Annotated in this window: 57 protein-coding genes and 1 pseudogene (2 of these 58 running past the window's edge); 24 read left to right on the top strand and 34 right to left on the bottom strand. The window is 64.9% G+C overall.

What is annotated here, in order from left to right:
• The 3 genes from CAG22_RS13200 to CAG22_RS13190 all read left to right on the top strand — a co-directional run.
• Positions 1 to 734, top strand: the 3' portion of a protein-coding gene (locus tag CAG22_RS13200) for a mannose-1-phosphate guanylyltransferase/mannose-6-phosphate isomerase (RefSeq protein ID WP_075046291.1). Its footprint begins 721 nt before the window's first position; the window shows 734 of its 1455 coding nt (coding positions 722-1455); the start codon falls outside the window, past its left edge; the stop codon is at positions 732 to 734.
• A 98-nt stretch (positions 735 to 832) separates the two neighbouring features.
• Positions 833 to 1297, top strand: coding sequence for a hypothetical protein (locus CAG22_RS13195; RefSeq protein ID WP_015271749.1), 465 nt, complete (start codon positions 833 to 835; stop codon positions 1295 to 1297).
• 151 nt (positions 1298 to 1448) lie between these two features.
• Complete coding sequence (locus CAG22_RS13190; protein ID WP_085705589.1) at positions 1449 to 2261, top strand: SDR family oxidoreductase; 813 nt, start codon at positions 1449 to 1451, stop codon at positions 2259 to 2261.
• Positions 2262 to 2391: 130 nt separating this feature from the next.
• On the opposite strand, the gene CAG22_RS13185 is transcribed toward CAG22_RS13190, so the two are convergent.
• The 5 genes from CAG22_RS13185 to CAG22_RS13165 form a co-directional block, all read right to left on the bottom strand.
• Positions 2392 to 3186 carry an SDR family NAD(P)-dependent oxidoreductase gene (locus tag CAG22_RS13185; protein WP_025340590.1) on the bottom strand — a complete coding sequence of 265 codons (795 nt, stop codon included), beginning with the start codon at positions 3184 to 3186 and terminating at the stop codon, positions 2392 to 2394.
• Between the two features lie 129 nt (positions 3187 to 3315).
• Positions 3316 to 4767 carry an efflux transporter outer membrane subunit gene (locus CAG22_RS13180; protein WP_085705588.1) on the bottom strand — a complete coding sequence of 484 codons (1452 nt, stop codon included), beginning with the start codon at positions 4765 to 4767 and terminating at the stop codon, positions 3316 to 3318.
• Positions 4764 to 5825 (bottom strand): HlyD family secretion protein, encoded by a 1062-nt coding sequence (locus tag CAG22_RS13175; RefSeq protein WP_025340592.1) that lies wholly within the window; start codon positions 5823 to 5825, stop codon positions 4764 to 4766. Before CAG22_RS13175 ends, CAG22_RS13180 begins: the two co-directional genes overlap by 4 nt.
• Positions 5826 to 5853: 28 nt before the next feature.
• Positions 5854 to 7395 (bottom strand): MFS transporter, encoded by a 1542-nt coding sequence (locus CAG22_RS13170; protein WP_085705587.1) that lies wholly within the window; start codon positions 7393 to 7395, stop codon positions 5854 to 5856.
• Between the two features lie 227 nt (positions 7396 to 7622).
• Positions 7623 to 8531 carry a LysR family transcriptional regulator gene (locus CAG22_RS13165; RefSeq protein ID WP_015271755.1) on the bottom strand — a complete coding sequence of 303 codons (909 nt, stop codon included), beginning with the start codon at positions 8529 to 8531 and terminating at the stop codon, positions 7623 to 7625.
• Between the two features lie 271 nt (positions 8532 to 8802).
• Here CAG22_RS13165 and CAG22_RS13160 point away from each other — a divergent pair, with 271 nt between their 5' ends.
• Positions 8803 to 9252, top strand: coding sequence for a universal stress protein (locus CAG22_RS13160; protein WP_085705586.1), 450 nt, complete (start codon positions 8803 to 8805; stop codon positions 9250 to 9252).
• Here CAG22_RS13160 and CAG22_RS13155 read toward each other — a convergent pair.
• The 5 genes from CAG22_RS13155 to CAG22_RS13135 form a co-directional block, all read right to left on the bottom strand.
• Positions 9249 to 9908 (bottom strand): Abi family protein, encoded by a 660-nt coding sequence (locus tag CAG22_RS13155; protein ID WP_085705585.1) that lies wholly within the window; start codon positions 9906 to 9908, stop codon positions 9249 to 9251. The two genes, CAG22_RS13160 and CAG22_RS13155, sit on opposite strands and share 4 nt — an antisense overlap.
• A 269-nt stretch (positions 9909 to 10177) precedes the next feature.
• Entirely contained in the window at positions 10178 to 11038 is an 861-nt protein-coding gene (locus CAG22_RS13150; RefSeq protein ID WP_013974168.1) for an HlyD family secretion protein, read from the bottom strand.
• A gap of 10 nt (positions 11039 to 11048) precedes the next feature.
• On the bottom strand, positions 11049 to 11249 hold the full coding sequence (locus CAG22_RS13145; protein WP_008097766.1) for a DUF1656 domain-containing protein: 201 nt from the start codon (positions 11247 to 11249) through the stop codon (positions 11049 to 11051).
• Between the two features lie 4 nt (positions 11250 to 11253).
• Positions 11254 to 13431 carry an FUSC family protein gene (locus CAG22_RS13140; RefSeq protein WP_025340597.1) on the bottom strand — a complete coding sequence of 726 codons (2178 nt, stop codon included), beginning with the start codon at positions 13429 to 13431 and terminating at the stop codon, positions 11254 to 11256.
• Positions 13428 to 14957, bottom strand: coding sequence for an efflux transporter outer membrane subunit (locus CAG22_RS13135; RefSeq protein ID WP_085705584.1), 1530 nt, complete (start codon positions 14955 to 14957; stop codon positions 13428 to 13430). Before CAG22_RS13135 ends, CAG22_RS13140 begins: the two co-directional genes overlap by 4 nt.
• A 192-nt stretch (positions 14958 to 15149) precedes the next feature.
• Between CAG22_RS13135 and CAG22_RS13130 the strand changes: the two genes are divergently transcribed.
• Positions 15150 to 16097: a LysR family transcriptional regulator gene (locus CAG22_RS13130; RefSeq protein ID WP_013974172.1), complete on the top strand. Its 948-nt coding sequence runs from the start codon at positions 15150 to 15152 to the stop codon at positions 16095 to 16097.
• Between the two features lie 177 nt (positions 16098 to 16274).
• Positions 16275 to 17249, top strand: a complete 975-nt coding sequence (locus CAG22_RS13125; protein ID WP_085592187.1) for a D-glycerate dehydrogenase — start codon at positions 16275 to 16277, stop codon at positions 17247 to 17249.
• Positions 17250 to 17383: 134 nt separating this feature from the next.
• On the opposite strand, the gene CAG22_RS13120 is transcribed toward CAG22_RS13125, so the two are convergent.
• The gene (locus tag CAG22_RS13120) at positions 17384 to 18286 is read right to left on the bottom strand and encodes a DMT family transporter (RefSeq protein ID WP_085592189.1); all 903 of its coding nucleotides are present in this window, start codon (positions 18284 to 18286) and stop codon (positions 17384 to 17386) included.
• A gap of 273 nt (positions 18287 to 18559) precedes the next feature.
• On the opposite strand from CAG22_RS13120, the gene CAG22_RS13115 reads away from it, so the two are divergent.
• Entirely contained in the window at positions 18560 to 19435 is an 876-nt protein-coding gene (locus tag CAG22_RS13115) for a helix-turn-helix domain-containing protein (protein ID WP_075046302.1), read from the top strand.
• Between the two features lie 90 nt (positions 19436 to 19525).
• Here CAG22_RS13115 and CAG22_RS13110 read toward each other — a convergent pair whose 3' ends face one another.
• From CAG22_RS13110 to CAG22_RS13085, 6 genes are all read right to left on the bottom strand, one after another.
• On the bottom strand, positions 19526 to 21916 hold the full coding sequence (locus tag CAG22_RS13110) for a TonB-dependent receptor (RefSeq protein ID WP_085593058.1): 2391 nt from the start codon (positions 21914 to 21916) through the stop codon (positions 19526 to 19528).
• 218 nt (positions 21917 to 22134) lie between these two features.
• Positions 22135 to 23118 carry a FecR domain-containing protein gene (locus CAG22_RS13105; RefSeq protein ID WP_085593056.1) on the bottom strand — a complete coding sequence of 328 codons (984 nt, stop codon included), beginning with the start codon at positions 23116 to 23118 and terminating at the stop codon, positions 22135 to 22137.
• Complete coding sequence (locus CAG22_RS13100; RefSeq protein ID WP_170929297.1) at positions 23115 to 23672, bottom strand: RNA polymerase sigma factor; 558 nt, start codon at positions 23670 to 23672, stop codon at positions 23115 to 23117. The genes CAG22_RS13105 and CAG22_RS13100 overlap by 4 nt, the downstream gene beginning before the upstream one ends.
• Positions 23673 to 23694: 22 nt before the next feature.
• The gene (locus CAG22_RS13095; RefSeq protein WP_015271767.1) at positions 23695 to 24021 is read right to left on the bottom strand and encodes a DUF3325 domain-containing protein; all 327 of its coding nucleotides are present in this window, start codon (positions 24019 to 24021) and stop codon (positions 23695 to 23697) included.
• Complete coding sequence (locus tag CAG22_RS13090) at positions 24021 to 25598, bottom strand: PepSY domain-containing protein (protein ID WP_085705583.1); 1578 nt, start codon at positions 25596 to 25598, stop codon at positions 24021 to 24023. Before CAG22_RS13090 ends, CAG22_RS13095 begins: the two co-directional genes overlap by 1 nt.
• Entirely contained in the window at positions 25595 to 25900 is a 306-nt protein-coding gene (locus CAG22_RS13085; protein ID WP_085705582.1) for a DUF3649 domain-containing protein, read from the bottom strand. The genes CAG22_RS13090 and CAG22_RS13085 overlap by 4 nt, the downstream gene beginning before the upstream one ends.
• A gap of 232 nt (positions 25901 to 26132) precedes the next feature.
• Between CAG22_RS13085 and CAG22_RS13080 the strand changes: the two genes are divergently transcribed.
• Positions 26133 to 26480 carry an HPF/RaiA family ribosome-associated protein gene (locus CAG22_RS13080; protein ID WP_063913366.1) on the top strand — a complete coding sequence of 116 codons (348 nt, stop codon included), beginning with the start codon at positions 26133 to 26135 and terminating at the stop codon, positions 26478 to 26480.
• Positions 26481 to 26600: 120 nt separating this feature from the next.
• Entirely contained in the window at positions 26601 to 26891 is a 291-nt protein-coding gene (locus CAG22_RS13075) for a DUF3509 domain-containing protein (protein ID WP_025340607.1), read from the top strand.
• 3 nt (positions 26892 to 26894) lie between these two features.
• On the opposite strand, the gene CAG22_RS13070 is transcribed toward CAG22_RS13075, so the two are convergent.
• The gene (locus tag CAG22_RS13070) at positions 26895 to 27365 is read right to left on the bottom strand and encodes a phosphate-starvation-inducible protein PsiE (RefSeq protein WP_025340608.1); all 471 of its coding nucleotides are present in this window, start codon (positions 27363 to 27365) and stop codon (positions 26895 to 26897) included.
• A 586-nt stretch (positions 27366 to 27951) separates the two neighbouring features.
• Between CAG22_RS13070 and CAG22_RS13060 the strand changes: the two genes are divergently transcribed.
• The gene (locus tag CAG22_RS13060) at positions 27952 to 28215 is read left to right on the top strand and encodes a YebG family protein (RefSeq protein ID WP_085593044.1); all 264 of its coding nucleotides are present in this window, start codon (positions 27952 to 27954) and stop codon (positions 28213 to 28215) included.
• A gap of 194 nt (positions 28216 to 28409) precedes the next feature.
• Here the strand turns inward: CAG22_RS13060 and CAG22_RS13055 are convergent, their stop codons facing one another.
• Positions 28410 to 29429, bottom strand: a complete 1020-nt coding sequence (locus CAG22_RS13055; RefSeq protein ID WP_085593042.1) for a Glu/Leu/Phe/Val dehydrogenase dimerization domain-containing protein — start codon at positions 29427 to 29429, stop codon at positions 28410 to 28412.
• Between the two features lie 124 nt (positions 29430 to 29553).
• Between CAG22_RS13055 and CAG22_RS13050 the strand changes: the two genes are divergently transcribed.
• Positions 29554 to 30360 (top strand): SirB1 family protein, encoded by an 807-nt coding sequence (locus CAG22_RS13050; RefSeq protein ID WP_085593040.1) that lies wholly within the window; start codon positions 29554 to 29556, stop codon positions 30358 to 30360.
• On the opposite strand, the gene maiA is transcribed toward CAG22_RS13050, so the two are convergent.
• The 3 genes from maiA to hmgA are packed head-to-tail and all read right to left on the bottom strand — an operon-like array spanning position 30354 to position 33596.
• Positions 30354 to 30986 carry a maleylacetoacetate isomerase gene (maiA, locus tag CAG22_RS13045; protein ID WP_085705581.1) on the bottom strand — a complete coding sequence of 211 codons (633 nt, stop codon included), beginning with the start codon at positions 30984 to 30986 and terminating at the stop codon, positions 30354 to 30356. The two genes, CAG22_RS13050 and maiA, sit on opposite strands and share 7 nt — an antisense overlap.
• A gap of 12 nt (positions 30987 to 30998) precedes the next feature.
• A complete protein-coding gene (gene fahA / locus CAG22_RS13040; RefSeq protein WP_085705580.1) occupies positions 30999 to 32291 on the bottom strand; it encodes a fumarylacetoacetase in 1293 nt (430 codons plus the stop codon).
• 3 nt (positions 32292 to 32294) lie between these two features.
• The gene (hmgA, locus tag CAG22_RS13035; protein ID WP_075046350.1) at positions 32295 to 33596 is read right to left on the bottom strand and encodes a homogentisate 1,2-dioxygenase; all 1302 of its coding nucleotides are present in this window, start codon (positions 33594 to 33596) and stop codon (positions 32295 to 32297) included.
• Positions 33597 to 33770: 174 nt separating this feature from the next.
• Here hmgA and CAG22_RS13030 point away from each other — a divergent pair, with 174 nt between their 5' ends.
• Complete coding sequence (locus CAG22_RS13030) at positions 33771 to 34553, top strand: IclR family transcriptional regulator (protein ID WP_025340615.1); 783 nt, start codon at positions 33771 to 33773, stop codon at positions 34551 to 34553.
• A 352-nt stretch (positions 34554 to 34905) separates the two neighbouring features.
• On the opposite strand, the gene CAG22_RS13025 is transcribed toward CAG22_RS13030, so the two are convergent.
• The 4 genes from CAG22_RS13025 to CAG22_RS13010 all read right to left on the bottom strand — a co-directional run bounded on the left by CAG22_RS13025 (position 34906) and on the right by CAG22_RS13010 (position 38185).
• Positions 34906 to 35820: an SDR family oxidoreductase gene (locus CAG22_RS13025; RefSeq protein WP_085705579.1), complete on the bottom strand. Its 915-nt coding sequence runs from the start codon at positions 35818 to 35820 to the stop codon at positions 34906 to 34908.
• Positions 35821 to 36040: 220 nt separating this feature from the next.
• Entirely contained in the window at positions 36041 to 36946 is a 906-nt protein-coding gene (locus CAG22_RS13020; RefSeq protein ID WP_085692209.1) for an alpha/beta fold hydrolase, read from the bottom strand.
• Between the two features lie 176 nt (positions 36947 to 37122).
• Complete coding sequence (locus CAG22_RS13015) at positions 37123 to 37809, bottom strand: LrgB family protein (protein ID WP_024087732.1); 687 nt, start codon at positions 37807 to 37809, stop codon at positions 37123 to 37125.
• Positions 37799 to 38185 (bottom strand): CidA/LrgA family protein, encoded by a 387-nt coding sequence (locus CAG22_RS13010; protein WP_085692210.1) that lies wholly within the window; start codon positions 38183 to 38185, stop codon positions 37799 to 37801. Before CAG22_RS13010 ends, CAG22_RS13015 begins: the two co-directional genes overlap by 11 nt.
• A 96-nt stretch (positions 38186 to 38281) precedes the next feature.
• On the opposite strand from CAG22_RS13010, the pseudogene CAG22_RS13005 reads away from it, so the two are divergent.
• Positions 38282 to 39151, top strand: a pseudogene (locus tag CAG22_RS13005) (LysR family transcriptional regulator); the annotation flags it as partial.
• Between the two features lie 36 nt (positions 39152 to 39187).
• On the opposite strand, the gene CAG22_RS13000 reads toward CAG22_RS13005, so the two are convergent.
• Entirely contained in the window at positions 39188 to 39643 is a 456-nt protein-coding gene (locus CAG22_RS13000) for a flavodoxin (RefSeq protein ID WP_085705611.1), read from the bottom strand.
• Positions 39644 to 39771: 128 nt separating this feature from the next.
• Here CAG22_RS13000 and CAG22_RS12995 point away from each other — a divergent pair, with 128 nt between their 5' ends.
• Positions 39772 to 40200 (top strand): PAS domain S-box protein, encoded by a 429-nt coding sequence (locus tag CAG22_RS12995; protein ID WP_085664444.1) that lies wholly within the window; start codon positions 39772 to 39774, stop codon positions 40198 to 40200.
• Between the two features lie 56 nt (positions 40201 to 40256).
• The gene (locus CAG22_RS12990) at positions 40257 to 40874 is read left to right on the top strand and encodes a hypothetical protein (RefSeq protein ID WP_025340622.1); all 618 of its coding nucleotides are present in this window, start codon (positions 40257 to 40259) and stop codon (positions 40872 to 40874) included.
• Here CAG22_RS12990 and CAG22_RS12985 read toward each other — a convergent pair.
• Positions 40859 to 41794: a MerR family transcriptional regulator gene (locus CAG22_RS12985; RefSeq protein ID WP_085705578.1), complete on the bottom strand. Its 936-nt coding sequence runs from the start codon at positions 41792 to 41794 to the stop codon at positions 40859 to 40861. The genes CAG22_RS12990 and CAG22_RS12985 overlap by 16 nt on opposite strands.
• 199 nt (positions 41795 to 41993) lie before the next feature.
• Here CAG22_RS12985 and CAG22_RS12980 point away from each other — a divergent pair, with 199 nt between their 5' ends.
• Genes CAG22_RS12980 through CAG22_RS12965 form a run of 4 tightly spaced genes read left to right on the top strand, consistent with a single transcriptional unit; the run spans position 41994 to position 43965 of the window.
• On the top strand, positions 41994 to 42554 hold the full coding sequence (locus CAG22_RS12980) for a hypothetical protein (protein WP_015271784.1): 561 nt from the start codon (positions 41994 to 41996) through the stop codon (positions 42552 to 42554).
• A 33-nt stretch (positions 42555 to 42587) separates the two neighbouring features.
• Entirely contained in the window at positions 42588 to 43325 is a 738-nt protein-coding gene (folM, locus tag CAG22_RS12975) for a dihydromonapterin reductase (protein WP_046616343.1), read from the top strand.
• A gap of 9 nt (positions 43326 to 43334) precedes the next feature.
• Complete coding sequence (locus tag CAG22_RS12970) at positions 43335 to 43631, top strand: DUF1244 domain-containing protein (protein ID WP_003260708.1); 297 nt, start codon at positions 43335 to 43337, stop codon at positions 43629 to 43631.
• Complete coding sequence (locus CAG22_RS12965; protein ID WP_003260709.1) at positions 43624 to 43965, top strand: HopJ type III effector protein; 342 nt, start codon at positions 43624 to 43626, stop codon at positions 43963 to 43965. Before CAG22_RS12970 ends, CAG22_RS12965 begins: the two co-directional genes overlap by 8 nt.
• 125 nt (positions 43966 to 44090) lie before the next feature.
• Here the strand turns inward: CAG22_RS12965 and CAG22_RS12960 are convergent, their stop codons facing one another.
• From CAG22_RS12960 to CAG22_RS12950, 3 genes are all read right to left on the bottom strand, one after another.
• Positions 44091 to 44999: an alpha/beta fold hydrolase gene (locus CAG22_RS12960; RefSeq protein WP_085593028.1), complete on the bottom strand. Its 909-nt coding sequence runs from the start codon at positions 44997 to 44999 to the stop codon at positions 44091 to 44093.
• A 167-nt stretch (positions 45000 to 45166) separates the two neighbouring features.
• A complete protein-coding gene (gene fabV, locus CAG22_RS12955) occupies positions 45167 to 46378 on the bottom strand; it encodes an enoyl-ACP reductase FabV (protein WP_075046363.1) in 1212 nt (403 codons plus the stop codon).
• A gap of 251 nt (positions 46379 to 46629) precedes the next feature.
• Positions 46630 to 47490: a LysR substrate-binding domain-containing protein gene (locus CAG22_RS12950; RefSeq protein WP_025340627.1), complete on the bottom strand. Its 861-nt coding sequence runs from the start codon at positions 47488 to 47490 to the stop codon at positions 46630 to 46632.
• 135 nt (positions 47491 to 47625) lie between these two features.
• On the opposite strand from CAG22_RS12950, the gene CAG22_RS12945 reads away from it, so the two are divergent.
• The 4 genes from CAG22_RS12945 to CAG22_RS12930 are packed head-to-tail and all read left to right on the top strand — an operon-like array spanning position 47626 to position 51760.
• Complete coding sequence (locus CAG22_RS12945; RefSeq protein ID WP_085692215.1) at positions 47626 to 48666, top strand: agmatine/peptidylarginine deiminase; 1041 nt, start codon at positions 47626 to 47628, stop codon at positions 48664 to 48666.
• Positions 48663 to 49559, top strand: a complete 897-nt coding sequence (aguB, locus tag CAG22_RS12940; RefSeq protein ID WP_025340629.1) for an N-carbamoylputrescine amidase — start codon at positions 48663 to 48665, stop codon at positions 49557 to 49559. The genes CAG22_RS12945 and aguB overlap by 4 nt, the downstream gene beginning before the upstream one ends.
• Positions 49560 to 49561: 2 nt before the next feature.
• Entirely contained in the window at positions 49562 to 50647 is a 1086-nt protein-coding gene (locus tag CAG22_RS12935; protein ID WP_139833451.1) for an extracellular solute-binding protein, read from the top strand.
• A 3-nt stretch (positions 50648 to 50650) separates the two neighbouring features.
• Positions 50651 to 51760 (top strand): agmatine/peptidylarginine deiminase, encoded by a 1110-nt coding sequence (locus tag CAG22_RS12930; protein ID WP_075046367.1) that lies wholly within the window; start codon positions 50651 to 50653, stop codon positions 51758 to 51760.
• 118 nt (positions 51761 to 51878) lie between these two features.
• On the opposite strand, the gene CAG22_RS12925 is transcribed toward CAG22_RS12930, so the two are convergent.
• Both CAG22_RS12925 and CAG22_RS12920 read right to left on the bottom strand, forming a co-directional pair.
• Complete coding sequence (locus tag CAG22_RS12925; RefSeq protein WP_085705577.1) at positions 51879 to 52412, bottom strand: cytochrome b/b6 domain-containing protein; 534 nt, start codon at positions 52410 to 52412, stop codon at positions 51879 to 51881.
• Positions 52409 to 52675, bottom strand: coding sequence for a PepSY domain-containing protein (locus CAG22_RS12920; RefSeq protein WP_025340633.1), 267 nt, complete (start codon positions 52673 to 52675; stop codon positions 52409 to 52411). Before CAG22_RS12920 ends, CAG22_RS12925 begins: the two co-directional genes overlap by 4 nt.
• Before the next feature lie 175 nt (positions 52676 to 52850).
• Between CAG22_RS12920 and CAG22_RS12915 the strand changes: the two genes are divergently transcribed.
• The gene (locus CAG22_RS12915) at positions 52851 to 54029 is read left to right on the top strand and encodes an acetyl-CoA C-acetyltransferase (RefSeq protein WP_085593020.1); all 1179 of its coding nucleotides are present in this window, start codon (positions 52851 to 52853) and stop codon (positions 54027 to 54029) included.
• A 136-nt stretch (positions 54030 to 54165) separates the two neighbouring features.
• Here CAG22_RS12915 and metE read toward each other — a convergent pair whose 3' ends face one another.
• On the bottom strand, positions 54166 to 54403 hold the 3' portion of the coding sequence (metE, locus tag CAG22_RS12910; protein ID WP_085593018.1) for a 5-methyltetrahydropteroyltriglutamate--homocysteine S-methyltransferase. The gene runs 2054 nt beyond the window's last position; the window shows 238 of its 2292 coding nt (coding positions 2055-2292); the start codon falls outside the window, past its right edge — the gene reads right to left on this strand; it ends in the stop codon at positions 54166 to 54168.

Raw genomic sequence — 54403 nt, 5'->3', positions numbered from 1 at the left:
CCTGCTGCCCGGACAACTCCATTGACTACGCGGTGATGGAAAAGACCCAGCGCGCCTGCGTGGTGCCAATGTCGGCCGGCTGGAGCGACGTGGGCTGCTGGTCGTCGCTGTGGGAGGTGCACGAGAAGGACGACAACGGCAACGTCACCAAGGGCGACGTGGTGGTGCAGGACAGCCACAACTGCATGATCCACGGCAACGGCAAGCTGGTGTCGGTGATCGGCCTGGAGAACATCGTGGTGGTCGAGACCAAGGACGCCATGATGATTGCCCACAAGGACAAGGTCCAGGGCGTCAAGCAGATGGTCAAGACCCTCGACGAGCAGGGCCGCAGCGAAACCCAGAACCACCTGGAAGTGTATCGCCCGTGGGGCTCGTACGACTCGGTGGACATGGGCGGCCGCTTCCAGGTCAAGCACATCACCGTCAAGCCGGGCGCCAGCCTGTCGCTGCAGATGCACCACCACCGCGCCGAGCACTGGATCGTGGTGTCTGGCACCGCCGAGGTGACCTGTGACGAGAACGTGTTCCTGCTGACCGAGAACCAGTCCACCTACATCCCGATCGCCTCGGTGCACCGCCTGCGCAACCCGGGCAAGATCCCGCTGGAGATCATCGAAGTACAGTCCGGCAGCTACCTGGGCGAGGACGACATCGAGCGCTTCGAGGATGTGTACGGGCGTACCTCTACACCGATCGAGCGTGGTGTTTCGGTGAAGACCATCGCGCAGTAATGCAACCCCTGGGGCCGCTTTGCGGCCCCGCTTTTTGAGCCACTCCCCATTTCGGGCTACGATGGTCAGACCCCGCGCAATCAAGGTCTGCCCGCCCCATGATCATCGGTGCCTTCCTCATCCTCACCTGGCTGGTGCTGCTGTTGCGCTACCCGGCCAAGGCCCTGCCGATCTCGCTGGCTGCCGTTTGTGGCCTGGGCCTGGTGGCCCTGTTCGTCGTCTGGCAGGACACCCGCGAAACCTCGCAACTGGCCCGCCTGGACCTGCGCCTGACCTACGCCCCCGAACACTGCCCCGCCGACCGCGCCCTGCAGGTGCGCATGAAGAACGGCAACGACGTGCCGCTGACCGAACTGCGCTGGCGGGTGGCGGCGTATGCGCCGGGCGATACCGTGAACCTGGCGGAGAACACCTACAACGCCCCGCGCTACCGTGGGCCGGGTGAACTGCAGCCAGGGGCCGAGTGGAAAGACTGCCTGCCACTGCCGCCACTGCGCTCCGGGTACCGGCCGCAGACCCTGGAATTTCGTGCAGAGCATCTGCAAGGTACGTTTGCCAACTAATGTATAGCCTGTGCCGGCCTCTTCGCGGGTAAACCCGCTCCCACAGGGACTACACAGGTCTCAAATTCTGTGGGGTACCTGTGGGAGCGGGTTTACCCGCGAAGAGGCCGGCACAGGAAAAACCAATCCTCCCTGACAACAGGCCCCAACCATGCCCACCGTCCTGATCACCGGTTGTTCCAGCGGCATCGGCCGCGCCCTGGCCGACGCCTTCCGCGATGCCGGCCACCACGTCTGGGCTACCGCCCGCAAACCTGAGGATGTCGAGCAACTGAACGCCGCCGGTTTCACCGCCCGGCAACTTGATGTGAACGACAGCGAGGCGCTGGCCCGCCTGGCCGAGGAACTGGTAAACCTCGATATCCTGATCAACAACGCCGGCTACGGCGCCATGGGCCCGCTGCTTGATGGCGGTGTGGATGCCCTGCGCCAGCAGTTCGAAACCAACGTATTCGCCGTGGTCGGCGTTACCCGCGCATTGTTCCCACAGCTACGCCGCTCACGGGGGCTAGTGGTGAACATCGGCAGCGTATCAGGCGTGCTGGTCACGCCATTCGCCGGCGCCTACTGCGCCTCGAAAGCAGCCGTGCATGCCCTGAGCGATGCCTTGCGCCTGGAACTGGCGCCGTTTGGTGTGCAGGTAATGGAAGTGCAGCCAGGAGCGATTGCCTCGCAGTTCGCCAGCAATGCCCAGCGCCAGGCCGAGCAGGTGCTGGCGACGGATTCGGCGTGGTGGCCGTTGCGCGAGCATGTGCAGGCACGGGCGCGGGCTTCGCAGGACAAGCCGAGCTCGGCGGCGGTGTTTGCTCAGGGCGTGTTGGCAGCGGTCGGGAAGTCGCCGGTGCCAGCGGTGGTGCGGTCGGGGAACGGCAGTACGGCGTTGCCGTTGATGGCCCGGTTACTGCCGCGGCGGGTGCTGGATTGGGCGTTGCGCAAGCGGTTTGGCCTGCTGCGCCCGCTCTGATTGATTGGTTGTCTGTGCTGGCCTCTTCGCGGGTAAACCCGCTCCCACAGGTACCCCACAGAATTTGAGTCCTGTGCCATCCCTGTGGGAGCGGGCAAGCCCGCGAAGAGGCCGGTACAGGCAAAACAGATCAGGCAATGGAACGCAGCACCCCGCCATCCACCCGCAAGGCAGCCCCGGTAGTGGCACTGGCCTGCATCGATGCCAGGTACACCACCATGTTCGCCACCTCCTCCACCGTCGCCAGCCGCTTGATCAGCGAGGTCGGCCGGTGCTCGGCCAGGAAGTTGGCTTCCAGCTCTTCAGTCGACACCCCCTGCTCCTCGGCCAGCTTGGCAAAGAAGTCGCCCACACCTTCCGAACGCGTAGGCCCAGGCAGCACCGAATTCACCGTCACCCCGGTGCCGGCCAGGGTCTCGGCCAGCCCGCGCGACACCGCCAGCAACGCAGTCTTGGTCATGCCGTAATGAATCATCTCGGTCGGGATCTGCAGCGCCGACTCACTGGACAGGAACACCACCCGCCCCCATTTGCGCTCGGCCATGCCTTGGGCATAGTGGCGCGACAGGCGAACGGCGCTGAGCACATTGACGTCGAAGAAACGCTGCCAGTCCTCATCCCCGATCTCGAAGAACGGCTTGGGCTCGAAGATGCCCAGGTTGTTGACCAGGATGTCGGTGTGCGGCACCTGGTTGAACAACTTCTGCGCACCGGCCTGGGTGCCCAGGTCGGCAGCGATGCCGATGATGCGCGCCTGCGGCAGGCGTTCGCGCACAACTTTGAGGGCTTCGTCGACCCGGGCCTGGGTGCGACCGTTGAGGACCACTTCGGCCCCCGCCTCGGCCAGGCCGATGGCAATGGCCAGGCCGATGCCCGCGGTGGAGCCGCTGACGATGGCGCGCTTGCCGTTCAGGGAAATGTGCATCTGTGCCTCCTCATCTGTCTGGGAAATCGCTGGGGCTGCTCCGCAGCCCTTCGCGGGCACGCCCGCTCCTACAGGTTTAACTGTGGGAGCGGGCATGCCCGCGAAGGGCCGCTGGGCGGCCCCCTGCCGCTATGCTTTCTTCACAGGCTGCTCATCAAACGCCTGCCAGCCACCACCCAGGGCCTTGTACAGCCCCACCAACGCCTGCGACACCGCCGCCGAACTGTCGATCCACTGTTCCTCGCTGGCCAGCAAGGCACCCTGCACCGTCAGCACATTGAGAAAGTCCACCGCCCCTTCCACATACTGGCGCTGGGCAGTTTCCAGGGCGATGCGGTTCTGCCGCACCGCCTCGGCCAGGTGGTCGCGGCGCAGCTGGCTGGCGTTGTACAGGCGTAGCACATCGTCGATTTCATGCCAGGCACCCAGCACCACCTTGCGGTAGTTCAGCGCCGCTTCCTGCTGCTGCGCCTCGCGCAGTTCCAGGGTGCCCTTGAGCCGGCCACCCTCGAAGATCGGCAGTGACAGCTGCGGCCCGAAGGCGAAGCGGCGTGAATCCCAGGCGCCGAAATCGGACAGCTGCATGGCCTGGAATCCGACACTGCCCGACAGCCGGATGCTGGGGTAGAAGTCGGCCTTGGCCACGCCAATGCTGGCAGTGGCGGCATGCAGGTGGGCCTCGGCCTGGCGAATGTCCGGGCGGCGTTCGGCCAGTTCGGACGGCAGGCCAATGGCGAACTTCTGCTGCGGCGCAGGCAGTTCGCCGCCCTGCAGCAACTCGGCCTGCAGGCTGCGCGGCGGTTCGGCGGCGAGCAGGCTGAGAGCGTTGATCAGGTCATCGCGCCGCGCTTCCAGGCTTGGCAGGCGCGACTCGATCGAGGCGACCTGGGCACTGGCCTGGGCCACATCCAAGCGCGTGGCGACACCTTCGGCCTGGCGGTTTTCGGACAACTTCAGGCTGTGCTGGGCGACCTTGAGGTTGTCGCGGGTCACATCGATGGTGTGCTGCACGGCGCGCAGCTGGATGTAGTTGCCGGAGGTTTCCGAAAGCAATGCCAGCAACACGCCGCGGCGGTCGTTCTCGGCCACTTCGACCGTGGCATCGGCAGCCTCGACCTGGCGCCGCACACGGCCCCACAGGTCCAGCTCCCAACCGGCCACCAGGTCGCCCTGCCAGAGGTTGAAGGCTTCCTTGCCCGCCTTGCCGGACGGGTCACTCAGGCCTTCGGCACTGTTGCGCGAGCGGCTGTAGCCAGCGTTCACGTCCACCGACGGTACTTCGTCGGCAGCCACGGTGCTGCGCAGGGCGCGGCTTTGCAGCAGGCGGGCACTGGCCATCTGCAGGTCGAGGTTGCGCTCGGCAACGCGCTGGATCAAGGCACTCAGGCGGGCATCGTGGAAGCTCTCCCACCAGCGCAGTTCCAGCGGTTCGGCCTGCGGCTGGCTCGCCGCCGCTTCACCTTGCAGCGGCGCCCACTGTTGCGGTGCCTGGCTGTCAGGGCGCTGGAAGTCCGGCCCCAGGGTGCAGCCAGCCATCAATACGGCCAGCAGCAACGGGCTCAAGCGTAATGCCGGTTTCATCGTGCGCTTACCTCTTTGCCGTCCAGCTTGTCGCCACGGGTGTCGATGGTCGCTTCCACCGACATGCCCACGCGCAGGCGGGCAAGCAGCGGCTGGCCGTCATCGAAAACGATCTTCACCGGGATGCGCTGCACCACCTTGGTGAAGTTGCCGGTAGCGTTGTCCGGCTTGACCGCGGCGAAGGTCACGCCGGTGGCCGGGGCGATGCTTTCCACATGGCCTTGCAGCTTCTCACCGGCAAAGGTGTCGACGCTGATGCTCACGGCCTGGCCAGGCTGTACGTGGGTCAGCTGGGTTTCCTGGAAGTTGCCGACCACGTAGGCCTGCTGCAACGGCACCACCGACAGCAGGCGGGCGCCCGGGTTGACGTAGGCACCGACACGCAAGGCGCGCTCGCCGACCATGCCGTCCACCGGCGCGGTGATGCGGGTGTAGGACAGATCGAGCTGGGCCTTTTCCAGCCCTGCCTCGGCCCGCTTCAGCTGGCCGTCGGCACTGGCCACCTGGGCGGCAAGGATATCCACCTGCTTGCGTGCCGCTACCAGTGCCGCCTGGGCATTGGCCAGGCGTGCGCGGGCCTGGTCGACACCGCTGCGCGCCTGCTGGGCGTTCTGCACGGTGCCGGCGCCCTGCTCGGCCAGGCGGCTGTAGCGGTTGACCTCATGGTCGGCGAACGCAGCTTCGGCCTGGGCCGCTTTCACTGCGGCCTCAGCCTGGGCAATCAGCGACGCCTGGCGCTCGAGGGTGGCACGGGCATCGGCGCTTTGCGCCTGGGCCACCAGCAACTGCGCCTGCGCGGCATCCAGCGCGGCCTGGTAGTCACGGGCATCGATGGTCGCCAGCAACTGGCCGGCTTTGACCTGCTGGTTGTCCTCCACCAGCACCTCCTTGATGAAGCCGGCGATCTTGGGCGCGACCACGGTGTAGTCGGCGATCACATAGGCGTCATTGGTGCTCTGGCGGTGGTCGCTGCCGAACATCCAGGGGCCAGCGATGCCGGCCAGGACGGCCACGGCAAGCACCGAGCCGATGAACAGGGTTTTGCGGTTGTTGGTCATTTCAGTGGTTCTCGAATTCATCCAGGGTTCAGGCCACCGCGCGCGGCGGATAGACCCGGGTAGGCACGAAAGGAATCAGGCAGATCAGGGCCACGGCAATGCAGGCCATGACCAGGTAGAGATCGGCCGAGGTCAGCACCAGCGCCTGGTCGTGGATGCGCCTGGCCAGGCCGGCTGCGTTACCGTCGACCAGCGGGGCGTTGCCCAGGCTGTCCACCAGGTGGTTGGAATGGAAGTGCCGGCGCAGGGTGCCAAGGGCGTCCAGCAGGCCACCGGCGATCACCGCGGCCAGGCCCTTGACGGTGTTGAACCAGCTGGAGGCGAACGGGCCTTCCTGCGGGGTCATGCCGTTGGTGGACAGCATCAGCAGCGGCAGCACTGCCATTGGCTGGCCGAACACCTGCAGCAGATAGAACGGGTAGAAGTCGCCACGGATCCACTCGCTGGTCAGCAGGCTGCTGCCGACACAGGACGCCGCCAGCATCGCCAGGCCGATGCCCAGCACCCAACGGCAGTCCACCGCGCGGATGTTGCACAGCGCCGCCGTCAGCGGCAGGGCGATCAGCTGCGGCATGGCCACCAGCAGCATCAGCGGGCTGGTCTGCGCCGGGCGGTAGCCCTGGATCTGCGCCAGGTAGGCCGACGGAATGCTGCCAACGCCCGAGAGCACGATCAGCACACCGGCCAGGGTCACCAGGGCGAAACTCAGGTTGCGCCGTGACAGCATGCGCAACTGGAAGAACGGCAGCGGCTCGGACCATTCGTTGTACATGAACAGCACCAGCAACAGCAGGCCACCGCCGAGCAGCCAGCAGATCAGCGGCGAATCGAACCAGCCCCAGCGGTCACCCAGCGACAGGCCCAGCACGATGCAGCTGATGGCGGGCAGGCCGAGCAGCACGCCGCGCCAGTCGAACTGCTTGAAGCGCTCCAGGCGCAGCGGGTCCTGCGGCAGGCCCCAACCGACGCAGAACATGGCCAGCGCCGAGGGCAGGATGATCTGCCAGAACGCCCACTGCCAACCGACGTATTCGGTCCACAGCCCTGCCAACGGCGTGCCGAGGTTGGGGCCGAAGGTGGCGGTGAGGGCATAGCAGGCCAGGCCATAGACCTTGATGCCCGGTGGCAGGAAGCGCAGGGCCACGCTCATCAACATCGGCGGCAAGGCGCCAGAGGCGAAGCCCTGGAGCACACGCAACAGCATCAGGCTGTGCAGGTTGGGGGCGAACGGTTGCAGCAGGCCGAGCACGGCGAACAGGCCGATGGCGCTCATGGTGAAGCGCCGCAGCGAGAACGTGGTGGCCAGCCATGGCGCGAAGGCCATGGCCGAGACCGAGGCGGCGCTGTAGACCGCCAGCAGCCAGGCGCCTTCGTCGGCACCGATGCCCATGGCCCCACGGATATCGGCCAGGGAGATCTTGGTCACCGACTCGTTGAGGCCCGCGCACAATACGGCCAGCAGCACACCGAACAGCCCGACCACTACCTGCAGGCCGAACGCAGTCTGCGCAGGCGCGGCCGGCGCGGGGGCGGCGGCAATCGCGGCAGACGGGGCGGACAGGGAACTCATGGGCAGACATCTCCAGCAACAAATTTGCGACTGGAGCAAGTCTAAGAAGGTCGAATGCTGACGAAAACTGACTTATCGGTAGGTTTATGTTGCGTTGGACGCAATCCACCTTTTGCAGGTCTGGCCCTATCGCCGGCAAGCCAGCTCCCACAGGTACTGCGCAGGTTTCGAAATGTGCACAAATTCTGTGGGAGCTGGCTTGCCGGCGATGAGGCCCTCACAGGCAGTCAAGGGTCGACGCTGCAGCAAGCCTTCAGGGTCTGCCGCAACCACCGATGTGCCGGGTCATTGTGAAACCGAGGGTGCCATGCCTGCAGCACGGTCACTCGCTCCAGCGGCACCGGGATCTCGAACGAGCGCAGCGGCAGCCCGAGCTTGTGCACGCTGTTGAGGATGTTGGCCGGCATCGGCAGGATCAGGTCGGAATCCGGCAGCGAGAACAGCGCCGAGTGAAAACTCGGGGTAATCAGCGCCACCCGCCGCTGCACCTTGAAGTTGGCCAGTTCCACATCGATCGGCCCGTTGGCCCGACCACGGCGGGACACGCTGATCTGTGGATAACTGGCAAAACTGTGCGCCGTGATCGGCTGCTCGAAAATCGGGTGGTCGCGCCGTGCCAGGCCCACGTAGTAGGTCTGGAACAGGCTCTGCACCTTGATCTCCGGCCCCAGGTCCACGGTCGAGCTGATGATCAGGTCGGTACGCCCGTCGCGCAGCACGCTGTCATCATCGCCGCCGGGGCTTTCCGGCACGAAGCGCAGCACCGTGCGCGGTGCCTGCTCGTGCATGCGCCGCAGCAGCTGGGCGCCGTAGAGGGCGATGAACAGGTCGTTGGTGCGGATGTTGAAGGCCCGGTCAAGCTTGGGCAGGTCGACCTCGTCGCCACTGCGGAACACCTCGCCGGCCTGCTCCACCAACGCCGCCACCTGCTCGCGCAGGGCCAGCGCCCGCGGTGTCGGCACCAGGCCGCGACCGGCGCGCACCAGGATCGGGTCACCCAACGCATCGCGGATACGCCCCAGGGTCCGGCTCATCGCCGCCGGGCTCAGGTTCATGCGCTGCGCCGCGCCGACCACGCTGCCCTCGTCGAGCAGGGCATCGAGGGCGACGAGCAGGTTCATGTCCGGGAGTTGCATGGCCGTTTTCCGTTACAGCTGTGGGGGATGGCGATGGTAGCAGGTTGCTGGATTGCACCAGACGCAATGCGCTCGTGCGTGGTGGGGCATTTATCCTGAGGGTGGATTGAGCCAAGAATGAGGAATGGCAGGTTCGGCCTCTTCGCGGGTGAACCCGCTCCCACAGTGACTGCACAGGCTTTGAATACTGTGGCGCACCTGTGGGAGCGGGTTTACCCGCGAAGAGGCCAGAACAGACAACCCCTTAGCCAGCCTGAAACAAGGATTCCACATGCCCAGCCCCGTCCTGATCGCCATCGACGCCTCCCCTGTATCCACCGCCCTGCTCACCCTCGCCCGCCGCTACTGCCGCCCCGACGAGCACGAACTGCATGTGCTGCTGGCCATCGACTCTACCTTCGCCGTCCACGACCAACCCGCGCCTTACACCGCAGAAGAACTGGAAGAATACCCCGCCGCCTGCGAAGAGCAGCACCAGGCCGACCAGGCCGTGGCCGAGGCGGTGCGCGAGTTGCAGCAAGCCGGCTTCGCCAGCCGGGGCTGCATGGTAGCCGGGCAGCCGGTCGAGGCGATCGTGGCCAAGGCGCAGGAACTGAATTGTGAACTGATCATCATGGGCCACCGCCACCTTTCGCGGCTGGGGCGGATGCTGGACCCGTCGATCAGCGCGAAGGTGATTGATCGGGTGAAGGTACCAGTATTGGTGGGGGCTGCTGGTTAGCAGTCACAGGCGGTGCAGCAAACCCAGTTTGACCATGCTTCGGAAAAACCATCATAGCGGGTAAGCCAAGGCTTCAACTCCGGGCTTACCCAACCAATAACTTCAAGGCAGAGAAGATGCCGTTGCCGAATATCGGGTTCCAACCAGAGCAAGGCATCGTGGTGAGCTGCTCGATTGCGTAGATCCCGAATCAGATTCAACACCTTTGAAATTTCATTTCTTTGGCGCCTTTTCTTCGGGCACCGGGGGAAGGCAAGGCGTAACTCCTTCCAGAGCGCCTGCTCGTGCCTGGTGTTAAGCAGGGAGACCCAAAAACCAAAGCTAAGATCAGAAATGATTTTGTCGGGTGTTGCGGCATGGCGCTTCACCTTGATCGATGCCTTGGCCTTCTCAATTTCTGACCTGTCGACAGCGGTGAGTGACTCCGCCGCCTCCCACCAATCGGCTCGCCCGTACTTGAGCCGCAAAGCCTGATTCAGGGCGTTGCGCAGACTGACCTCCAGTACGTGCAGGCACGGGTAGATTGCTTGCCCGAGCAGCATGTTATGGGCATACGCAGTAGCGGCGGCGGTTTTACGAGGGTTGATGGCGTATCGAGCAAGGCGAGGCTTGGAAAAAGCCTGCTCAAGAAATTGGCTCCAGTCCTGGTTTGTCAAACTCGTCCCTCCTGTATTAGCATTCGCGATGCAGCCCTATGTCGCCCTCTCCCAGAAGACCTGATGGTCATGCTGGTGATGACGCTAGGTACGTATCAATGGCCCCGCATTGCGGGGCCATTCCTTTTCCGACTCACTGCCAGAGCAAGCTGCAGGCGACTCGAAAACGGCATTGTGCAGCGCGAGCTACAGGCGACTCATGACATCCGCTTCCTACCCTCGTGTAGTCCTTTTCCTAAAGACGCCAAAAAGTCCAACCTAAGCTGTGATCACCCCTCACTCGGCTTCACCACCACCGTACAAGTCGTCCCCGCCGCCAGCAAAAACCCGTCCGGCACCTCATCGATATGAATGCGCACCGGCACCCGCTGCGCCAGCCGCACCCAGTTGAAAGTCGGGTTCACATCGGCGATCAACTCGCGGCTCTGTGGGTTGTCGCGGTCGTAAATGCCGCGGGCGATGCTCTCCACATGCCCTTTGATGCGCTCGCCGCTCATCATCTGCAGCTCAGCCTGGTCACCCACCTTCACATGCGGCAGCTTGGTCTCCTCGAAGAACCCGTATACCCAGAACGAGTTCTCGTCGACCACCGCCATCACCGCTTCACCGGTACGCGCATAGTCACCCTTGTGGATATTCAGGTTGGTCACGTATCCGTCCACCGTGGCCACGATATGCGTGCGCTTGAGGTTCAGTTCGGCGGCTGCCAGTTCGGCAAGGGCCTGCTGGTAGTCCGCCTGGGCGGAGTTGGCGATGTTGCTGGCGTCGTCGCGGTTTTCCTTGGAGATCACCAGGTTGTCCATGTCTGCACGGCGCTTGGCGTTGACCTTGCGCATCTCCCAGGTGGCCTTGCGCGATGCAACCTGCGCCTTGGCCTGGTCGACCGCCAGTTGGTAGTGCTCGGGGTCGATCTGGATCAGCAGGTCGCCCTTCTTCACCCGCTGGTTGTCCTTGACCGGCACGTCCACCACATAGCCGGGCACGTCGGCAGCGACGTTGATGATGTCGGCACGCACACGGCCGTCGCGGGTCCATGGCGTGGTCATGTAGTGCAGCCACAACTGGCGACCGATCACCACGGCAGCGGCAAGCACCAACAGGGTGGCGATCAGGCTGAAGAACTTTTTCATCGAAGGATTCTCACCAGTAGAGCGAAAGCGCCAAAGCGCCGAACAGGCAGACGAACAGGCTCAGGCGCAGCAGCGCCGGGTGCCAGAAGAAGCGGTAGCCATCATGGCTGGCAATGAACCGGTCCAGGCCCCAGGCCAGGCCCAGGGCGAACAGGAACATCAAGGTCATGGTGGGCATGTACACGCCATGGAAAGCGATTTCACGGGGCATGGTTTCACGGAGCATCGTGCAGTCCTTTCGCCGGTGCCAACGGCGACTGTGGGTCGAGCAGGGAAGAACGGATGAAGTGCAGGTAGCTTTGCGCGCGGCGCAGCACCGAAGTGTCGAAGTGGCGGGCGAAGGGCTCGTCGGTGGCCTGCACGCGGGCGATGGCATGGTCCACCGCCACCAGCGCGCGTTCGTGGTTGCTGGCGCTGGGCTGCAGGAACAGCCGGGCCAGGGCACGGCCCATCACGCGGATCGCCTGGCGCCAGGGCTGCGACTCGGCGTAGGCCGGGTGCACCGGCGCACGGGCCTGTTCCTTGCGCAGCTCGATGATGGCGTGGCCGATTTCCAGCACGGTGAACATCCAGCCCATCAACTGGCTCTGTACCTGCGGCTTGCCGGCTGCCAGGCCATAGGCCTGGTGCAGCAGGTCACGGGTGCGGCTTTCGAAGGCCGTGCCGATGCCGCGCAGGCGGCCGCTGATGGCGAACAGCACCTGCTCGCGCAGTTCCTGCTCCAGGCGGCTCCACAGCCAGCGGCTGTTGGGCGGCAGGATGATCGCACCGGCAGCAGCACAGACGAACATGCCGATGACCATGCCGATGTAGTCGTTGATGAAGGTGTATGGGTCATATACGGTGAGGTTGTTCGGCACCGAACCGATGGCGAAGAACACCAGCAGGCCGATGCCGTAGCCGGCATAGGCCGGCCGTGACGAGAGGAACGCGCCCAGCACGAACACCGGCGCCAGGACCATGCACAGCAGCGGGAAACCGTCGATCCAGGGGAACACGAAGAAGGTTTCGAAGAAGCCGACGAAGGCACCAATCGCCGTGCCGCAGGCCATCTGGAACGACATGCGCTTGGGGTTCGGCGAGGCTGCCGACAGGCCCACGGTGACGGTGGCGATCAGGGTCATCATGGCGCCGCTGGGCCAGTCGCTGAACAGCCAGTAGCTGCCCAGCAGCAACAGCACCGCCGAGGCGCGCACACCGGCGGCCAACGATACCAGCCAGCTGGTCTGCGCCACGTAAGGCTCATCCCACTGCTCGCGTTCGTGCCGGTGCGCGGCCAGCGAGGCGTGGGTTTCGGCGTAGCCGTACATCTCGTCGACGAAGCGGTAGAGCAGCTCGAAGGCGGTGTGGAAGTCGAGCAGGTCGGACTCGCTCGGCTCGGTTGCCAGGTACTCGGCGCGCAGGCCGCGCACCTGTGCCTGCAAGCCTTCCTTGTAGGCGGCCAGCTCCAGGGTCAGGCGCAGCGCATCGGCGTCGGTCAGCGCCCGGCCCACGTAGGGCTGCAACAGCTCCACCAGGGTGTTCAGGCCCGGCTCGATGGCGCCGACGATCTGCAGCGGGCCGCGGGCGCGCAGGCGCTCCAGCAACCGGTGCAGGGCATTGAAGCGCGTGGTGATGGCCATGAACTCGCTGTTCATGCGCACCAGGCGACCAGAGCGCCGGCGCATGTGCGGGTCTTCGAAGGCGGTGACGTTGCGCAGGCTCTCGAGGCCCACTGCTTCAGCGACGAAGCGCACGTTGCTACTCTCGAAGCGGTCCCGCTGGCTTTCGCCGCGCAGAGCCTCGACCACCACCCCGGCGAACACGCCAAAGCGCTGGTACAGGGCGTTGCGCATGGCGGCACTGGCCGACTGCGGCAGGATCGCGGCGCTGACGAAGGTCGACACCAGAATGCCCAGGGCAATTTCCAGCACCCGCCATACCGCCGCCATGAACGCCTGGTCAGGGTGCTCCAGCACCGGCAGGCCGATCATCGCCGCGGTGTAGCCGGCCAGCACGAAACCATAGGCGCGGAAGGTGCGATAGCGCATGGCACCGGCCGAGCACAGGCCTACCCACAGGGCCAGGCTGGGCAGGAACAGCTCGGTGTTCTGCGGGAATATGGCGATCAGCGCCACCATCATCGCCGAGCCGGCCAGGGTGCCGAGCACCCGGTAGAAGCTCTTGGCGAACACATGCCCGCTTTGCGGCTGCATGACGATGAACACGGTGATCATCGCCGTGCGCGGTTGCGGCAACTCCAGGCGCATGGCCAGCCACAGGGTGATGAACGCAGCGGCCAGCACCTTGAAGATGTACACCCAGGTCACCCCGTCGGTGCGCGCCCAGGCAAAGAAGCCCCGGCGCCATTCCAGGCTCTGCAGCCAGCGCACGGGCAAACTGGAAGTGCTCATTCGGCGTTATCCGGCTTCTTGTCGAAAATGGCCAGGGTGGCCGGGGTTTTCGGTACGGCCTGGCGCTCCTCTTTCGGCACATCCTGACCAGCCTGCAAGCCACCGCCCAGGGCGGTGACCAACTCGGCATGGACAATCAGGCGGGCAGCCTGCACCTGCTGTTGCACCTGCTGCTGGCGGAACAGCAAGGTCTGGGCGTTGAGCACGTTGAGGTAGTCGGTAAGGCCACGCTGGAAGGCGACCATGGCGATGTCGTAGGTTTTCTGCGCGGCCGCGACCGACTCGGCGGCGAAGTGCGACTGCTCCTTCATCGACTCACGGCGGATCAGCTGGTCGGAGATGTTCTTCAGCGCACCGACCACAGTCTGGTTGTAGCGCGCCACAGCCACGTCATAGCCCGCCGAGGCCACGCCCAGCTGCGAGCGCAGGCGGCCACCGTCGAAGATCGGCAGGCTGATGGCCGGGCCGACGTTGTAGTTGAACTTGCGCCCGGAGAGGAACTCCAGAGGGCCGCCGCCGGTTGCCATGAAGCCAAGGCTGCCGACCAGGTCGACGTTGGGGAAGAAGCCGGCATGGGCGACATCGATGCCCCGCGCCTGGGCGGCCACCTGCCAACGGCTGGCGACCACGTCGGGGCGCTGGCCGACCAGTTCGGCCGGCAGGTTCGACGGCAGCTTCAGCGGCGCGGCCAGGGCCAGGCTCGGGCGCTGCAACTGCGCGCCCTCCCCCGGGCCCTTGCCGGCCAGGGCGGCCAGCTGGTTGCGGGCCAGGGCAATTTCTTCGTCCAGGCTGTCGAGCTGGCGGTGGGTTTCCGGCAGCGGCGCTTCGGCCTGGCTGACTTCGAAGTGAGTGCCGATGCCGGCATCCAGGCGGCGCTTGGCCAAGGCGAGGATCTGCTCCTGCTGTTCCAGCTCGGCCTTGACGATATCGCGCTGGGCGAAGTGCAGGCTCAGCTGGATGTAGGCGCGCACCACGTTGTTCTGCAGCTCCAGTTGCGCCTGGCGGGCTTCGGCCACGCTCATGTGCGCCTGGTCCACGGCCTGCTCGCTGGCGTTGCGTTCGCGGCCCCACAGGTCGAGTGCATAGCTGAAGCCAATGGCGGCGTTGTTGTCCCAGGTATTGGCGCCGGACAGCGCGCCCGGGCCATAGAACTGGTCTTCAGGCCAGTTGTGGCGCTTGAGCGTGGCCTGGCCGTTGGCCTGGAGTTTTTCCGCCGACTCGACCACGCCGGCCATGGCCTTGGCTTCACGCACCCGTGCCGCAGCCATGGCCAGGCTCGGGCTGCCGGCCACGGCCAGGGCAACCCAGCGGTCCAGCTGTGGGTCGCCATAGGCGTGCCACCACTGCTGGTCGGGCCAGTGGGCGTCGGTTGCGGCTTCGCGTATGGCCGCGTCGGTGGTCAGGGTGTTGGCTTGCAGCGTCTTGCTTTGCGGGGCAATGCCCCAGGTTCCGATACAGCCGCTCAAGGTGAGGGCAAGGGCACAGGCACTGAACGCACAGAGCGTTCTGATGATGCGACGCGGCACAGCTGCGATTTCCCGAGGAAGAGGTGAAGGGGGCCGGGCAATTCTAGGGGGCGGCAGCACTGGCGATAAGCGTGGATTCCTGCGAATCTTTGTTACCAAAACAGCGATAATCCGCCTTTGGTCGAAGGCAACTTTTCATCTCTTTTACGTTACTTCGTGACACAATTTTGTCCTCTACATCGAGAGTGACCCATGGACACCCTGCAAAACATGCGTGCTTTCAGTTGCGTAGCCCAACTCGGCAGCTTTACCGCTGCCGCCGGGCAACTGGATACGACCACCGCGAACGTGTCGCGGGCGGTCTCCAACCTGGAAGCCCATCTGCAAACAAGGCTGCTCAACCGCACCACCCGCCGCATTGCGCTGACCGAAGCCGGCAAGCGCTACCTGATGCGTTGCGAACAGATTCTTACCTATGTCGAAGAAGCCGAGGCCGAGGCCAGCGACGCCCATGCCCGCCCGGCCGGGCAGTTGAAGGTGCACTCGATGACCGGGGTCGGTCAGCACTTCGTGGTCGACGCCATCGCCCGCTACCGCGAATCGCACCCGGACGTGACCTTCGACCTGACCATGGCCAACCGCGTGCCCGACCTGCTCGACGAGGGCTATGACGTGTCCATCGTGCTGGCCACCGAACTGCCCGACTCGGGGTTCGTGTCCCAGCGCCTGGGCATCACCTACAGCATCGTCTGCGCCTCGCCCGCCTACATCGCCCGCCACGGCGTTGCGCACAAGCCTGCCGACCTGCTCAAGCACGCCTGCCTGCGCATGGTCAGCCCGGTGATCCCGTTGGAGAAATGGCTGTTCGACGGGCCGGAAGGCCAGGAGATGGTCAACATCACCAGCTCGCCGTTCATGGTCAATACTGCCGATGCCATGAAGACCGCCATCCGCAGCGGCATGGGCGTGGGCGTGCTGCCGATCTATTCGGCCATCGACGGCCTGCGCGATGGCAGCCTGGTACGGGTGCTGCCCGAGTACCGGCTGCAGGAGCTGAACCTGTACGCCATCTACCCGTCGCGGCAGTACCTGGATGCCAAGATCAAAACCTGGGTGGAGTACCTGCGCAACTCGCTGCCGGAGATTCTGGCAGCCCATGAGGCGGACCTGAAAACCCATCAGGTGATGATCGCCAACTAAAAAGCTGCTGCATTGCGAGGGCGGACAATGGTAGGTTGCTAACCATTGTCAGGCCATTCGCGGGCACGCCCGCTCCCACAGGTAATGCACAGGCCTTCAATCTGTGCGGTACCTGTGGGAGCGGGCGTGCCCGCGAAGAAGCCCCCACCGTCCCACGCCTTGCAGAGAAGTTGCCCGATGAAAAAGACCGTCCTGGCCTTCAGCCGTATCACCCCGGCCATGGCCGAACGCCTGCAGCAAGACTTCAACGTGATCGTGCCGAACCCCAAGCTCGGCGACATCAATGCCCAGTTCAACGAAGCCCTGCCCGAGGCCCATGGCCTGATCGGCGTTGGCCGCAAGCTCGGCCGGGCGCAGCTTGAAGGGGCCGCCAGGCTGGAGGTGGTATCCAGCGTGTCGGTCGGCTACGACAACTACGACCTGGACTACTTCAACGAACGCGGCATCGCCCTGACCAACACCCCCGACGTGCTGACCGAAAGCACCGCCGACCTGGGCTTCTCGCTGATCATGGGCTGCGCCCGCCGCACCGCCGAGCTGGATGCCTGGACCAAGGCCGGCAACTGGCAGGCCACCGTCGGCCCGACCCACTTCGGCAGCGATGTGCACGGCAAGACCTTGGGCATCGTCGGCATGGGCAACATCGGTGCCGCCATTGCCCGTCGCGGCCGGTTCGGTTTCAACATGCCGGTCATCTATTCCGGCAACAGCCGCAAGACCGCGCTGGAGCAAGAGCTGGGCGCGCAGTTCCGCAGCCTGGAGCAACTGCTGGCCGAAGCCGACTTTGTCTGCATCGTGGTGCCGTTGTCCGATGCCACCCGCAAGCTGATCGGTGCGCGTGAGTTGCAACTGATGAAGCCGAGCGCGTTCCTGATCAACATCGCCCGCGGGCCGGTGGTGGACGAGGCGGCGCTGATCGAGGCACTACAGAACGGCACCATTCGCGGTGCGGGCCTGGACGTGTACGAGAAAGAGCCGCTGAGCGATTCGCCGCTGTTCAAGCTGCCCAATGCCCTGACCTTGCCGCACGTTGGCTCGGCCACTGCCGAAACCCGCGAGGCCATGGCCAACCGGGCAATCGACAACCTGCGCGCGGCGCTGCTGGGTGAGCGGCCGCGAGACCTGGTGAACCCGCAGGTGTGGAAGGGCTGATAGCCCCCTGCTGCCTGCCCTGGCCCTTTCGCGGGCTCGCCCGCTCCCACAGGTACGCCACCGCCCTAAAGGCCTGTGCAGTACTTGTGGGAGCGGGCGAGCCCGCGAAAGGGCCGGCACAGGCAACCCATCACCTATTTGGCCACCACAACACCCTCAGCCACCCTGGCCTTGGGCTTGCGAAACACCAGCACATTCCCCGCCATCACCGCCACCAGCCCCAACAAGGCCGGCGCTGTCCACTGATACCCCTCGGCCACCGCCGACACGTTCAGCGCCACCAACGGGAACAGCACCGTGCAGTACGCTGCCCGCTCCGGCCCCATGCGCCCGACCAGGGTCAGGTAGGCGGTAAAGGCGATCACCGAGCCCGGCACCACCAGGTACAGCAACGAGCCGATGTACCGCACGTTCCACTCCATGCTGAATGGCACACCGCTGACCACGCAGAACACCGCCAGCATCATCGCCCCGTAGACCATGCCCCAGGCATTGGTGGTCATGGGTTTGAGCCCGGCCTTCTGCTGCATGCTCGACAGCATGTTGCCGGCCGAGAAGCACAGCGTGCCGAGCAGGGCCAGGCCAAGACCGTAAAGGGTTTCGCGGCTGGCTGCGTGGTGGGACAGCTCGGGCCAGAACAGCAGCCCCAGGCCGAGCAAGCCCAAGGCGCCGCCGCCGAGCACGTTGCTGGCGATCTTCTGGCCGAAGAAGATCCGCGCGTTGAGTGCATTCCACAGGGTGGCGGTGGAGAACACCACGGCGATCAGGCCGCTGGCAATCCACTGGCTGGCGCTGAGGAAGCAGATGAAGTTGACGCAGAACAGGCACAGGCCCTGGGCCAGACAGATCTGGTGGCCACGCCGGTTCATTGGCTGCAGGCGGCGGGTGAGCAGCAGGAAGGCGAACAGGATCAACCCGGCCAGGGCGAAGCGGTAGACGATCGAGACCGGAATGGCGACCACGCCCAGCTGGAGTTTCAAGGCGATCCAGGTGGTGCCCCAGATCAGGACGGTTAGCAAGTAGAGTGACAGGTTCATCGGTGGGGCTCCTCAGGCGATCGACCGTGCATCCCGGGGCCGCGATGCGGCCCATCGCCGGCAAGCCAGCTCCCACAAGTACAGCGCCAAGCTCGAGGCTGGCGCGGTCCCTGTAGGAGCTGGCTTGCCTGCGATCGAGGGCGCAGCCCTCGCCGAGGCCTCCAGTTTCATCCGGGGGCCCCTCCCCGGCTTGCACAAACTTGCGCATTTGTCCTGCGGGTAGCTGTAAGCCTGCCCAAGGCGCAGTAGGATGGCTGGCAAGAGGAACCGCCCATGACGCCACTCACCCAGCTGCAAGTGTTCAACGCCATGCACGCCTCGCCCCACGCCCGGCTGGAACTGAGCGCGCACCTGGGCGACGGGCTGGCGGCGGCGTTGTGGAGCAACCGCGACGATGCCCGCGACTACCAGGCACCGAGCCATCACACCCTGTCGTGCTACATCGCCGACGGCACCGGCACCTTTCGCCGCCAGCGCCCCGGCGACAAAGGGGCGCCCGACAAGCTGTGCGTGATGCCAGCCGGGCAGGAATCGAACTGGGTGGTCAATGGCGCGATCCGCCTGGCGCACCTGTATGTCAGCGAGGCGCAGTTCGCCCTGGGCTGTGTGCGCCTGCTCGACCGTGAACCGCGTGAGCTGCAACTGCAGGAAGCGACCTTTCTCGATGACCCGCAGCAGGCCAAGCGCTTTCGCCAGCTGATAACCCTGGACTGGGATGAACCTGGCGAGCGCTTGCTGGCCAGCAGCCTGGCGCACGAGATCGTCGACCATGCGCTGCTCAACCAGGTCGGGCTGCGCCAGGGCCTGCGCCTGAAAGGCGGGCTGGCACCGAGCCTGCGCCGGCAAATGGTCGACTACATCGAAGCGCATCTCGACCAGCCCATCACCCTGGGTGAACTGGCCTTGCGCTGCAACCTTTCCGAATACCACTTTGCGCGGATGTTCCGCGCCAGTTTCGGTCTGCCGCCGCACCAGTACCTGCTGGCCCGGCGGCTGCACCGGGCCTGCCAGCTGTTGCGGCTGGGGTTGATGCCTTTGGGGGAGATTGCCCTGTTGTGCGGGTTTGCCAGTGCCAGCCATTTCAGCAACCGGTTCCGCCAGGCGGTCGGTGCAACACCGGGCGAATACCGTTCGGCCATTCGCGGCTAAAGCCGCTCCCACAGGGACCGCGCCACCCTCAAGGGCAGTGCAGTACCTGTGGGAGCGGCTTTAGCCGCGAAGAGGCCGGTACAGGCTGGCCTAGAACTCGAAGGTACTGGACAAGCTCACCTGCCGCGCATCGCCAATGGCCACAAAGTACTGGTTCACCGCCGAGCTGTAGTAAACCTTGTCGAACAGGTTCTTCACGTTCAGTTGCAACCGCACCTTGTGCTCGTCGAGCCTGGTCTCGTAGCTGGCAAAGGCATCGGCCACGGTATAGGACGGCAGGTCGAAGGTGTTGGTCGGGTTGCCAGCGCGCTGGCCCACGTACCGCGCCCCCGCGCCAATGCGCAGGCGATCGCCGCCGAACAGGCTGCCATAGTCATACACCGCCGACAGCGAACCACTGTGGCGGGCCACGTTCTGCAGGCGGTTGCCCTTGAGGTCCGGGTCCTTGGTCACTTGCGCATCGGTGAAGGCGTAGCTGCCGATCAGGCTCCAGCGCTCACTCAACTGGCCGGTCAGGTCCAGCTCGACACCCCGTGAGCTGACCTCTCCAGCATTGCTGTACACCGTTTCGCGCGTACTGGTATCAAAGTTGGAAACCAGCACGTTGCGCTTGGTGATATCGAACAACGCCAGGGTTCCGGTAAGGCGGCCTGGCATGTCGAGCTTGGCGCCCAGCTCCCACGATTTGCCCTCCTCCGGCGCCACCGACGAGTCAAGCACCACATTACCGACCAGCGGCGCGATGGTGGAGTTGGGCTTGAACGACTCGCTATAGCTGCCATAAAACGACAGCTGCTCGTCCACCTTGTAGACGATACCTGCATGCGGCACCCACGCCTGGCCATTGATGTCGGTGTTGGCCTTGAACGGGCGGCCGCGGCCAGCGTATTGGTCGAACTGCTGGAAGCGCGCACCGGCCACCAGGATCCAGTGATCATCCAGGTGCAGCGCGTCCTGCACGAACAACGCGTCGGTGCGTAGCTTGTCGGTCTGGTCGCTGTCACTGGCTTTGACGGTGGTGCCCTCCACTTCCTGCCCGTAGATCGGGTTCATGTAGCTGAAGGTAGATTGGGCGCTCTGCCGGATCAGGTCGCCACGAAAGACCTTGCGGTCTTCATGATCGACACCGAACAGCAGGTCGTTCTGCATCCCGGCCAGTTGCACATTGCCGGCCAGGCTCAGGGTGGCGAACTGGTCACGGCTCATGGCGTTGTGGGTGCCGTCGATGCTGCGCGACAGCGTGCCGCTTTTTTCATTCACGCCGGTCACCCGCACCTGGCTGGCATCATAGGTTTCGCGGTTGAAGCTGTAGCCGAAGTGCAGCTTCCAGTCATCGGCCAGCTGGTGGTCGACTTCCAGTCGGTACAGGTCGGAACGCCCCTCCATGTCGTTGAAGGGCTCGTCCAGGCGCCGCGTGGCTGGGATATCCAGCGGGTGGCCGTTGTTGCCGAACGCCGTGCCACGGTCGAAGGGGTAGAGAAATTCGCGGTGCTCGTAGGCCAGTACCACCTGGGTGTCTTCGCCCAGCCAGGCCAGCGACGGCGCTACCAGCGATTCGCGGTGCACGCCGTAGTTGCGCCAGTAGTCCTCATCTTCGTGGTCGACGATCAGGCGATAGGCGAAGTTGCTGTCGCCCAGCGCGCCGGTGCTGTCGAACCCGCCACCGCTGCCGTTCTTGCCGCTGCCGTAAGTCGACCCGCGCACGGTCAGGGCGTTGTACTGCTCGAGTTGCGGGCGCTTGCTGACCACGTTGATGACCCCGCCCGGGTCCTGGATGCCGTACAGCAGCGAGGCCGGGCCCTTGAGCACTTCGACCCGCTCGGTGCTGGCGTTGAGGCTGCGGCCCTGCACGATGGGCATGCCATCGCGCATGATCGAGCCGTCGCGGTTGTCGCCGAAGCCGCGCTTCATCACCGTGTCGGAGGTGCCACCGAAATTGTTGCCCTGGGTGATGCCGCTGACATTGGCCAGGGCGTCATCGAGGTTGCGCGGGGCCTGGTCACGGATGACCTGGGCCGGCACCACGTTGATGGCTTGGGGGATGTCCTGGCTAGGGCCCTGCCCGCGCATGATCGAGGCGGTAGCCGGGGGCTGGTAGCTGTAGTCGTCCAGTTGCGAGGTCACGGTGATGGCCTGCAGGTTGAGGGCGCCGGAGGTGTCCAATGCTTCGAGGGTGAGCGTGCGTGCATCGACGCGGCGCCAGGCCAGCCCGGTAGAGCCCAGCAGCTGTTGCAGGGCCTGTTCGGCGCTGAACCTGCCGTTCAGCGCTGGCGCCTGCACGCCTGGCAGTTCCAGGGTGTAGACCACGCTCTGGCCGGTGGTGCGGCTGAAGGCGCCAAGTGCCTGGGCAAGGGGTTGCGCTGGCTGGGCGAAGGTGTACGCCTGCTGCTGCTCGGCGGCACAGGCCAGGGGGGCGACAGCGAATGCCGGGAGCGCGGAAAGGCCGAGCCAGAGAGGGACGCAACGCGGGGTGAACTTCATGGACGCTGACCTGTGAGAGGGATATGACTGCGAATGAATCGCACTTCCACTCATTACACGGATGCCACGTCCTGTTACCTCACCCGCTATCTGAAAATATTTTTGCCTGTGCCGGCCTCTTCGCGGGTGAACCCGCTCCCACAGGTACTGCACAGGATTTAAAACTTGCGCCCTTCCTGTGGGAGCGGGTTCACTCGCGAAGAGGCCCGCACAGGCGACTACCGGATCAGGGTCAACCGCCCCAGCACTGTCTGCCGCGAAAAGCCCATCACCTTCCCTAGCGAATCCAGCGCCAGCAACGGCTCGGCCACGGGGAAACTGCCACTGACCTTGCGCTGCCCCAACTCATCATCGAGCAGCAGGATGCGCCCCGGGTAATAACGCCCCAGGTCCTCGACCACCTGCGCCAGCGGCACCTGGTAGTAATTCAGCCAGCCCTGGCGCCAGGCCAGGCGGTTGTCGCTGTCCACCGCCAGGGTGTCGCCGACTCGGCCGGCAGCGTAGGCCGCCTGCTGGTTGGCCGTCAGTTCACGCGCTGCGGCGCCCGGTGCCGGGCTCACCGCCACGCGCCCGCTGCGTACCGTGACCTGGGCGCCCTCGCCCTGCTCGCGCACTTCGAACTGAGTGCCAAGCACGCGCACCTCGCCGCCGGCAGCTTCCACCACGAACGGCGCGCCGGTATGCGTGACCTGGAAGAACGCCGCGCCATGCAACAACCGCACGCGGCGCTCGCCCTGCACAAAATCGACTGCAATCGCGCTTCCCGCATCCAGCGTCACCTGCGACTGGTCGGCCAAGGTCACCTGGCTAACTTGACCAGCACTGCTGTAGTCGGCCTGCAGATCCTGCAGCCACAGGCCCGGGTGCCAACCACCGGCAACGCCCACGGCCAGTACCAGGCACGCAGCCACCGCCAGCGCCGCGACCCGCTGCCGCCAGGGGTGCCTGGCCGGTGGCCTGGCCATCGCATCCAGGTAACGTTGCAGGCTTGCCTGTTCTTCAGCGGCCAGGCGCGCCGCCGGGGCGGCGCTGTTCTGCCACAGCGCCTGGGCCTGGGCGTAGGCCTCACGGTGCCCAGGGTCGGCCAGCAGCCAGTGCTTGAACGCCGCGCCCTCGGCTTGCGCAGGCTGCTCGTTGATGCGGCTGAGCCATTGCAGTGCAGCCCGGGACTGCGCCTCGGTGATCGGCGGTAAACGGCTCATCGACGGGCACTCCCTGGCCGGCGTGGGGTGGACGCGGGCTCGGCAACACTCGCCTTGCACGCTTCGAGGGCGCGCATCATATGCTTTTCCACAGCACTCTGGGACAGTTGCATGGCCTTGGCGATCTCGCCGTACTTGCAGCCGTGGATACGGTTGAGCAGGAAGATCTGCCGGGTGCGCTCGGGCAAGGCGCGCAAGGCAGCGTCGATGCGCTGCAAGTCGTGATCGACCTCCACGGCCTGTTCCGGGGCCTGGGCCATGGCCGCTTCATCCAGCGGCAACACAGCTTCGGCTGCGCGCTCGCGGCTGCCTTCGCTGCGCAGGTGGTCGATGGCCAGGTTGCCGGCGCAACGCAGCAGATAGGTGTCCAGCGCCTCGACCTCGACCTCGGGGCGACGCCAGAAGCGCAGGAACAGTTCCTGGACCAGGTCCGATGCCGTGGCCCGGCAGCCGACCCGGCGGCTCACCAGGGCCTCCATGCGTGCCCGCTGGGCCTGGAACACCTGGACGAAGCGCGCCCGCCCGCCGCCGCTTTCGGCATCCGCCTCGATCATGTCGCCCGGCTCGCTCACCTGGTCACTCGGCGAACACGGCCAGCAACGGCCCCAGCACCACGCTGGCGGCGGCCAGGCCCAGCAACAGGCGGGGCTGGTATGGCAGGCCGAACACCCACAGGGTCACCCCGGCCATCATCACTGCGGTCCACTCCACCAGGCCATGGGCCCAGCCACGCAGGTGCACGCTGAGCACCAGCGACAGCACCAGCAACAGCCAACCGGCGCTGCGCAACAGCCGCAGCTGCCCGGGGCGCGGCTTGCGCCCGAGCAGGTCGACGAAGTGCTTCTCCATGGCCAGGCACAGGGCAACGAAGCCGGCGTAAGCGATCAGTGCATTACCCAGCATCAGCTCGCCTCCGCCGTTTCAGTGCTCGGCTTCTTTGCTGCACGCGGGGCCCGCTTGGCCACAGGCTTCGGGCCGTGCAACATCTTGCCGGCCAGCCAGGCCAGGAACAGGCCGGTGCCCAGCGCTGTCAGGTCGAAGCCGGCCATCGCCCAGTCACCCGCCGACAGCGAATGGTTCAGCCCCTGGCCGGTGGTCAGGCCGTTGAGCAGCGGCAGCAAGGCGAAGGCCAGCGCGCCCAGTGCCAGTTGCTCGCCCCATGCCCGCCGCCCGCTGCGCAGCACAGCGTGCACCAGCGACAGGCCCCAGGCGGTGAAGAAGGCGTTGACCTCCCAGTCGGCCCGGCCTTCGACACCCATCGGGATCAGGCGGTTGGCCCAGAAGAAGCCCGCCACGGCCAGCAACAGGCCGCTCATGCTGGCGATATTGAGCACCTCGACCAGGCGCAGTTCGCCCGGCAGGCGTTCGCTCCTGGCATGCTTGAGCTGACGCTTGCCCAGCCACATCACCAGCCCGGTGCCGATCACCGCGGTACCGGCCACGCCAAAGAAGAAGTACAGCCAGCGCAGCCAAGGGCCGGCGAAATTGCCCATGTGCAGGCCGGCAAAGCTGAAGGCGGTCATCATTGCCACGCTCTCCGGCTTGCCCTGGCTCAGCAGCACACCGCTGGCGCCATCGAAGGTCCAGTTGGCGCTGCGTCGGTAAGCCACGTGGTCGGCAGCCGATTGCGTGAAGGTAACGCGGGCATTGCTGTCGCCGGCATTTTCCACCTGGATACGGCCGATACGCGCGCCCGGTTGCAGGTCCTGCACCTTGGCGTACAGGCTCGGCAACGGTACCAGCGGCGCGGCCACATGGGCCGCCTTGGGCGCATCGTTACGGCCGAACAGGTCGTTGAAGTACTTGCCGGTGTCATTGCCGTAGCTGGCCATGATGCCCGCCGGCATCACCATGTACATGAACAGCACCAGGCTGCTGTAGCTGATCATCAGGTGGAACGGCAGCACCAGCACGCCAATGGCGTTGTGCCCGTCCAGCCAGGAACGCTGGCCCTTGCCGGGGCGGAAGGTGAAGAACTCCTTGAAGATCTTCTTGTGGGTGATGATGCCGGTGACCAGCCCCAACAGCATGATGAAGGCGCAGAACGTCGACAGCCAGCGGCCAAAGGGATATGGCATCTGCAGCTGGAAGTGGAAGCGGTAGAAGAACTCGCCACCGCGACTGTCGCGTGCCTCCACCGGCTGGCCGGTCTGGGTATCGAGGGTCTTGGTGACGAAGCCGCGTGGCCCGCCATTGGGGTCGCGATAACCCACGCTCAAGGCGGCCTCGCGTGCGTTGGGCATGCGGATCAGCCAGGTGCCCGAATGCCCGGCGTTGTCCTGCAGGTACCGCTGGGCCACCTCCAGGCTATGGGTCGGGTCCAGTGCATGGCTGCGCACTTCTGGCTGCGACCAGTGGGTGATTTCTTCCTTGAAATACGACAGCGTGCCGGTGAGGAAGATGGCGAACAACAGCCAGCCGAAGATCAGGCCGGTCCAGGTGTGCAGCCAGGCCATGGCTTGGCGGAAGCCTTCTTTCATCGGGTTTTCATCCAGTAGGCCAACCCGCTGATCACCCCCAGCAGCACGCTTGGCGCCAGCACGCCCAGCCAGGCGCACAAAGCGCTGCGGCAGGCGAAGCACCAGATGAACGCCAGCAGGTAGAAGACGAATGACAGCAGCAGGCCGGCGAGCGTGGCATCGACCTGTGGCAGCGGCGCTAGCAGGGTAATGCAGACGCTGGCCACGGACGCCAGCAGGTAGCCGCCCAGCAGCGCGGCCAGGCTGCGTGAAGTCACGGCCAGGCGATAGCTGAGCGAGGGACCGGCGGTTTTGCGCGTCATGGCGAAGGTCCGGGCGTTTTCGGGCCTGCAATAATAATGATTTCAATTCTCATAAGCAAAGGCCGAGCGATGAGCCGCCTGCTGCCTTGAATGCAACAAGAAATTTATTTTCAAAAAGGGCTTGAATTCGTTTCGCCGTTGCCTGACCTTAGAGTCAAGAGGCGCAGAAATTCCAAGGGTCTCAAAGGCCTAGGCGCGTCTCCATGCGAGCAAGCTGAATAAGGATTGAATCATGCAAATCCAGGTCAACAGCAGCAACCATTTCGAAGGCAACGCCCGGCTCGACCAGTGGGTCCGCAGCACACTGCAGAACTCGCTGGAACGTTACGAAGACGACCTCACCCGCATCGAGGTTCACCTGCGCGACGAGAACGGCGCCAAGCCCGGACCGCATGACAAACGCTGCCAGATGGAGGCTCGCCCCAAAGGCCACCAACCGATTTCCGTGACCCACACCGCCACTTCGCTGGACCAGGCGGTCGATGGAGCCGCCGCCAAGCTCAACCACGCGCTGGAACACTTCTACGGCAAGCTGCGCAGCAAGCGCGGAGCCCTGGAACTGAGTGACCCGGACGCCTGATCGGCAATACAAACGCCCGGCCTGATGCCGGGCGTTTTCGTTTGTATCGATCGATGGCGCTGAACCAACAGGTAATTTCCCCGGTCAACTTCTGCACTCATTCACCGCAGAAGCATGACCATGAACAACCCATTCGAACGAATCAGTGCTGCATTCGCCCCCGAATACCGGGTCAACCTGAGCATTGCAAACCTCGACGGCAGCATCATGCTGACCCTGTCCGACGACGCTGGCGTGGTCGCCAAGCGCCTCATCACCCAGGCCCAGCGCAATGACCCGGTACGCCTGCAGCGGGTGATCGACAGCATCCGCCTGGGCCTGGCCATCGAACACAGCCAGAACCCTCTGCAGGTGCTGGCCGCGCTGACCCGTGACGCCCGCCACGAGCCGCGCCATTTCATCGCCAACTGAGGGCTACTTGCCCTCCTCCACTTCCTTGCCGTTGGCATCCAGTACCTTGGTCGAGGGGTAGCGGTACGAAGCGTAGCGCACCACCAGGATCGCGAACGCCAGCAACAGGATGCCACCGCACACGTACAACAGCCCTACGTCCGGCGCCTTGTGGTGCGAGACGTCGCCGATCAGCAGGCGGGTCAGCGCGGTGATGGCCACGTACAGCAGGAAGCGGATCGGCATGTGGTTGGTCTTGAAGTAGATACCGACCATCGCCCCCAGCTCCAGGTAGATGAACAGCAGCAGGATGTCATCGACACTGACCCCGCCCTTGCCGAGCATGTCCAGGAACGTCATCACCGCCGCATAGGCGGTGATCGCGCCAATGCCGAACAGCGCCAGGTAATGGAATGCCTCGACGCACAGGTTGCCCAGCGAGTCGGCCGAGCCGTGCAGGCCCTTGCGCAGCTTTTCTGCCCATTTGATGTTCACGATGTTCCATTCCCCGATACGTCTTGAAGGATGATGCGTCACCGGCGTGACGCTTGTGCCATGCAGTTAAAAGGCCAGGCCCCTGCCTTGGAAGGCGACCGATTGCCGCAAGGCACCTTGAGGCGTGGCAAGTTGCCAGAAGCGAGCAGCCACCGTGGTGCATCAGGCCTTGCTACTGCAGCCCAAATCGCCGGCTTCGATCCTGATGATGACCTCAATGCATGAGCTGGAGACGTTGCGGGCTTTGCTTGAGTCGGCACTGGTTCAGGTGCAGATGCCCGCTGAGCCTCGGGCTTTGCACTGAGGTTTGAGTGTTGCGTTGTCTGGGCCGGCCTCTTCGCGGGTAAACCCGCTCCCACAGGATCTCCACAGGCCTTTGAGGTAGATGCAGTTCCTGTGGGAGTGGGTTCACCCGCGAAAGGACCTGGATGGCCAAGGCGCTGATGGATGATGCTGAGTTGGGCATGAAGCAGTAAGCCCTCTGCACCACGCTACAATTTCTGCTTGCGAAGCAATCAACATTGCCATTACTGTATATAGATACAGTAAATCGAAACGCAACCAGCAAAAGGCATAGAGGTGATGAATGGCCGTCGAAGTGGTGTACCGCAGCAGCCGCGACCCGGAGCGCTTGTTCATGGATAAGGCCGAAGCAGACCGTCACGACAAGATGCTCGAACTGGCCGAGCGCCTGGCCGAAGTACTGCACAAGGCAGTGCCCTCGCTGAGCGAGAAACAGGTCGAGGAAGCCGGTATCTACATGGCCAGGAACCGCGATGTGTTCGCCCGGGCGTTCAAGAGCCAGCCGGATGCGCTGGCCGAGTTACTCGAAGCGCCAACGGCCGAGTAATTGCCTGCACTGGCCGCTTCTTCAAGGATTGCGCATGGCTTGAGGTTCCGTGCGGTCAAGGTGGATGGCACGGGCTGCGCCCGTGTTCGCGGGCACGCCCGCTCCCACAGGGACCGCGCAGGTTTTCAGGGTTTTGGGTATTCCTGTGGGAGCGGGCATGCCCGCGAAGAAGCCCGCAAAGCCGGTATCGCCCCTCAGCCGTAGAGCAACCGCTCCGCCAGCATCTGCGCCACCCGGGCCGGCGAGCGCTTCTCTGCCTGTGCATGGCCAAACACTTCGGTCAGCCGTGAAGGTATCCGCGCCAGGTGCGCAGTGATGGTGCCCAGGTCTTCGCCACGATGGGTAAGTGCCACGTAGATCAACCCACCGGCATTGATCACGTAATCGGGCGCATACAGTATCCCGCGCGACTCCAGCTGGTCGGCTACCTGCAAGGTGGTCAGCTGGTTGTTCGCCGCCCCCGCCACTGCCGCGCAACGCAGCTGCATCACGCTCTGCCCGTTCAACACCGGCCCCACGCCGCAAGGGGCAAAGATGTCGCAAGGCGTGCTGATCAACGCATCGTTGGTCACCGGATGGGCATTGAACTGCTCCACCGCCAGCCGCACCCGCCCAGGGTCCAGGTCGCTCACCAGCAGGTCAGCACCCGCCGCATGCAGTTGCTCCGCCAGCGCATAACCGACATTGCCCAGCCCTTGCACCGCAACCCGCAGCCCTTGCAGGTCATCACTGCCAAGGCGGAACGAAGTGGTGGCACGAATGCCGGCAAAAACCCCCATCGCCGCATGCGGTGAGGGGTCACCCGAGGCCGTGGTGCTGGTCACATGGGGCGTGCTCTGGGCAATGCAGTCCATGTCCAGGGTCGAGGTGCCGCTGTCCACGGCGATGATGAAGCGCCCTTGCAAGGTGTCGATGAAGTGGCCAAAGGCCTCGAACAGCGCGGCACGGTTTTCCACATGCGGGTTGCGCATGATCACCGCCTTGCCGCCCCCCAGTGGCAGGCCGGCCAGCGCCGCCTTGTAGCTCATGCCCTGGGCCAGGCGAATGGCGTCGGCCATGGCGCTTTCATCATCGGCATAAGGCAGGTAGCGGCAACCGCCCATTGCCGGGCCTAACTGCTCGCTGTGGATAGCCACCACGGCCTTCAGGCCGGTGGGCGGGTGGGTGAACAAGTGCAGCGACTGGGTACGGGTGCTTTGCATCAGCGCGAACATCGACAGGCTCCCCTACGAGGTGCTCCTTCCAGTATAGGCATGGCCCTTGGGCTGGCGCCGCCGCCGGACCACTGGACGAAACCGCGCGCCGCGGCTAATACTCAAGCGTGTGTGGAGAAGCCCCATGAAGCCACGTCAAGCCTGCCTGGCCTGCCTGGAACGCGAGCCCGTCGCCCTGCTGGAAGCCGCATTATGGATTGCCGCCGAGCACGACCGCAGCGTCGAGCCCGCGGCCAGCCTTGCCAAGCTGCATGACCTGCAGCGCGAGATCAGCGCCAACCTGCCGATGCTGCCGCTGTGCGAACTGGCCCAGCCACTGCTGCGCCAACTCAATGCCCTGGGCTTCCAGCAGGATGAATACCACCCGCTGCGCCCGCATGCCGCGATGATGGACAAGGTGCTGCAGCGCCGCCGTGGCCAACCGCTGGCCCTGGCCATCCTTGCCCTGGAACTGGCCCGGCGCCTGTCCATCCCTCTTGAGGGCGTAGGCTTCCCTGGCCATTTCCTGCTGCGCGTGCCAGGTGCGGATCACCTGCTCGACCCCTGTGGTGGCCGCCGCCTGTACCCCAACGATTGCCGTGAGCTGCTGGCTCGCCAGTTTGGCCCGCATGTAGCGCTGACCGCCGAGCACATGCGCAGTGCCAGCCCGCTGCAGATGCTGCAACGCCTGTCACGCAACCTGCGCCAGTTGCACATCAGCAACGACGACCACCTGGCGGCGCTGATCGATGCCGAGCGGGTCATGCAACTGGGCCCGGTGCAGGTCAGCGACTATGTGACCCGCGCGTCGCTCTACCAGCACCTGGATTGCCCGCAGGCCGAGCGCTTCGACCTGGAGCATGCGTTACTGCTGACGGAGGACCCGGTCCAGCGCCTGAAACTGTCCGAGCGTATCGGCAAGCTTCCGGCGGCGAACCGTTCCATTCACTGAGCCGGGCTGTCCGGCTGCCGGGCGGGATGGGCCTGGGCAAACGCCGGGTGCTCCGCCGCCAGGGCGGCAACCCGCAGAATGCGCGGGAAGCTGTCGAGGTCGATATTGAAGCGTTCGGCCGCGTACAACTGCGGGATCAGGTAGATATCCGCCAGGCCCGGCTCATCACCGAAGCAGAAGCCGTGATCGCCTATCAGCTGCTCCACTGCCGCCAGCCCCTGGCTGATCCAGTGGCCGATCCACTGGTTGACCTGGCTCTCGTCCTGGCCAGCCTGGCGCAGCCGGTTGAGCACGCTGACGTTGTGCAGCGGGTGGATGTCGCAGCCGATGATCGCCGCCACACCCCGTACCTTGGCGCGCGCCTCGGCCGCAGCAGGCAGCAGCGCGGGCTGTGGATAAACCTCCTCCAGGTACTCGATGATCGCCGGCGACTGCACCAGCAGCTCACCGCCATCGGTGCGCAAGGCCGGCACACGGCCCTGCGGGTTGACCGCGACATAGCCCGCACCGCGCTGCTCACCCTGCAACAGGTTGACCGGCAGGGACTGGTAGACCAGCCCCTTCAGTGCCAGGGCAATGCGCACCCGGTAGGACGAGGTGGAACGGTAATAGGTGTACAGCTCCATGCCCGTGCCTCCTCAGTTGGCCGCGATGACCGTGCCGCGGCATTCGCCGAAACCGATGCTGGCCACGCCATCACGCACGCAGCGGGCACGCAGGATGATCTCGTCGCCGTCTTCGAGGAACTTGCGCACCTCGCCACTGGCCAGTTCCACCGGGTGCTTGCCGCCTTCGGTGATCTCCAGCATGCTGCCGAACGAACCTGGCGTGGCGCCCGACAGCGTGCCCGAACCGAACAGGTCGCCCGGTTGCAGCTGGCAGCCGTTGACGCTGTGGTGCGCGACCAGCTGCGCCACGGTCCAGTACATGCTGCGGGTGTTGCTCAGGGTCAGGCGGTGCGGGGCAAGGCCCTGCTCACGCATGCGCTCGGTCAGCAGCAGTACCTCGAGCTCGATATCGAATGCACCGGCGGCCTGGTCGCGCTTGTCCAGCAGGTACGACAGTGGCTGCGGGTCGCCTTCCGGGCGTGCCGGCTGGGCACAGCGGAACGGCTCCAGCGCTTCGGCGGTAACCACCCAGGGCGAGATGGTGGTGATGAAGCTCTTGGACAGGAACGGCCCCAGCGGCTGGTATTCCCAGGCCTGGATATCGCGCGCCGACCAGTCGTTGAGCAGGCACAGACCGGCCACGTGTTCGGCGGCATCGCCTACCGGGATCGCCTGGCCCATGTCGTTGCCCTGGCCGATCCAGATACCCAGCTCCAGCTCGTAGTCCAGGCGCGCGCAGGGGCCGAAGCTTGGCTCGGTGTGCCCGGCCGGCAGGGTCTGGCCCTTGGGCCGGCGCACATCGGTGCCGGACGGGCGGATGGTCGAGGCGCGGCCGTGATAACCGATCGGCACGTACTTGTAGTTGGGCAGCAGCGGGTTGTCGGGGCGGAACAGCTTGCCGACGTTCTTGGCGTGCTCGATACCCACGTAGAAGTCGGTGTAGTCGCCGATCTGCGCCGGTACATGCAGCTGGCAGGCGCTGGCCGGGTACAGGGCGGCCTGCAGCGCCGCCTGGTGTTCGCTGTGTTCGCCCAGCAGCATCAGCAGGCGCTCGCGCAGGGCGACGCGGGCATTGCGGCCGAGGGCGAAGAAAGCGTTCAAGGCCCCACCACGGGTGGCCTCGACAGCGGCCTTGGCGGCACCGTCGAACAGGCCGGCGGCCAGCACCGCCTCCAGGTCGAGGATCGCGTCGCCGATGGCCACGCCACAGCGCTTGGCTTCACCCGGCCGGCTGAAGATGCCCAACGGCAGGTTCTGCAGCGGGAAGTCGCTGTGCCCGTTGGCATGCTCGACCCAGCTACGGGCAATGGCGGTCTGGTTCATGGGTTATCTCCGGTTCGGGTTGAAGGTGCTCGGCAAGGTGGCCCAGCAACTATCGTAGTCGGCCTGCAACTGCGGGCATTCAAGGGCTTGCAGGCTCGGGCGCAGCACCTGGCTGGTCTCGAACATGAAGGCCATGGTGTTGTCGATCTTGTGCGGCGCCAGGTCGGCGGCAATAGCCTTTTCGCAGGTTTCGGCGTCGGGGCCGTGGGCGCTCATCACTCCGTGCAGCGAGGCACCGCCCGGCAGGAAGCCCTCGGCCTTGGCGTCGTAGGCACCGTTGATCAGGCCCATGAACTCGTTCATCAGGTTGCGGTGGAACCATGGTGGACGGAAGGTGTTCTCGGCCACCATCCAGCGTGGCGGGAAGATCACGAAGTCCATGTTGGCCAGGCCATGCACGCTGGTCGGCGAGGTAAGTACGGTGAAGATCGACGGGTCCGGGTGGTCGAAGCTGACCGTACCGATGGTGTTGAAGCGGCGCAGGTCGTACTTGTATGGCACGTTGCTGCCGTGCCAGGCGACCACATCCAGTGGCGAGTGCTGCAGTTCGCAGGCCCAATGTTCGCCCAGGAACTTCTGCACCAGCTGCACCGGGCCATCGGCCTCTTCGTAGTGCGCCACCGGGGTGAGGAAGTCGCGCGGGTTGGCCAGGCCGTTGCTGCCGATCGGGCCCAGGTCCGGGATGCGCAGCGGCGCGCCGTGGTTTTCGGCGATGTAGCCGCGGGCCTCGCCGTCGAGCAGTTCGACGCGGAACTTCATGCCACGCGGGATTACCGCGATTTCCAGCGGCTCGACTTCCATCACCCCCAGTTCGGTGGCAATGCGAAGGCGGCCCTGTTGCGGCACCAGCAGCAGTTCACCGTCGGCATTGAAGAACACCCGCTCCATCGACCGGTTGGCGCGGTAGATGTAGATGCTCACGCCGGCCGGTTTTTCCGCAGCGGCGTTGGCCACCATGGGCAGCCAGCCCTCGATGAAATCGGTCGGTTCGACGGGGATCGGCTGGGGGTTCCAGCGCAGGCGGTTGGGGGTGATGGCCCCCAGCGGGCCGGTCAGCGGCTGACGCGCCAGGCGTTCGAAACGCGGGTGCAAGGCAGACGGACGAATACGATACAGCCAGGTGCGGCGCAGCTCGCTGCGGGTCATGGTGAACGCCGTGCCCGAGAGCAGCTCGGCATACAGCCCATAGGGCGCCTTCTGCGGCGAGTTCTGCCCGACCGGCAAGGCCCCTGGCAGCGCTTCGCTGGCAAACTCGTTGCCGAAGCCGCTGAGGTAGTGAAGGTCGGGTGACGTATCGCGATTCATCGATGCCTCCGGGCTCTGGCCGAGCCGTTGCTGGCAGCTGGCTGCTGGCCCGGGGCGGGGTGGCAGCGCGTCTGCATTGTTTTTATCGTAATCAGATTACGAATAACGTAATTTGCTACGGGCAATGCGTCAAGCTATAAAGGCGCGACTCGACGAATCCGGAAGAAGATGTCCATGGCCAAAGCCAGCTCCCCCGCCGACAACGGCAAGCAGAAAGTCCGCTCGGCGGAGGTCGGCACCGACATCCTCAAGGCCCTTGCCGAGCTCTCCCCGTCCACCTCCCTGTCACGCCTCGCGGAACATGTGCAGATGCCGGCGAGCAAGGTGCACCGTTACCTGCAGGCATTGATCGCCAGCGGTTTTGCCGAGCAGGATGCGGCCACCAACCATTACGGCCTGGGGCGCGAGGCACTGCGGGTGGGGCTGGCGGCGCTGGGCAGTATCGATGTACTGAAGATTGCCGCGCTGCCGTTGTCGCAGCTGCGCGATGAACTGAACGAAAGCTGCTTCGTTGCCGTATGGGGCAACCAGGGCGCGACAGTGGTCAGCATCGAGCCGGCGGTACGCGCGGTCACCGTGGTAACGCAGATCGGCTCGGTACTGCCGCTGCTCACGTCGTCCACCGGACTGGTGTTCGCCGCCTACCTGCCCGAGCGCGAGACCGTGGAGTTGCGTGACCGGGAACTGGCCGCCCTGCAGCACAGCGCCGCCGACTACCAGGCGGTACTGGCGGGCATTCGTGAACGTGGCCTGCACCATGTGCATGGGCTGTTGATGCCGGGCGTGGATGCGCTGTCGGCCCCGGTGTTCAATGCCATGGGGCAGGTCGCCGCGGTGATGACCGTGGTCGGGCCGACGTCGATCTTCCATGCCGACGAGCATGGCCCGGCGGCGCAACGGCTGCTGGCGGCAGCGCGGGAAACCAGCTGGCGCATGGGCTATTCGCCCGCCGGCTGAGCGCTTGCGGCACTATTGCCCGATACGTAAAGGTGAATGTCATAAGCGGCTATTTTTCCTACAGGATCAGGCGCTTATTCTTAACTCACTGGCCGGCATGAAGGGCTCTCCCCCCCGCCTTTCAGGCCTGCGAGGTTCACCGACGTAGATTTTGAAGCTCCTTGATCTGACGTCTCGATTGGCCGCTGCGGCTTGCAGCGGCCTTTTTTATCTGCCCTGAAAAATTCTTCGCCCGTGCTGGCCTCTTCGCGGGCTTGCCCGCTCCCACAGGGATATCACCAAGCCTGAGGGCAGTGAGATCCCTGTGGGAGCGGGCAAGCCCGCGAAGAGGCCAGCACAGGTAGTACAAAGCTCAGCCCAGCGGATACTTCTGCAAGTTCGCCATCATCTGCTGCAACGCCTGCAAGCTGTCCTGTGGGTGCACTGCCCCGTCGAAGTCGCCAATCCGTGCCCAGTTTTCCGCCACCTGCTCAGGGGTAAAGCCTTCACGCGGATCGAAGCCTACCCCCAGGCTACGCTCCCACCGCACCTTGCCCACCCAGCCGCCGCCCACTTCGAACAGCTCACCGCTGCCCTGGCACTGCTCGCTGCCCAGGTACACCACCAGCGGGCTGACCAGCTCTGGCTTGAGCCGCTCGAACACCTGGGGCGGGATCAACCCTTCGGTCATGCGGGTACCACCGGTGGGGGCGATGGCGTTGACCAGGATGCCGTGCTTGCGCCCTTCGATCGCCAAGGTACGAGTCAGCCCATACAGGCCCAGCTTGGCCATGCCGTAGTTGGCCTGGCCGAAGTTGCCGTAGATGCCGGACGTGGAAGCGGTGAAGATCACCCGCCCCCAGTTCTGCTCGCGCAGGTGGGGCCAGACAGCACGGGTGACCTTGTAAGCCCCCTCGACATGCACCTGATACACCTGCTCCCAGTCGCTGTCTTCCATCTTGTGGAAGGTCTTGTCACGCAGGATGCCGGCATTGTTCACCAGCACATCGACCCGGCCGAAGCTGTCCAGGGCCTGCTCGACAATACGCGCGCCGTGGCTGACCGAGTCATGGTTGGCAATGGCACTGCCACCAGCGGCGCGGATCTTCGCTACCACCCGATCGGCGGCGGAGGCGCTGGCACCTTCACCGTGGGTGGAGCCGCCGAGGTCGTTGACCACCACCCGCGCACCACGCGCAGCGAACAGCAGCGCATGGGCACGGCCCAGGCCGCCCCCGGCTCCGGTGACGATCACCACGCGATCTTGCAGACGGACAGGCTCGCTCATGCTCATGGCTCCAGGCAGGTTCAGGTCAGCCGAGTGTCCGCCGCCAGCGGCAGGCGGACAATCAAGCTCACGCAGGCTGAATGCCTGGCAATAACGCAGCGCGATGGTTATGGGGCCGCTGTGCGGCCCATCGCCGGCAAGCCAGCTCCCACACCAACCGCGCCGGCCTCCAGGCTCGCGCTGTACCTGTTGAAGCCGGCTTGCCGGCGATGAGGCCCTGTCAGGACCACGCCACTTTCTGCTGGAAACAGCTCAGCGGTTGTTCACGAAAGGCCAGGTAATGGCGCAGCACCTGCACCGGCGCTTCGGTATGCGGGTAATGCCCGATGCCCTGCAACTGCACGGTGTCCGGCTCCGGCACCAGTTGCCGGTAGCGCTCCACCATGTGCGCGCCGGACAGCGGGTCGACCACGCCATTGATCAAGCGCAGCGGCACGCCTTCGTGCTGCATCGCGCCAACCCAGCGGTCGCGGTGCAACCTGCGCTCCGGCATGTAACACACCAGCTTGTGCAGGATGCGCGTGCCACGGTTGGCGGCGATCAGGCTCCAGAAGTCATCCAGCGCGCTTTCACTTGGGTGGGTGCAAGGGCCGTAGACCTGAGTCACGTTGCGCACCAGGTCGTCACGCCCGAACGAGCGCCCTACCAGCCAGCCCAGCCGGCTGAGCAACAGCTTCTGGATCAGCAGCATGCGGCAGCTTTCGGGGAACAGCCCGCTGTTGAGGAACACACAACTGGCGATGTTGGCGCGCTGTTCATGATGCCGTGCCAGCAGTTCCTGGGCCACACTGCCGCCGTAGTCATGGGCCAGCAGATGCACCGGCTGGTCGACTTGCAGTTCGGCGAGCAAGGCCTGCTGCAGGTCGGCCTGCTCCATCAGGCTGTACACGTGATCGACCGGTTTGGCCGAATCGCCAAAGCCAAGCATGTCGCAGGCGATCACCCGGAAGCGCTGGGCCAAAGGCCCCCACAGGTAGTGCCAATCCCAGCTGGCGGTGGGGAAGCCGTGCAACAGAAGCAGGGGCTCTCCTTGCCCTGCGGTCCAGTAGCGGATGCTCTGGCCCCGGAAGCTGAAACTCTGTCCCCGGGTACGCCAGACGCACAATGGAATTTCGGCCATGGGCATCAGAACGGTCCCGGTGAAGTGGTGTTGGTGGAATAGAGCAAGGCTGCGGTCATTGCATGTCACCTCGGCACTTACATGTGCTCTCTATGTCGAGGCAGAGTCTAGCCAGCAGCCCATCGGCTGGAACTTGCGTTGCCAGCCAGCTTGATGACTTGGCGAGTCAGTGGCACGAACGGTCAGAGCAGCATGGCCAGCAGCGGTGCCGCGAACAGGTTCAACAACCCGGTCAGGACCATGACTAGGCCGGCCACCGAGCCTTCCTCGCGGCCCACCTCCTGTGCCCGGCTGACCCCGGCACCATGCGCACCGACGCCGAACAGCGCGCCCCGCGCCAGCGGCGTGCGCAACGGCAACCAACGCAGCAGCACGCCGCCGAACATGGCGCCCAGCACGCCGGTGAACATCACGAACACCGCCGTCAGCTCCGGTACGCCACCCAGGTCATGGGCCAATGGCATGGCAAAGGGCGTGGTGATCGAACGCGGCACCAGCGACAGGCTGGTCGCGCTGTCCAGCGCCAACATATGAGCCAACCCCCAGGAACTGGCGATCGAAGCGCTGCTGCCGGCGACCATTCCCACCATCAGTGCCGGCCAGTGGCGCGCCAGCATGGCCCGTTGCTGCCAGATCGGCACCGCGAAGGCCACGGTCACCGGGCCAAGCACGCTCATCAGCCAGTGGGTGTTGCGGGCGTATTCGGCATAGGCGGTGTGCAGCGGCACGGCCACCGCCAGCAACAGTACCGGCACCAGGATCAGCGGCGACAGCAGGTAGCGCCCGCTGCGCCGGTACAGCCAGCGGCTGCCTAGATACGCCAGCAAGGTCAGGGCCAGCCAGAACAGCGGCATGGGTTCAAGGCTCATGGCGCAAGCTCCAGCGGCACACCAGTTCCACGGTCAAGGCGGTCACCACCATTACCATCAGGGTGCTCACGGCGATCACCAGCAGGATGCGCCAGCCCTCGTCACGAATCAGGGCGCCGTAATCGAGCAGGCTCATCAGCGCCGGGATGAAGAACAACAACATCTCCGCCATCAACCAGCCGGCGCCGAGTTGCAGCATGGCCGGCTTGAGCACACCCGAGGCGAACAGCAACAGCAGCAATGCCAGGCCCATCACACCGCCAGGAATCGGCCAGCCCAGCCAGGTGGCAAGCTGGCCACCGAACAGGAACAAGGCACAGAGGATCGCCAGCTCGACGAGCAGGCGCAGGGCTTTTTTCAAAAACGCGGGTTTCATGGGGGGGTCCTCGACAGGCCCTCATTTTAAGATTTGGCTGCCTAGGCCAGAAGCGAATTGTTAGACTGAACGCCATTCCAGAATGGAATTGCGATCATGGAATTCAAACAGCTGCGCAGCTTTATCGAAGTGGTCCACCGCGGCGGCTTTACCCAGGCGGCGCAGACCCTGCACATCAGCCAGTCAGCGGTGAGCAAACAGGTGGCCCAGCTGGAGCAAGATGTGGGCCAGCCGCTGCTGGAGCGCCAGGCCTCGCAGCTGCACCTGACCGCTGCCGGGCGCATCGTGCTGGAGCGTGGCGAAGCCTTGCTGCGCCAGCGTCAGGCACTGCTCAGCGAACTGGACGACCTCAGCCAGATGGGCCGCGGTGAACTGCGCCTGGGCTTGCCGATGCTGGGCAGCGACGCGCTGTTCGCCGGGTTGTTCGCCGAGTATCGGCGGCGTCACCCGAACATCGCGGTCCAGTTGCTCGAAGGCGGCAGCCGCAGCATCGAACAGGCAGTCAAGAGTGGCGAACTGGAACTGGGTGGCAGCCTGACGCCCAGTGACGAGGCGTTCGACTACCAGCCGTTCTGCAACGAACCACTGGATGCCCTGTTGCCTGCCGGCCACGAGCTGGCGGGCCAGGACGGGGTGGACCTGCACCAGCTGGCTGATACGCCGTTCCTGCTGTACCAGCGCAGTTTCGTGCTCAATGACCGGTTGCTGAAGGCGTGCCAGCAGCAAGGTTTTACCCCCAAGGAAGGCGGGCGCAGTGGCCAGGCGGACTTCCTCGCGGCGCTGGCGGCGGCGGGCCAGGGCGTGGTGCTGCTGCCCCGTGTGGTGGCGAAAGCACTGGAGCGCCCCGGTGTGGTGCGCTTGCCGCTGCGCTCGCCGGGGGATTTGCGTTGGGATATCGCGTTCATCTGGCGGCGCGGGGCGTATCTGTCACGGGCGGCGCAGGCGTGGTTGGCGTTGGTGAGCGAGTGGCCGGTGCTCGGCAGCAAGGGCGGGGGAAATACCTCAGGCTTTCAGTGCTTGAACAAGCTCAGCCAACCAAGGCTCTGCATCCGCCTCCGGAGTCACCGTCTCGCTGGCATCCAGGCGCAGCATCGGCTGCACTTCGCGCACGCCCAGTTCGGCAAACAGTTCGCGCATCTGCTCGCCACCACCGCAATAGGTATCGCCATAACTGCTGTCACCCAGCGCAATCACCGCACCCGGCAGGCCACGCCAGGCCGCAGGCAGGGTATCGCGAATGCTGCTGTACAACGGCATGAGGTTGTCCGGCAGTTCGCCCATGCCAGTGGTCGAGGTCACGGCCAGCAAGGCGTCGGGGGCGAAACCTTCAAGGTCCTGCAAGGTGGCGCGCGCCGCATGCCAGGCCTCCAGGCCCGCAGCCTTGAGCAGCGAGTGAGCGTGACGGGCGACTTCTTCGGCGGTGCCGTAGACCGATCCGGAAATAATGGCGACTTTCATCGGGTAGAGGATTCCGAAACTGAGTGAAAACGTAGGATACTAGCATCCGGCGCTGGCAAAAGGCCGCCTCTACCAAAGTCACCCTCCTCAGCCCTGCTTCGCACCCTTGTTTATTCAATGGCCCGAACATGATCAACGCGCAACTACTGCAATCCATGGTCGATGCGTCCAATGACGGCATCGTGGTCGCCGAACAGGAAGGCGACGACACCATCCTCATCTACGTGAACGCGGCCTTCGAACGCCTGACCGGTTACAGCCGTGACGAAATCCTCTACCAGGATTGCCGCTTCCTGCAGGCCGACGACCGCGACCAGCTTGGCCGCGCCCGCATCCGCAAGGCCCTGGCCGAAGGCCGACCGTGCCGCGAAGTGCTGCGCAACTACCGCAAGGATGGCAGCGCTTTCTGGAACGAACTGTCGATCACCCCGGTAAGGCGCGACGACGAACAGCGCACCTACTTCATCGGTATCCAGAAAGACGTCACTCGCCAGGTCGAACTGGAGCGGGAACTGGCGCAACTGCGCGTTCGTCCGAAACCCGACGAACGCACCTGAACCAAGTACGCCGCGCACGGTCAATCCCGTTGAAGAAATCGCCATCGAGTTCGATCATGCAAGCAGAAGCGCTCCTGACCCAGGACGAGCTGGATTTCATACAGAACATGCAGCATTCGCCGCAGTTGAACCTGGCCGACCCCATGTCGAGCCTGTTGGTCAATGGCGACCGCCGCATTCAGAGCTTGCTCACCCGCTTGGTGGCCAACGAGCAGGTAACCCTGCAGGCCCAGTTCAACAACCAGCAGATCAGCTTCCCGCTGCAACTGGTGGAAGACGAGTTCCATGCCCTGCACCTGCAACTGGGCTCACCGGAAATCTACGAGGACGGGCCCATGCTGCGCCCCTGGCGCCTGTCGATGGAGCAGCCGAGCGCGCTGCTCGATGCCCATGGGCAGGAAAGCGGCCTGTGGGTTCGCGATATTTCGTTCAAGGGTACATTGCTGGAAGTCCGTGGCCTGCCAGCGGCACCAGCCCGCTTCGAACTGCGCTTCGCCCCTGGCGGCATCCCCCCCATCGAACTGCATGGCGTGTTGGGCCGGCGTATCGGCCCGGACCTGGCCGCCTATGACCTCAGCCAAAGCCCGGCCGAAGAGATCGAACGCCTGCGCGACTACATCCTCCAGGCCCATCGCCGGGCCCACCCCGAGCTACACACTCAGGTATCGAACTGACCGGCCAGAAACTGCCGCAAACGCTGGCGCATCACGCTACCCTGCGCGCCCAGGCAGGCGATCGGGCTGCCAGCCAGGCTGTCCTGTGCCAGTTCCGCCGCTTCACCCGCCAGTAACAACGGGCATTCCAGCCCTGCCACCAGGCGCGTCAGGCGCCGGGTGAGTTCTGCCGTGGGCGGCTGGTGGGAGAACAGCACCAGGGCATCCGGCTTCAGGCGCTCGCAGACCAGTGCCAGTTCTGCCAGCGGCTGCCCGCTCGCCAGTGGCGTCACGCCAAATTCATCACTGCCCAGGATCAGGCTGGTCACCAGCAACTCCAGTTCGTGGCACTGCCCCGGCAACGGCGCCAGCAGCACCATGCGGCTGCGCGGTGCACGGGCAAGTTGCAAGCGGGCCAACACCCGGCCACGCAGGAACTGATCGAGGAACAGCCATTCGCTGGCCTGCCCGTAGCCGCCCTGCCCGACCGCCAGGTCATGCCACACCGGCATGAACACTTCGCTGAATACCTGGTCCAGGGTGCAGGCGGCAAACACTTCGTCGAACAGGCGGTCCAGGCCGGCCAGGTCAAAACGTTGCAGCGCCTGGCGAATCTGCTGCTGCCAGCGCACCCAGGCGCCCGTCGCGCCACCTGCCTGCCCGGCTAGGGCATGGTCGCGGGCGAGGATGCTGGCGACCTTGCTTACCGCCACGCCGCGCTCCAACCAGCCAAGGATGCGGCGGATGTCATCGATGTCGGCCTGGGAATACAGGCGGTGACCACTGTCGGTGCGGGTTGGCTGGATCAGGCCATGGCGGCGCTCCCAGGCGCGCAAGGTCACGGCGTTGACACCGGTCAGGCGGGAAACCTCACGGATCGGAAACAGGTCCTGCTGCGCGAGGCTCGCATCGATTACTGGGTTCAGTCCCTGTTCGTTCATCTGCAAGGGGTACCCTGTGTGCCCAAGTTGAACACCTAGTCTACTACGGCAACCGTTTGCCGGCTGACAGTTGCCGAAGATCGCACATGGGCGATAATCCGCGCCCGATTCTTGCATGCACGCCTGCGTCGCCCACCACCCCGGGCCACACAGCCAAAGGGGCCGGCTACCCGCCAGCCCCGTTGCCAGGAGATACACGATGTCTACCCCACCCGTCACCCTGATGGTGTCGCGCCGCGCCGCCCATGGCCGCTACCAGGACCTGCTGGCCTGGCTGCATGAAGGCGAACAGCTGGCCACCGACTTCCCCGGCTACCTTGGCTCGGGCATCCTGGCGCCACCCCGCGACAGCGACGAATTCCAGATCATTTTCCGTTTCAGCGACGAGCCGACCCTGCATGCCTGGGAGCATTCCGCCTCGCGACGGGCCTGGTTGCAGCGCGGCAACGGCTTGTTCGAACGCCCCAAAGAGGCGCGCGTAAGCGGCATCGACGACTGGTTTGGCACCAATATGGTGCAAAAACCACCACGTTGGAAGCAGGCCGTGGCCATCTGGCTGGCCTTCTTCCCCGTCTCGCTGGTGTTCAACCTGGTGTTCGGCCACTGGCTGGCAGCACTGGACCTGGTGCCCCGGGTACTGCTCAGCACCCTGGGCCTGACGCCGGTGATGGTCTACCTGTTCATCCCCCTTTCCACCCGCCTGCTGGCCGGCTGGCTGCATGCATCCCCGGCCCCTGCTGGCGCCCTGCGCAGCCGCTGAGGCCAGGCCGTACACGCGGTAGACAGTTCGGGTATGCTGGGCGGCAACCAAAGGACAGACAAGTTGACCGCCCCGAACATGAACAGCCCCATTCTCGTTACCGGAGCCAGCCAGCGCGTCGGGCTGGCCCTGGCCCTTGAACTGGCACAGGCCGGCCATACGGTGGTCAGTGCCAGCCGCAGCGTCCAGCCACAGGCGGCCCACCCGAACATCGTGCAGTTCCAGGCCGACCTTTGCCAGGCGGCCGACCGCCAGGCCCTGATCGACTATCTGCACAACCATTACGACGGCCTGCGCGCGATCATCCACAACGCCTCGCTGTGGCTCGACGATGGCCTCGACAACCTCGAGACCATGTTCCGCCTGCACGTCGAAGCGCCCTACCACCTCAACCTGGCCCTGGGCGACCTGCTGGCCAAGGTGGAAAAGGCCGACATCATCCACATTTGCGACGAAACCTCTTCACGCGGCAGCAAAAGCCACATCGGCTACGCCGCGACCAAGGCCGCGTTGCAGAACATGGTGCTGTCGTTCGCCGAAAAATATGCGCCCAAGGTGCATGTGAACGGTATCCTGCCGGGGCTGCTGATCCTCAAGGAAGGGGGTGACGAAACCTACCGCCAGCAGACCCTGAAAAAGGCCCTGCTGGAGTTCGAACCCGGCGCCGGCCCGCTGATCGAGACGGTCAAGTACCTGCTCGCCAGCCAGTACAGCACCGGCAGCCAGGTGGTCATCAACGGTGGCCGCCACCTGAAGAACCGCATGACCTGAGAGAAGCCCATGACCCCACAGCAACAGCTCGAACTCGAGGCCGCCGCGTTCCGGCGCCTGGTCGAACACCTGCAGAAGCGCACCGACGTGCAGAACATCGACCTGATGAACCTGTCCGGCTTCTGCCGCAACTGCCTGTCCAAGTGGTACAAGGCCGCGGCTGACGAGCGCCAGCTCGACCTGAGCCTGGATGACGCCCGCGAAGCGGTGTACGGCATGCCTTACGCCGAGTGGAAAGCCCAATACCAGAAAGAAGCCAGCGCCGACCAACAAGCGGCGTTCGAAAAAGGAAAACCCCGTGACTGACCTGAACACCCTGCGCGCCAGCCTGGCCAGCGGCCAACACGTGTTTGCCGACACCCTGGCGTTCATTGCCGACAACTACAGCTACCAGCCACAGGCCTTCGACAATGGCGGCGTGGCGAATGCGGCCGGGCAGAACGAAGGTTCGTGCAAGACCCTGGGCCTGGCGCTGCTGGAAGGGCTGAGCGACCAGGAAGCGCTGCTGGCCTTTGGCGAGCACTACCGTGACGTGGTGGCCACGCCGGAGGGCAGCGACCATGGCAATATCCGTGCGCTGATCAAGCATGGGCTGGCGGGCGTCAAGTTTGCCGAGCTGCCGCTTGCACGCAAGGCTTGAGATTTTGGGGCCGCTCCGCGGCCCTTTCGCCGGCAAGCCAGCTCCCACAGGTACCCCGCTGCCTTCAAACTGATCATCCCCCTGTGGGAGCTGGCTTGCCGGCGATGAGGCCGGTGCAGACAGCATCAACCCATGATCCTTCCTGGGACCTCACCCGCCAACCCACCCTGTTGCAACCACTGCAAGGCCAGCGGCCACAAACTTTCGCGAAAGCGGTCATGGAAGAATGCGAAATGGCCAATTTCATCGACCGAGATATCCACAGGCGCAATGCGCAGGTGCTGGCGCTCGGCGCCCTGCAGATAACCCAGCAAACGCTCGGTCGCCGCCACGGTACCAAAGGGGTCATCGGTCAGGCTGATGGCCAGCGTCGCCGCCCGCACCTGGGCGAACGGTAGTGCCTCCAGTGCACGCCCGCTGGGTCGGTGCTCATAGCGTGGGGTACGGGTGGTCCAGTCGTGCACCACGCCGGATGGCGTGTCCTCCAGCCAACCCAGGCGCTTGCCGGGAAAGTAACCGAACACCCGGGTGAGCAGCGGCATTACCACATGCCACTTGCCGAACAGTTGCCAACGCTGGTCAGCCGCGTAATCGCGCCAATAGGCGAATTGCGCACCAACCATCACCACCCGGCGAACCTTGCTCGCCGAAGGTGCCAGCCCCACTGCGCAGCCGCCAAAACTGTGCCCCACCACGTCCACCGGCTGGCCGGGGAAATGTTCTGCGGCATGCACCAGCATGGCTTCGAAATCCAGCCGGCCCCAGTCGCTCCAGGATGCCTGGAAGCCGCGCAGCGAGGCCGGGCGGGATTCGCCGATGCCACGGTAGTCGTAGGTCAGCACATCGCAGCCCTGGGCGAACAGGTAGTCGGCGAAACGCGAGTAGTAGCGGCAGCGTACCGAGGTGGCAGCGTTGATGATCACCAGCGGGCGCTGGGGGTCAGGTCGGGCGTGGCGCCAGCGGAAGCCGCCGAGGCTGTAGCCGTCGGCTGCGGTGTGGCGAAAGGCAGTGGCGGGTTGGGTGAGGCTGCTCATGGCACATTCCCTGTTGTTGTGCGCCAAAGCTAGCAAAAAAATCCTGGGCTGTACCGGCCTCTTCGCGGGCTTGCCCGCTCCCACAGGTTCCCCACTGCCCTCAGGCGTAGTGAGATCCCTGTGGGAGCGGGCAAGCCCGCGAAAGGGCCGGTACAGGCCGACAGCGATTACAGCTCGACGCAGTCGAACTTCACATCGGTAGCCACGTCTTCGTCGTAGTTGACGTCAGCGCGCTCGAAGCCGAACAGGTTGAGGAACTGCTTCTTGTAGCCGGCATAGTCGGTCAGCTCGAACAGGTTCTCGGTGGTCACCTGCGGCCACAGCGCCTTGCAGGCGTCCTGTACGTCATCACGCAGTTCCCAGTCGTCCAGGCGCAGGCGACCCTTCTCGTCGACCTCGGCCGGCGCGCCGTCGGCACGGTACATGCGGTCGCGGTACATGCGGTCCAGCTGGTCCTGGGTGCCTTCGTGAACACCCTTCTCCTGCATGATCTTGAACACCATGGACAGGTACAGCGGCATCACCGGGATGGCCGAGCTGGCCTGGGTAACCACCGACTTCAGCACCGCCACGTTGGCGCCGCCCTTCACTTCACCGGCCAGTTTCTTGTCCAGGCGCAGGGCGGTTTCGTCCAGATCCTGCTTGGCCTGGCCCAGCGCACCGTGCCAGTAGATCGGCCAGGTGATGTCGCTGCCGATGTAGCTGAAGGCCACGGTGCGGGCGCCTTCGGCCAGCACGTTGGCGCCAGCCAGGGCGTCGATCCACAGCTGCCAGTCCTGGCCACCCATGACGGTGACGGTGTCGGCGATTTCCTGCTCGGTAGCCGGCTCGATGCTGGCCTCGATGATGGTGTCCTTGTTGGTGTCGATGGCGGTCGACTTGTACGGCTGGCCGATCGGCTTCAGGGCCGAACGCACCAGTTCACCGGTCTGCGGCAGCTTGCGCACTGGCGAGGCCAGCGAGTAGATGACCAGGTCGACCTTGCCGCCCATTTCGTTCTTGATCAGTTCGATGACCTTGGCACGGGCTTCGTCGGAGAAAGCGTCACCATTGATCGACTTGCTGTACAGGCCTTCGGCCTTGGCGAACTTGTCGAAGGCTGCAGCGTTGTACCAGCCAGCGGTGCCGGCCTTGGTCTCGGTGCCTGGCTTTTCGAAGAACACGCCCAGGGTGTCGGCCTTGAAGCCGAACGCCGCGGTGATGCGGGCTGCCAGGCCGTAGCCGCTGGAAGCACCGATGACCAGGACCTTCTTCGGGCCATCCTCGCGCACGCCCAGCTTGCGGGTGGCTTCGATCTGGTCACGGACGTTGAGCTCGCAGCCCTTCGGGTGAGTCGTGGTGCAGATGAAACCGCGGACCTTAGGATGAATGATGGCCAATGTCTGTACCTCGTCAGGTTTATGCCGGGGGAAGCGCCGCCATGGGCGATTCCGGTTGATCAGAGGGTGAGACTACCCCCGCAGGTTATCCGACACATATTACGGGGTGATCTTGGGGATGCAAAACGGTGGATTACCTGTACCGGCCCTATCGCCGGCAAGCCAGCTCCCACAAAGACGGCGCAAAACTTGAGCCCTGTGAGGGACCTGTGGGAGCTGGCTTGCCGGCGACAGAGCCAGTGCAGGCAACATCAATCTGACAAGAGAGCCCCTTTCAGCCATTCCAGGAACTGCCGGGCCAGCGGATCATCCTGGCTGTCCCGATGCACCAGGCAAGCCCACGCCGGCCCACGCACGCGCTGCGCCGACAAAGCCTGCAAACGCCCCTCCTCCACCGCCCGCCGCGCCAGCAACTGGCTGACCAGGGCCACCCCCAACCCCTCGCTCGCCGCATCCAGCAGCAGCCCGGGGTCGGAAAAGTTCAGCCCCTTGCCCTGCTGCCCCACATCCTCGCCACCCTCCAGCTGCCAGTGGCTCCAGTCCATCTCGCGCTCGCCATGCAAGGTGGTGCGCCGCGACATCGGCGTTTGCAGCAACGCCGGGTGGCAGGCCGGGTACAGCTGGTCCTGGTGCAGCACGTTGAAGCTGCACTCGGCCTGGGCACTGAGGTCGTCGCGGATGGCCAGGTCGATGGTCTCGGTCGCCATGTCCGGCACTTCGAAACTGGTGAACAGCCACAAGTCGACATCCGGGCAGCGCTGGTGAAAGTCGGCCAGCCGCGGCAACAGCCAGTGCCTGGCAAAGGCCGGGCTGGTGTTGACCACCAGTTGGTTGGGCTTGCGGTACTGGTCGAGCCGGCGAATGCCCACCGCCAGGTGCTGCAGCAGCGACTGCGTGGTGCTGAGCAGGTCGTGCCCGGCGTCGGTCAGGCTCACGCTGCGGCCACTGCGGTGGAACAGCGGCTGCTCCAGGTAGGTTTCCAGGCTGCGAATCTGCTGGCTGATGGCCGACTGGGTCAGGTTCAGCGCTTCGGCGGCCTTGTGGAAGCTGCCCAGCCGCGCAGCGGCTTCGAAGCCGCGCAGGGCATTCAGGGGTGGCCAGTGTTTGAGCATGATTGATAAGCCCTGCTGATCAGATGTGCGCTAAATCTATCGTTTGTCGCAGGCCAAGCCTAGCCATAGCATGGACATCAACACCCGCGACGGCGGGCTTCGTTGATAAAAATCCTTAATTGATCGGAGTTCACTATGCACCTGTCTCTCGACAGCGGCTGGCGCATGCCCGCCGAATGGGCCCGCCACGCTGCCACCTGGATGGTCTGGCCACACAACCAGGCCCTGTGGGAAAGCGGCTGGCACGTGCGCTTGGCCGACGTACAGCAGGACTACGCCCGGGTCGCGGCAGCCATCGCCCGTTTCGAGCCGGTGAAGATGGTGGTCGACCCTTCGGCCTTGCAGAGCGCACGTGCCCTCTGCGGCGCCAATATCGAACTGGTCGAAATGGCCGTGGACGACAGCTGGTGCCGGGACAGCGGCCCTGGCTTCGTCTGCCACCCACAGCATGGCCTGGCCGGCCTGAGCTGGCGCTTCAACGCCTGGGGAGACAAGTCGCAGCACGGCCAGGACCGCAGCCTCGGCCGGCGCATCCTCGACCACTTGGGCCTGGATGGCTTCAGCACGGCGCTGTGCAACGAAGGCGGGGCGATTCATGTGGACGGCGAAGGCACCCTGATCACCACCGAGTCGGTGCTGCTCAACCCCAACCGCAACCCTGGCGTGAGCAAGGCCGAGTTCGAGGCCTGCTTCGCCCGCTACCTGGGCATCCGCAAGACCATCTGGCTACCGGGCGACCCACAATACATCACCGGCGACATGACCGACGGCCACGTCGACGGTGTATGCGCCTTCGCCCGCCCCGGCGTGCTGCTGGTCGACGCCACCCATGACCAGCATTCGGTGTACGCCGAAGTCGTGCGGGAAAACCGCCGCGCACTGGAACTGGCCACCGACGCGCAAGGCCGGCACTTCGAGCTGCTCGACCTGTATGAAGCCAGCGCCGCCGTCGACCAGGACGCCGAGGTATTCTGCGCCTCGTACACCAACTTCTACATCGCCAACGGCGCGATCATCATGCCGGCCTATGGCATCGCCGCCGATCTGGAAGCCGCCGCGCAACTGGCCCACGCCTTCCCGGGCCGGGAGATCGTACCGGTGCGCATCGACCACATCGCCCATGGCGGTGGCGGCATTCATTGCATCACCCAGCAACAACCCGAGGTGCAGCCATGAGTCTGCTACGCATCGCCACCACCCAGATGCCATGCAGCTGGGACCTGCCTGGCAACCTCGACCGCGCCGAACAGCTGGTTCGCCAGGCTGCCGCCAAGGGGGCCCAGGTGATCCTGCTGCAGGAGCTGTTCGCCACCCCGTACTTCTGCATCGAACAGGACCACCAGCACCAGGCCCTCGCCCAGCCCTACCCCGCCAGCCCGATCCTGCAGCGCTTCGCCGCACTGGCCGGCGAGCTGGGCGTGGTGCTGCCGCTGAGCTGGTACGAGCGCGCCGGCAATGCCTTCTTCAACTCGTTGACCGTGGCCGATGCCGATGGCCGCCTGCTTGGCGTCTACCGCAAGACCCACATCCCCAACGCCATTGGCTACCAGGAGAAGGAATACTTCAGCCCCGGCGATACCGGCTTCAAGGTCTGGGACACCGCCTTCGGCCGCCTGGGCATCGGCATCTGCTGGGACCAGTGGTTCCCCGAGACCGCCCGCTGCCTGGCACTGATGGGCGCCGAAGTGCTGCTGTTCCCCACCGCCATCGGCTCCGAGCCCGGCTGTGCCGAACTGGACTCGCGCGACCACTGGCAGGTGGCCATGCGCGGCCACGCCGCCGCCAACCTGTTGCCGGTGGTGGCGGCCAATCGCGTGGGCGAAGAAGTCGCAGCCAGCGACGCATCGTTGGCCATGCGCTTCTATGGCTCGTCGTTCATCTGCGACCACAAGGGCGCCATGCTCGCCGAAGCCGACCGCGACAGCAGTGGCATCTGGCTGCACGACCTGGATCTGGCCGGCATGCGGGAAGACCGCCTGAGCTGGGGCATCTACCGCGATCGCCGCCCGGAGATGTACGCACCGCTGCTGACCCTGGACGGCACCCACCCACACACCCTGAGGGCATGAGCATGAAACGCCACGTTCTGGCCGCCTTGGCGCTGGCCGTCTGCGCCTGCCAGGCTCAGGCCGAGCAGCCCGTGCTGCGCCTGTACAACTGGGCCGACTATTTTGCCGAGGACACTCTCAAGCAGTTCACGGCCGAAACCGGCATCCAGGTGATCTACGACGTGATGGACGGCAGCGAAGTGCTCGAGGCCAAGCTGATGTCCGGGCGCAGTGGCTACGACCTGGTCTTCCCCGGTGATACCGTCGCCGAGCGCCTGATGCGCGCCGGCAGCCTGCAGCCACTGGACCACAGCCGCCTGGAGGCCCTGAACGACATCGAGCCCGGGCTGCGTCAGCTGCACGCCCGGTACCCCAAGGCCAGCCAGGCGACCGTACCCTACACCTGGGGCACCATCGGCCTGACGGTGAATGCCGACAAAGTCCGCCAGCGCATGCCCGATGCACCGCTGGACAACCTCGACCTGCTGTTCAAGCCGGAGCTGGCAGCCAAATTCGCCGACTGCGGTATTTCAGTCATCGATTCACCCGACGAAGTGCTGGCAGTGGTCCTCAACTACCTGGGCCGCGAGCCACGCAGTGCCAAGCGCGAAGACCTGGCCGCAGCCAGCGAACTGCTCAAGGCGATTCGCCCGTACGTGCGCAAGTTCCAGTCGCAACCAGTGACCGAACTGGTCAACGAGAACCTGTGCCTGTCACTGGGCTACAGTGGCGACGTGATCCAGGCGCAGCGTACCGCCGACGCCGCGGGCAAGCATCTCGACTTCCAGTACCGCGTACCGCGCCAAGGCACCACGGTGTGGATGGATACCATGGCCATCCCGGCCGATGCCAAGCACCCGGAATACGCCTATCGTTTCATCAACTTCGTCATGCGCCCGGCGAACATGGCGGCCATCAGCAACTTCACCGGTTACCCTACCGCCAGCGCCAAGGCACGCCAGGCAGTGGACCCGCGCATGCGCGACAACCCTGATATCTACCTCGACCAAGCCACCTATGCCCGGCTGATCCCGGGCCGCGATATCCCACAGGCCGACATGCGTGCACGCATGCGCGTGTGGACCCGCTTCAAGACTGCACAGGACTGAGCCATGCCAAGCCGTAGAACCTTCCTGCAACTTTCGCTGGCCGCCGGCCTCGGTGCCAGCCTCGGCCTGCCGCTGGGCCTGGCCCGCGCCGAAGAACCGGGGCGCTGGTTCATGCCGGACGAAGGCGAGCCGCAGCAACGCGCATTCATCGCCTTTGGCGCCCAGGATGCGATCTGGGAGGACTTCACCGCCGATGTGCAGGCCGCCCTCGGTCGCATCGCCCAGGCCATCGCGCGCTATCAGCCAGTGACGGTGTTCTGCCGGGCCAGCGAGCGCGAGCTGGCCGAGCAGCACTGTGCCAGCCAGCGCACAAGTTTCGTCGAGTGCGAGCTGGACGACATCTGGATGCGCGACATCGGCGCCAACTTCGTCGTCGATGATGACGGAGCCCTGGCGGCGGTGGACTTCAACTTCAATGGCTGGGGCAACAAGCAACGTCACCGCAACGATGCCCAACTGGCCAGGCGCGTGACCACGCTGGCCGGTGCCCGCTACCAGCGCAGCGACCTGGTGGGTGAAGGCGGCGCCATAGAGGTGGACGGCCACGGCACGGGCATCATGACCGAGAGCAGCTGGGTCAACGCCAACCGCAACAAGGGCTGGAGCAAGGCCGAGATCGAGGCGGAGCTCAAGGAGCGCCTGGGGCTGAGCAAGATCATCTGGCTACCGGGCATCGCCGGCCAGGACATCACCGACGGGCACGTGGACTTCTATGCCCGCTTCGTCAGGCCGGGGGTGGTGATTGCCAACCTGGATAACGACCCGGACTCGTATGACTACGCCGTGACGCGCAAGCACCTGGATATCCTCAAGCGGGCCACCGATGCCGAGGGCCGCAGATTGCAGGTGCACGTCGTGTCGCCGCCGCTGCACGGGCGGCGCAACAGGTTCAGCAAAGGCAATGATGACTTTGCCGCTGGGTACATCAACTACTTCGTGATCAATGGCGCGATCATTGCGCCACAGTTTGGCGATGGGGCGGCGGACGAGAAAGCGCGGGGGCTGCTGGCGGCGTTGTATCCGGGGCGGGATATCGTGCAGCTGGATATCGATGCCATTGCTGCGGGGGGCGGGGGGATTCACTGTGTGACCCATCAGTGCCCGGCGGTGTAGCAGGTGTTGCCTGTGCTGGCCTCTTCGCGGGCTTGCCCGCTCCCACAGGCACTCCACAAGACTCAAGATTTGTGCAGTTCCTGTGGGAGCGGGCAAGCCCGCGAAGAGGCCGCCACAGTCAATCGCGGTGCCGACGGCGCCCCGTGATCATCGACCACGGCAGGTTTTCCCGCATGCGCACGCTCTCGTAGATGGCCGCCAGCACATGCACGCAAACCAGCACCAGCAGCGCGTTGGCCAGCCAGCTGTGCAGGTCCATCGGCCAGTCGACACCAAACAGCGCGTCCACCTCCTGCGACGCCCACCCGGTAAGGCCCAGGCCGGCGATGCAGGTCAACATCAGCACCATCACCAGGGCGCCAATCGGCGAATGCCCCATGTGATGGTCAAGCTCCCCATGCAGCAGCGCCCGGGCATGGCGGACCAGGCTTGCCGGGGTTGGCCAGAAGTCGGCCCAACGCGCGCTGCGTGGCCCGACAAAGCCCCAGATCACACGCACCACCACAACGGCCAGTGCGTAGTAACCCAGCCACTGGTGCCAGTCTTCACCTTCTTCGTTGAAGAAGTAGTTGGCGAAGAACACCACGGCGATCGACCAGTGGCACAGCCGCAGTAGGGGGTCCCACAGCTGTACCGTGCCGTCGCTGTTCAATCGTGGTACTCGGTCTTGACTGCCTTGCCCGTCACTGGGTCATGGTAGATCTCGACCTTCTTGCCATCCTTGTCGAAACCGTAGATCTCGTAGCAGTTACCCTTGGTGACCTTGAACTTGTTGATCTTGTAGCCCTGCTCCTTGAGCTGCGCCTGGAATTTTTCCTGATCCTGCCAGGTGCTTTTGTCAGCGGTGGTGCATTCGGTGGCCGCGAATGCGGTGCTGCTGGCGATCAAGAGGGTCATGGCGATCAATGTACGCATGGGCATGAACTCCATTCAGATGAGTGTAAAAACGCATCCCTCAGCATAGTTCTGCAGGCCGCTTTACGCTCATTCATTTGCTTTACACATCAATCGCAAAGAAAAACAAACTTAACAAATGAGCCAAAGCCACTGATGCTTGAGGCATCACGCCCATCGCACGGAGAACAACAACATGAACGACGTGGTCATCGTCGCCGCAACCCGTACCGCCATCGGCAGCTTCCAGGGCGCCTTGGCCACTGTGCCCGCAGTAGACCTCGGTGCCGCCGTGATCAAGCGCCTGCTGGAACAGACCGGGCTGGCCCCGGCGCAGGTCGACGAAGTCATCCTCGGCCAGGTGCTTACCGCCGGTGCCGGGCAGAACCCGGCACGCCAGGCCGCGATCAAGGCCGGCCTGCCCTTCAGCGTACCGGCAATGACCCTGAACAAGGTCTGCGGCTCGGGCCTGAAGGCACTGCACCTGGCCGCTCAGGCCATCCGCTGCGGTGACGCCGAGGTAGTCATCGCCGGCGGCCAGGAGAACATGAGCCTTGCCCCCTACGTGATGCCGTCGGCCCGCACCGGCCAGCGCATGGGCCATGGCCAGCTGATCGACAGCATGATCACCGACGGCCTGTGGGATGCCTTCAACGACTACCACATGGGTATCACTGCCGAAAACCTGGTGGACCAGTACGGCCTCAGCCGTGAGCAACAGGATGCCTTTGCCGCCGAGTCGCAGCGCAAGGCGGTAGCGGCGATGGAGGCCGGCCGCTTCGATGATGAAATCACCCCGATCGTGCTGCCGCAGAAAAAGGGAGAACCCAAGGTGTTCGCGCGGGACGAGCAGCCACGCCCGGATACCACCGCCGAATCCCTGGGCAAACTGCGCCCGGCGTTCAAGAAGGATGGCAGCGTCACCGCCGGCAACGCCTCGAGCCTGAATGACGGCGCCGCCGCCGTGCTGTTGATGAGCGCCGCCAAGGCCAAGACCCTGGGCCTGCCGGTGCTGGCCAGGATCGCGGCTTATGCCAGTGCCGGTGTAGACCCGGCGATCATGGGCATCGGCCCGGTTTCGGCCACCCAGCGCTGCCTGGACAAGGCCGGCTGGCAATTGGCCGAGCTGGACCTGATCGAAGCCAACGAAGCCTTTGCCGCGCAGGCGCTGGCCGTGGGCAAGGCGCTGGAATGGGATGCCGCGCGGGTCAACGTGAATGGCGGGGCGATTGCCCTTGGCCACCCGATTGGTGCGTCCGGGTGCCGGGTGCTGGTGACCCTGCTGCACGAGATGATCAAGCGGGACGCCAGGAAAGGCCTGGCAACCCTGTGCATTGGTGGCGGGCAAGGCGTGGCCTTGGCAATCGAGCGTTGATCTCGGACTGATTCAAGCAGGCCCGGCCTCTTCGCGGGCTTGCCCGCTCCCACAGGGACCCCACTGGATTCAGTATCATTGGGGTCCCTGTGGGAGCGGGCAAGCCCGCGAAGAGGCCGGTAAAGGCAGCGAAAAATCAGGCAGTGGCACGCAGCTCGCGGGCAGCTGCGACCATGTTCACCAGCGCTGCCTCGGTCTCCGGCCAGCCACGGGTCTTCAGCCCGCAATCCGGGTTGACCCACAGGCGCTCGGCCGGGATACGCCGGGCGGCCTTGCGCAGCAGCTTGACCATTTCCTCACGGGTCGGCACCCGTGGCGAATGAATGTCATATACACCCGGGCCGATCTCGTTGGGGTAGGCGAACCGCTCGAAC

Origin of the sequence: Pseudomonas sp. B8(2017) (assembly GCF_002113575.1) — a bacterium.
In the GTDB taxonomy this organism is placed as follows: Bacteria; Pseudomonadota; Gammaproteobacteria; order Pseudomonadales; family Pseudomonadaceae; genus Aquipseudomonas; species Aquipseudomonas putida_Z.
Note: the sequence above shows the minus strand (reverse complement) of the source record. Positions and strands in the feature narration are given on the sequence as shown.

What these genes read in the sequence shown, in the direction of transcription:
- CAG22_RS13115 (WP_075046302.1), top strand. Translation starts at nt 18,560, where the DNA reads ATGACGCCACTCACCCAGCTGCAAGTGTTCAACGCCATGCACGCCTCG.
- CAG22_RS12915 (WP_085593020.1), top strand. Translation starts at nt 52,851, where the DNA reads ATGAACGACGTGGTCATCGTCGCCGCAACCCGTACCGCCATCGGCAGC.
- CAG22_RS13020 (WP_085692209.1), bottom strand. Translation starts at nt 36,946, where the DNA reads ATGCCCATGGCCGAAATTCCATTGTGCGTCTGGCGTACCCGGGGACAG.
- CAG22_RS13055 (WP_085593042.1), bottom strand. Translation starts at nt 29,429, where the DNA reads ATGTTCGCGCTGATGCAAAGCACCCGTACCCAGTCGCTGCACTTGTTC.
- CAG22_RS13085 (WP_085705582.1), bottom strand. Translation starts at nt 25,900, where the DNA reads ATGACGCGCAAAACCGCCGGTCCCTCGCTCAGCTATCGCCTGGCCGTG.
- CAG22_RS12970 (WP_003260708.1), top strand. Translation starts at nt 43,335, where the DNA reads ATGACCCCACAGCAACAGCTCGAACTCGAGGCCGCCGCGTTCCGGCGC.
- CAG22_RS12960 (WP_085593028.1), bottom strand. Translation starts at nt 44,999, where the DNA reads ATGAGCAGCCTCACCCAACCCGCCACTGCCTTTCGCCACACCGCAGCC.
- CAG22_RS13105 (WP_085593056.1), bottom strand. Translation starts at nt 23,118, where the DNA reads ATGAGCCGTTTACCGCCGATCACCGAGGCGCAGTCCCGGGCTGCACTG.
- CAG22_RS13110 (WP_085593058.1), bottom strand. Translation starts at nt 21,916, where the DNA reads ATGAAGTTCACCCCGCGTTGCGTCCCTCTCTGGCTCGGCCTTTCCGCG.
- hmgA (WP_075046350.1), bottom strand. Translation starts at nt 33,596, where the DNA reads ATGAATCGCGATACGTCACCCGACCTTCACTACCTCAGCGGCTTCGGC.
- CAG22_RS13145 (WP_008097766.1), bottom strand. Translation starts at nt 11,249, where the DNA reads ATGCCCCGTGAAATCGCTTTCCATGGCGTGTACATGCCCACCATGACC.
- fahA (WP_085705580.1), bottom strand. Translation starts at nt 32,291, where the DNA reads ATGAACCAGACCGCCATTGCCCGTAGCTGGGTCGAGCATGCCAACGGG.
- CAG22_RS13095 (WP_015271767.1), bottom strand. Translation starts at nt 24,021, where the DNA reads ATGCTGGGTAATGCACTGATCGCTTACGCCGGCTTCGTTGCCCTGTGC.
- CAG22_RS13060 (WP_085593044.1), top strand. Translation starts at nt 27,952, where the DNA reads ATGGCCGTCGAAGTGGTGTACCGCAGCAGCCGCGACCCGGAGCGCTTG.
- CAG22_RS12985 (WP_085705578.1), bottom strand. Translation starts at nt 41,794, where the DNA reads ATGAACGAACAGGGACTGAACCCAGTAATCGATGCGAGCCTCGCGCAG.
- CAG22_RS13160 (WP_085705586.1), top strand. Translation starts at nt 8,803, where the DNA reads ATGCCCAGCCCCGTCCTGATCGCCATCGACGCCTCCCCTGTATCCACC.
- CAG22_RS12935 (WP_139833451.1), top strand. Translation starts at nt 49,562, where the DNA reads ATGAAACGCCACGTTCTGGCCGCCTTGGCGCTGGCCGTCTGCGCCTGC.
- CAG22_RS13170 (WP_085705587.1), bottom strand. Translation starts at nt 7,395, where the DNA reads ATGAGTTCCCTGTCCGCCCCGTCTGCCGCGATTGCCGCCGCCCCCGCG.
- CAG22_RS13125 (WP_085592187.1), top strand. Translation starts at nt 16,275, where the DNA reads ATGAAAAAGACCGTCCTGGCCTTCAGCCGTATCACCCCGGCCATGGCC.
- CAG22_RS13015 (WP_024087732.1), bottom strand. Translation starts at nt 37,809, where the DNA reads ATGAGCCTTGAACCCATGCCGCTGTTCTGGCTGGCCCTGACCTTGCTG.
- CAG22_RS13075 (WP_025340607.1), top strand. Translation starts at nt 26,601, where the DNA reads ATGAACAACCCATTCGAACGAATCAGTGCTGCATTCGCCCCCGAATAC.
- CAG22_RS12980 (WP_015271784.1), top strand. Translation starts at nt 41,994, where the DNA reads ATGTCTACCCCACCCGTCACCCTGATGGTGTCGCGCCGCGCCGCCCAT.
- CAG22_RS13100 (WP_170929297.1), bottom strand. Translation starts at nt 23,672, where the DNA reads ATGATCGAGGCGGATGCCGAAAGCGGCGGCGGGCGGGCGCGCTTCGTC.
- CAG22_RS13180 (WP_085705588.1), bottom strand. Translation starts at nt 4,767, where the DNA reads ATGAAACCGGCATTACGCTTGAGCCCGTTGCTGCTGGCCGTATTGATG.
- CAG22_RS12990 (WP_025340622.1), top strand. Translation starts at nt 40,257, where the DNA reads ATGCAAGCAGAAGCGCTCCTGACCCAGGACGAGCTGGATTTCATACAG.
- maiA (WP_085705581.1), bottom strand. Translation starts at nt 30,986, where the DNA reads ATGGAGCTGTACACCTATTACCGTTCCACCTCGTCCTACCGGGTGCGC.
- CAG22_RS12945 (WP_085692215.1), top strand. Translation starts at nt 47,626, where the DNA reads ATGCACCTGTCTCTCGACAGCGGCTGGCGCATGCCCGCCGAATGGGCC.
- CAG22_RS13190 (WP_085705589.1), top strand. Translation starts at nt 1,449, where the DNA reads ATGCCCACCGTCCTGATCACCGGTTGTTCCAGCGGCATCGGCCGCGCC.
- CAG22_RS13150 (WP_013974168.1), bottom strand. Translation starts at nt 11,038, where the DNA reads ATGAAAAAGTTCTTCAGCCTGATCGCCACCCTGTTGGTGCTTGCCGCT.
- CAG22_RS13195 (WP_015271749.1), top strand. Translation starts at nt 833, where the DNA reads ATGATCATCGGTGCCTTCCTCATCCTCACCTGGCTGGTGCTGCTGTTG.
- CAG22_RS13010 (WP_085692210.1), bottom strand. Translation starts at nt 38,185, where the DNA reads ATGAAACCCGCGTTTTTGAAAAAAGCCCTGCGCCTGCTCGTCGAGCTG.
- CAG22_RS13050 (WP_085593040.1), top strand. Translation starts at nt 29,554, where the DNA reads ATGAAGCCACGTCAAGCCTGCCTGGCCTGCCTGGAACGCGAGCCCGTC.
- CAG22_RS13175 (WP_025340592.1), bottom strand. Translation starts at nt 5,825, where the DNA reads ATGACCAACAACCGCAAAACCCTGTTCATCGGCTCGGTGCTTGCCGTG.
- CAG22_RS13185 (WP_025340590.1), bottom strand. Translation starts at nt 3,186, where the DNA reads ATGCACATTTCCCTGAACGGCAAGCGCGCCATCGTCAGCGGCTCCACC.
- CAG22_RS13130 (WP_013974172.1), top strand. Translation starts at nt 15,150, where the DNA reads ATGGACACCCTGCAAAACATGCGTGCTTTCAGTTGCGTAGCCCAACTC.
- CAG22_RS13030 (WP_025340615.1), top strand. Translation starts at nt 33,771, where the DNA reads ATGGCCAAAGCCAGCTCCCCCGCCGACAACGGCAAGCAGAAAGTCCGC.
- CAG22_RS12920 (WP_025340633.1), bottom strand. Translation starts at nt 52,675, where the DNA reads ATGCGTACATTGATCGCCATGACCCTCTTGATCGCCAGCAGCACCGCA.
- CAG22_RS12930 (WP_075046367.1), top strand. Translation starts at nt 50,651, where the DNA reads ATGCCAAGCCGTAGAACCTTCCTGCAACTTTCGCTGGCCGCCGGCCTC.
- folM (WP_046616343.1), top strand. Translation starts at nt 42,588, where the DNA reads ATGCTGGGCGGCAACCAAAGGACAGACAAGTTGACCGCCCCGAACATG.
- CAG22_RS13090 (WP_085705583.1), bottom strand. Translation starts at nt 25,598, where the DNA reads ATGAAAGAAGGCTTCCGCCAAGCCATGGCCTGGCTGCACACCTGGACC.
- CAG22_RS13080 (WP_063913366.1), top strand. Translation starts at nt 26,133, where the DNA reads ATGCAAATCCAGGTCAACAGCAGCAACCATTTCGAAGGCAACGCCCGG.
- CAG22_RS12950 (WP_025340627.1), bottom strand. Translation starts at nt 47,490, where the DNA reads ATGCTCAAACACTGGCCACCCCTGAATGCCCTGCGCGGCTTCGAAGCC.
- CAG22_RS12995 (WP_085664444.1), top strand. Translation starts at nt 39,772, where the DNA reads ATGATCAACGCGCAACTACTGCAATCCATGGTCGATGCGTCCAATGAC.
- CAG22_RS13000 (WP_085705611.1), bottom strand. Translation starts at nt 39,643, where the DNA reads ATGAAAGTCGCCATTATTTCCGGATCGGTCTACGGCACCGCCGAAGAA.
- CAG22_RS13025 (WP_085705579.1), bottom strand. Translation starts at nt 35,820, where the DNA reads ATGAGCGAGCCTGTCCGTCTGCAAGATCGCGTGGTGATCGTCACCGGA.
- CAG22_RS13140 (WP_025340597.1), bottom strand. Translation starts at nt 13,431, where the DNA reads ATGAGCACTTCCAGTTTGCCCGTGCGCTGGCTGCAGAGCCTGGAATGG.
- CAG22_RS13120 (WP_085592189.1), bottom strand. Translation starts at nt 18,286, where the DNA reads ATGAACCTGTCACTCTACTTGCTAACCGTCCTGATCTGGGGCACCACC.
- aguB (WP_025340629.1), top strand. Translation starts at nt 48,663, where the DNA reads ATGAGTCTGCTACGCATCGCCACCACCCAGATGCCATGCAGCTGGGAC.
- CAG22_RS13165 (WP_015271755.1), bottom strand. Translation starts at nt 8,531, where the DNA reads ATGCAACTCCCGGACATGAACCTGCTCGTCGCCCTCGATGCCCTGCTC.